Here is a 56956-nt window from a genome sequence, read left to right on the forward strand (position 1 = left end):
CAACTTGCGCAGGTGGGTGAGCTGCGGCAAACCCAGGTACTCGGCGATGATGGCCGGCACCGCTCCGCCGACGCCGTCGGTGGACTCGTTGCCGGCGATCACCAGCTCGGTGCCCTCGATGGTGCCCAGCGCCCGGGCCAGCGCCCAACCGGTCTGCACGACGTCGGAGCCGTGCATCCCGTCGTCGAGCAGGTGGACGGCCTTGTCGGCACCCATCGACAGCGCCTTGCGGATCGCTTCGGTGGCGCGCTCCGGGCCCGCAGTCAGCACGGTCACCGAGCCCTCGGTTCCGTCGGCGGCCTCTTTCTCCCGGATGAGCAGCGCCTCTTCGACGGCGCGCTCGTTGATCTCGTCCAGCACGGCGTCGGCGGCCTCGCGATCCAGCGTGTAGTCGCCGTCGGTGAGCTTGCGCTCCGACCAGGTGTCTGGGACCTGCTTGATCAGGACCACGATGTTCGTCATAAGTGTGGTTCGTCCTCCTCGAAGGAGTCCCGCAGCCGTCGACTGCAGGACCAGGGTCACGTCTTACGCCACCACACACGCATGTTACTGAGCGGTAACTTTGTGCGGTTCGCTCTCACACCATAGCGGGTCGTGCTAGGCCCGATTGCCCGCCCGTCTGCGGTGACCCATTCGCGATCGGCGCCGTAGGGGCTAGCCTCCCTACTCATTGACGTCCACCCCAGACCGGAGTCCGAGGATCCAACCCGTCCTCCCTACTTGGCAGCAGGAGAGCTGAGTTGAGGTTCACAGTTCACAGACCGCCCTGCGGCGAGGTCTCCCTGTGCTGGTACCGCCCGTCCGGCGGCGATGTTGCGGGCAGCGTTCACATCGGCATTGCACGGCCCGGTTTTACAGGCGACGCAGGCGAAGACCGCTTGGCTCTTGCGGTTTTCGGGTGCGACGTACCCACAGGCCGAGCATCGTTGCGACGTTTACGCGGCAGGGACCCGTTGAACTCGGCCCGTAGCCTTATGGTCGAGCCTGGCCACCAGTCGACCCCATCCTTGTCGACTGATCGCGCGATTAAGGCCCCGCTTCTGGGCAACACGAACGCCCGGTTGATCAAAGGTGCCGCGCGCAGAGCGTGTCATCGCCCGCACGTCGAGGCTCTCCACTCGAATGGTGTCGAACCGACGCGCCAGATCGGTCGTGGCTTTTTCCACCCAGTCTCGTCGCCGGTCCGCCTCGCGCGCTCTGAGCCTTCCGATCGCCAGCTTGGTGCGCTGTCGGCGGTGGGAGCCACGCCGGGCTCGCGCCAGGCGCTGGTGAAGGCGGCGCAGCCGGATCTGTTCACCAGGTGTCAGGCTGGGGGCGTGCAGCAACTCCCCAGTCGACAAGGCCGCCGACACGGCGACACCACGATCGACGCCGACCACGCTGCCGTCCCTGGGTCCCGGGATTGGGCAGGGGATGTGGGCGAACGCGATATGCCAACGACCGGCCCTGTCCCGAGTGATGCGATAGGACTTCACACCGTCAGGCACGGCCCGAGTGAAACGGAAGCGGACCCATCCGACCTTGGGCACCCATACCCGCGCGCAGTGCCTGTTGAGTTTTTCGATGTGGCAAGGCTTGAGCCCAACCTGACGGAACCCTTCATGAACGCCGGCCTTGCGCCACGACGGTCGGCCATGGGTTCCGGCGAGAAAATTTTGCATAGCCTGTCGGAAATCGCGCAGTGCTTGCTGCTGCACCGTCTGCGACCCGGCCGCCAACCAGTCGTATTCGGCGCGGATGTCAGTCAACTGCGCCGACTGTTCGCGGTACCCAGGGGCGCGGCGGCCTGGCTGCCACATCTGCTGCTGCTCGACGGCCAGGTTCCACACGAACTGTGCATGCCGACAATGCTCCAGCAGCACCACCTCCTGTGCGGGTGTTGGCACCAACCGAAACCGAGACACACCCGAAAGATAGCCACGGCCACCGACAACAACGGACAATGCACACCGGCACATGTCGGGTTCGGCATTCCGCCCCGGCATAATCGCCCGGATTTCACGCCGAAGGAGGGCTGATGCGCACGTTCCATACCTCCACCGACGCCGCACTGCCGTTGACCGGCGAGCGCACCATTCCCGGCCTGGACGTGGAGAACTACTGGTTTCGCCGCCACGAGGTGGTCTACCAGCGGTTGGCTTCGCGCTGCGCTGGCCGCGAGGTGCTCGAGGCGGGCTGTGGCGAGGGCTACGGCGCCGACTTGATCGCCGCGGTGGCCAGTCGAGTGGTGGCGCTGGACTACGACCAGTCGACGGTCGCCCACGTGCGCGCACGTTATCCGCGGGTCCAGGTCATGCACGGCAACCTCGCTGCGCTGCCATTGCCGGACGGTTCGGTGGATGCCGTGGTCAACTTCCAGGTCATCGAGCATCTGTGGGATCAAGCACAATTCGTCTCCGAGTGCGCCCGAGTCCTGCGGCCGTCGGGGGTGCTGATGGTGTCCACACCGAACCGGATCACGTTCTCACCGGGCCGCGACACCCCGATCAACCCGTTTCATACCCGGGAGCTCAATGCCGACGAGCTGACCCAGCTGCTGCTCGACGCCGGATTCGCGACCGTGACCATGAGCGGAGTCTTCCACGGGCCGCGGCTGGTCGACATGGATGCCCGGCACGGCGGCTCGATCATCGACGCGCAGGTTGCCCGGGCGGTGGCCGACGCGCCCTGGCCACCCGACCTGCTGGCTGATGTGGCCGCTGTCCGTGCCGACGACTTCGAGATCGTCGACGCAGCCGACCGCGATATCGACACCAGCCTGGATCTCGTCGCGATCGCGGTGCGCTCGTGACGTATAGCGCCGACCCGCCGGTGCCCGGGCTGTTCACCCTGGTATTGCACACCCACCTACCGTGGCTGGCCCACCACGGCCGCTGGCCGGTCGGCGAGGAGTGGCTCTACCAGTCATGGTCAGCGGCCTACTTACCGCTGCTGCGGGTACTGCACACGCTTGCCGACGAGGACCGGCGCGGAGTGATCACGCTGGGGATGACGCCGGTCGTGACCGCCCAGCTGGACGACCCCTACTGCCTCGACGGCATGTATCACTGGCTGGCTAACTGGGGGCTACGCGCCGCCGAAGCCGCCAGCATGGCAGAGCCGTTGCGGGCCTTCGGGATTCGCGAGCGCGCCGAAGCCGACCTAGCTCTCGAAGACTTCGCCACGTTGTGGCACCACGGTGGCAGCCCGCTGCTGCGCGGCCTGGTCGATGCCGGCACGGTGGAGTTGCTCGGCGGCCCGCTGGCCCACCCGTTCCAGCCGCTGCTGCATCCGCGGTTGCGGGAATTCGCGCTGCGTGAAGGGCTGGCCGATGCCCGGCAGCGCTTGGCGCACACCCCGAGTGGCATTTGGGCGCCCGAATGTGCCTACGCGCCGGGCATGGAAAACGATTACGCCGCAGCCGGAGTCGGGCACTTCATGGTCGACGGACCCTCGCTGCACGGCGACACCGCGTTGGGGCGGCCGGTTGGCGACACCGATGTCGTGGCGTTCGGGCGCGACCTGCAAGTCAGTTACCGGGTGTGGTCGCCGAAATCCGGCTACCCCGGCCACGCCGCCTACCGCGACTTCCACACCTACGACCATCGCACCGGCCTGAAACCGGCCCGGGTCACCGGCCGCAATGTGCCCTCGGACGCCAAAGCGCCCTACGACCCCGAGCGCGCCGACCGTGCGGTCGACGTCCACGTCGCCGATTTCGTCGACGTCGTCCGCAGCCGACTGCTGGGCGAATCCGAGCGGATCGGGCGGCCGGCCCACGTCATTGCCGCGTTCGACACCGAGTTGTTCGGCCATTGGTGGTACGAGGGACCGGTGTGGCTGGAACGGGTGCTGCGGGCCCTGCCCGAAGCCGGGGTGCGGGTCGGCACTTTGAGCGACGCGATCGCCGACGGTTTCGTCGGCTCGGCCGTCGAATTACCGCCCAGCTCTTGGGGTTCCGGTAAGGACTGGCAGGTGTGGTCGGGCGACAAGGTGGCCGATCTGGTGCAACTCAACGCCGAGGTGGTCGATACCGCGCTCAGCACGGTCGACAAGGCGCTGACCCAGAACGCGTCATTGGATGGGCCGATCCCCCGCGACCAGGTCGCCGACCAGATCCTGCGCGAGACGCTGCTGACGGTCTCCAGCGACTGGCCGTTCATGGTCAGCAAGGATTCCGCCGCCGACTATGCCCGCTACCGGGCGCACCTGCACGCCCACGCCACCCGGGAAATCGCCGATGCGCTGGCGTCGGGCCGCCGCGAAGTCGCCCAGCGACTGGCCGACGGCTGGAACCGTGCCGACGGGTTGTTCGGCGCCCTCGACGCCCGGCGGCTGCCATGCTGATCGCCTTTCCGCGCGAGCGTGCGTGTTCCCGGCCGACACGCCGAGCGTGCGGCCGGGAACACGCACGCGCCGCCGGGGGGGGGGGGGGCCCCCCCCCCCCCCGGCGGGGGGGCGGCCCTCAAACCCCCCCCGCCCGCGCCAAAGGTGGGCGCACCAAAGGTGGGCAGCCGCATGAAGATCCTGATGGTGTCGTGGGAATACCCGCCGGTGGTGATCGGCGGGTTGGGCCGCCACGTGCATCACCTGTCGACGGCGCTGGCCGCAGCCGGCCACGAGGTCGTCGTGCTCTGCCGCCGGCCGACCGGAACCGACCCGAGCACACACCCGTCGACAGAGGAGTTCAGCGAGGGCGTGCGGGTGGTCGCGGCCGCACAAGACCCGCATGAGTTCACGTTCGCCGACGACATGATGGCCTGGACTCTTGCCATGGGACACGCCATGACCCGCGCCGGGCTGACGCTGGACTTCACGCCCGATGTCGTGCACGCACACGACTGGCTGGTGGCCCACCCTGCCATCGCCCTAGCCGAATTCCACGATGTGCCAATGGTTTCCACTATCCATGCGACTGAGGCCGGCCGGCATTCCGGCTGGGTGTCCGGCCCCGTCAGCCGCCAGGTGCATGCCCTCGAGTCGTGGCTGGTGCGGGAATCCGACTCGCTGATCAGCTGTTCGGCATCGATGAGCGACGAGATCACCGAGCTGTTCGGTCCCGGGTTGGCGCAAATCACGGTGATCCGCAACGGAATCGACGCGGGGCGTTGGCCCTTCGCGGCCCGCCGGCCGCGCACCGGCCCACCGGAGCTGCTGTATGTGGGCCGGTTGGAATACGAGAAGGGCGTACACAATGCGATCGCCGCACTGCCGCGGATCCGGCGCGCCCATCCCGGCACCACGCTGACCGTCGCCGGTGAGGGCACCCAGCAGGACTGGCTCGTCGACCAGGCCCGAAAACACCGAGTGCTCAAGGCAACCAACTTCGTCGGACGGCTCGGCCATGACGAGCTGCTGACCGCACTGCACCGCGCCGACGCGGCCGTATTGCCCAGCCACTACGAGCCGTTCGGACTCGCCGCGCTGGAAGCCGCCGCGGCCGGAACCCCGTTGGTGACGTCCAACATCGGCGGCTTGGGCGAGGCGGTGATCAACGGCCAGACCGGCATGTCGTGCCCACCGCACAACGTAGCCCAACTGGCCAAGACGGTGTGTGCCGTGCTCGACGACCCGGCCGCCGCGCAGCGCCGTGCACACGCCGCCCGGCAGCGGCTGACTTCGGACTTCGATTGGCACACCGTGGCCGAGGAGACCGCGCAGGTGTACCTGGCCGCAAAGCGTCGCGAACGCCAACCGCTGCCCCGGTTGCCGATCGTCGCCCACGCGCTACCCGACCGGTAGCCGGAAAAGGCCGGTACCGTCGAGCCATGAGTCTGGTGTATTCCAGTGTGATCGACGCGCCGCGCGACGAGGTGTTCGCCTGGCATGCCCGGCCCGGGGCATTCACCCGGTTGTCGCCGCCCTGGCAGCCGATGCGATTGCTCACCGAGGCCGACTCGCTCAAGAACGGCCGCGCGACCCTCGCGCTGCCCGGAGGCCTGCGCTGGGTGGCCCAGCACCAGGCCGACTTCTACGATCCGCCAAGGCGTTTCGTCGACGAGATCGACAGCGCCGGGCTGACCTCGCTGCCGGCCCGAATCGCGATGCGGTGGCGCCACACCCACGACTTCGAAGAGGTCAGCGCCAACCAGACCCGAGTGATCGACCGAGTTGCGACCTCGGTGCCCGAGGGGGCGCTTCGGCCGATGTTCGGCTACCGGCATCGCCAACTGGCCGACGACCTGGCCGCACACCGGCTGGCAGCCGAGCACGGGCTGCAGCCACTGACCGTCGCGATCACCGGTTCCTCCGGCCTCGTCGGATCGGCGTTGAGTGCGTTCCTGTCCACCGGAGGGCACCGCGTCATCCGACTGGTGCGCCACCCGGCGACCAATACCACTGAGCGGCAATGGGATCCGGACAACCCGAACCCGGGCCTACTGGCCGGTGTCGACGCGGTGATCCACCTGGCCGGCGCCTCGATCGCCGGGCGCTTCACTGACGGCCACCGGCGCGCGGTTCGCGACAGCCGAATCGGCCCCACCCGGCAGCTGGCCGAACTCGTCGCCCAAACGCCCGACGGTCCCAGCGTGCTGATCTGCGCGTCGGCGATCGGCTTCTACGGCTATGACCGCAGCGACGAAATCCTCACCGAGGACAGCGACCGCGGCGACGGGTTCCTCGCCGACGTCGTCGCCGACTGGGAGGGTGCGACGGCGCCGGCACAACAGCCCGGAACGCGAGTAGTGCTGGTGCGCACCGGCATCGTTCAATCACCGAGCGGAGGCACTCTTCGCCTGCTGCGCCCGCTGTTCAGCGCCGGACTGGGCGGGCGGGTCGGCAACGGCCGACAGTGGCTGTCCTGGATCGGCCTCGACGACCTCATCGACATCTACCACCGCGGACTCTGGGACACCCAACTGTCCGGACCGGTCAACGCCACAGCGCCCGAACCGGTGCGCAACACCGACTACACCCGCACCCTCGCGCGCGTCCTACACCGACCCGCGGTGTTGCCGGTACCCGCGCTGGGGCCGCGACTGTTGCTCGGCAACCAGGGGGCCCGCGAGCTGGCCTGCGCAAGTCAACGGGTCAGCCCCGCACGTCTGCGGAATGCCGGTCACCGGTTTCGCCAACCCAACCTCGAGCAGGCATTGCGCCACCTGTTGGGTCGGGCGGCGGCATGATCAGACAACAGCCGCGCGGACGCTATTTCCCGTACCGCTATGACCCTCGGCTGGCGCCGATGTGGCTGCCGTTCCGCGCCTGGCCCGCAACGCAGGGCGTCACGCTCACCGACAGTCGACTGGTCGCCCGCTATGGGCCCTTCGTCGTCGACGTGCCGCTGACGCAGATCGACGATGCCCATGTCACCGGGCCGTATCGGTGGTGGACCGCGGTGGGGCCACGGCTGTCCATGGTCGACGACGGCCTGACCTTCGGAACGAATGCCGCCGCGGGCGTGTGCATCCACTTCAACCCGCCGATTCGTCGCGTCCTCGGCTTGCGTGATCATTCCGCGCTCACCGTGACGGTGGCCGACACCGACGGGCTGCGCGCAGCGCTCGACGACGCGCTCAAGCGATAACGACGGCTGACGTCTTCTGCTAGCCAAACAGTGTCAACGTACCGCTAGCCAAACCTCCGGAACTTCATTAAGTTAACGTTTAAGGAAATGAACTGGGTTTGCAAAGCTGTCTGACCTCCATCGAGAGTCAGCGCTGTCTTGGCAACAACCCTTTTTGGGGTGTTTGCCGGCGTCGTCAGGGGGGTATGACCGCGTGAGGTTAGGCCAACCGAGCAAAGCCGCTGACAAACGTTCAGAAAGGGCAGTCGGTGAGCGAACTCTCTAGTTTGTCGTTGGTGCCCGCAGTGGATTTGCCCAGCGCTAATAACGGCGTGAACGCCGGCGGCTTCACTGCTTGGCGCGCGAGTGTTCGGGATGGCGTGCTTCTTCACGTGTCCGAGTTTGTCTCCGCACGCACCGCGGAGTTGGATCGCGCAGGCATCGATGCAGCCGGCGACATCCTGCTGAAGTTTGTCTCAGGCGGAAAATGCCTGCGATCGGCCTTCATGTATATGGGCTGGCTGTGTGGGGAGGCAGCCGACGATGCGGCTTTGCGCGCGGCCGCCAGCCTCGAGTTGCTGCACGCATTCGCGCTCCTACAGGACGACGTGATGGACGAGTCGCCCCAACGAAGAGGCCGGCCGGCGGCGCATATCCAATTCGCGGCTTGGCACCGAGCAAAGAGCCTATCCAGTTCACCGCGCCGGTTCGGCGAATCGGCGGCGATTCTGCTCGGCGATTTATGCCTGATCTGGGCGGAGCAGATGCTGCGCGAGTGTGGCATGGACCTTCCTCGCCTGCAGCAAGTGTGGCCTCGATACGACGCCATGCGAGTGGAGTTGGCGGTAGGCCAGTTCGCCGACCTGACAAGCGACATCCGCGATCAACCATCGTTGGAGTCCGTTTTGATCGTGGCACGACGGAAGTCAGGTAATTACACGGTGCGCCGGCCCTTGGAGATCGGCGCCGCGATGGCCGGTTGCGATAGTTACACTGTTTCCCAACTTGGCCGATATGGCGCCGCTGTCGGGGAGGCATTTCAGCTTCGCGACGACCTGCTGGGTGTTTTCGGTTCGTCGGCGCGCACAGGCAAGCCCGATGGCGGCGACTTGCTTGAACGCAAGGCAACGAGCGTCATGGTGACCGCGCAGCAGATGGCGGATCCGCCCACCCGCCGCGAGCTGACCGAACTAATGAGCAGCGACCACCTGGACGACTCCTTGCTCAATCGATGGAAGACCTTGATCGCCACAACTGGAGCGGTGCAGCGGATAGAAGAAATGATCAGCGAGCATCTGGCGTCGGCGCAAAAAGCATTGGCCGACATGGCAATCGACGAAGCTCTGCGAGAAGCGCTGGCAAACATGGCGACCGCGTGCACAGAGCGCGACGAATGAGCCGCATGGATTTGGGAATTTTGCACTGATGCGAACTGTCCGGAGGCGTAGCGATCACGTGGTGGTTGTCGGCGCCGGCTTGGCGGGCCTGGCCGCAGCCCTGCACCTGGCGGGTCGTGGCCGGACCGTCACCGTCGTGGAGCGGCAGCCGTGGCCCGGCGGACGGGCAGGCCGCCTTGACGTCGACGGCTACCAGATCGACACCGGCCCGACAGTCTTGACGATGCCGGACATCATCGACGATGTCTTCGCCGCCGTGGGTGAAACTTGTGCCAATCGTTTGCAACTGCTGCCCGTGGACCCGGCGTATCGGGCCATGTTCGCCGACGGCAGCTGGATCGATGTACACAGTGACCCGGATCAAATGGCCAGCGCCATCGAAACCTTTGCCGGCCGCCAGCAGGTTGTCGGCTATCGCAGGTTGCGTGACTGGCTGACTCGTCTGTACCGCATCGAAATCGACGGCTTCATCGGCACGAACTTCGATTCACCCCTCGATCTGTTGACGCCGCAACTGGCAAAGCTGGCGGTGATGGGCGGATTTCGTAAGTGGGACGGGATGATTAAGCGGTACATCACCGACCCGCGGCTGCGGCGGGTCTTCACTTTCCAGTCGCTATATGCCGGTGTGGCTCCGCAGGACGCCTTGGCTGCCTATGCGGTGATCGCCTACATGGACACGATCTCGGGCGTCTTCTTTCCGCGCGGTGGTGTACGAGCGCTACCTGACGCGTTGGCCGCCGCGGCAGTCGACTCCGGTGTGCGGTTTCATTACGGATCAACGGTCACCAGCCTCGACCGCACCGCTAAGGAAATCATCGCCATCCGAACCGACCAAGGCCAACGGATCGCCTGCGATGCGGTAGTCCTCACCACCGAACTACCCCAGACCTACGAATTACTCGGCCGTACACCGCGTCGCCTGCGTGCTCTTCGCTCGTCGCCGTCGGCGGTTGTGGCTCACGTTGGCTGCCACCGCGTGCACCCGCCGACCGCCCATCACACAATACTTTTCGGTGACGTCTGGGAGCACACGTTCACCGACATCATTCACGACGGCCGGCTGATGCGAGATCCGTCACTGCTTGTCACCCGGCCGACCGCCAGCGATCCGACGCTCGCACCGGCCGGACGAGACTTACTCTATTTGCTCGCCCCGGCGCCCAATCTTGCCCGGTGCGCGGTCGACTGGTCGGTCGAAGGTCAGAGATACGCGCAAACGATTGTGGACACCGTGCAGGACCGGCTAATACCGGACCTGGGCGACGATGCCACCGTGCTCGGCGTCGTCAACCCGGTCGACTGGGCACGTCAGGGGATGGCCGCCGGCACACCGTTCGCGCTCGCGCACACCTTTGGTCAAACAGGGCCATTCCGCCCGGCGAACACCGTGCGCGGCATCGACAACGCGGTGCTGGCCGGATCGTCGACCGTGCCGGGCGTGGGTGTGCCGACCGCGCTGATCTCCGGTCGGCTCGCGGCCGACCGCATCACGGGGGTCGTCGGCCGATCACGGAAACACCTCGACCTGAAAGCTTCACTGCCATGATTCGAAGCGAGCTCGACGCTGCCGGCATTGACGACCCCCGGCTGCGTGACGCCTATCGCCGCTGCCGCGAAATCAATGCCGCGCACGGGCGGACGTTCTTTTTGGCCACACGATTGCTGGCGCCAGACCAACGGCCTCCGGTGCACGCCCTATACGGATTCGCCCGCTACGCCGACGATATCCTCGATGACTTCAATCCACATTGGACAATCGATGTCCGAACTATACGACTGAGGGAGCTAGGCGACCGGTTCTTCGCGGGTGGCGACCATCATAAAGATCCCGTGCTCGCCGCGGTCAGCGACACCGCACGCAGCTATGACATCGATGCAGCATTATTTGATGACTTCCTGGCGTCGATGCGGATGGATCTATCCATCACCGACTATCCCGACCGCGAGGCGCTCAACCGCTATATGCGGGGATCAGCGGAAGCGATTGGACTGCAGCTACTTCCGATACTCGGCACCGTATGCTCCGTGGCGGAGGCCGCCCCCTACGCCGCGGCGCTCGGGCGGGCTTTTCAACTCACCAACTTTCTGCGAGACATCGACGAAGACCTGATGCGAGGCAGGATCTACCTGCCCGCAGACGAACTCGCCAGTTTCTGCGTGGATCGCGATGTGCTGATGTGGTGCCACCACAATCATCGCACTGATACGTGGGTGCGCAGCGCGCTGGCCGCCCAGCACGAAATCGCCCGGCAGACATATAGGTTCGCGGCCGAGGGGATTGCGTTGCTGGCGCCTCGCTCCCGGCCCTGCGTGGCAACCGCTTTGACCCTCTACTCGGGGATTCTCGACAATATCGAAGACAGCGACTTCGCGGTATTCAGCCGGCGCGCCACGGTAGGCACCACCCGACGACTCCGAGTAGCCGGTGCTGGACTGTTCCGCGCATGGAGAGCCCGCGTCGGTGAAACAGGTGCGGCATGAACGATCGATGGCAATATCTGCTCGTCCTGGCCGCATGCGTGGCGATCACCGCACCCTTGGAGGCGTTTGGACGCGGGGTATACCGCCGACCTCAGCGTCTGGTGCGGGCGGTGTTACCTGTCGCCGTGATTTTTTTGATTTGGGATGAGATTGCAGTGGCCTGCCACATTTGGACCTACGACGCGGCATATATCACGGGTCTGCGCATACCGTTTCAGGTGCCGATCGAGGAGGTTTTGTTCTTCATCGTGATTCCGTTGTGCGCTCTGCTGACCTATAACGCGGTGAGCACTATTCTCGATTGGGCGAAGCGAAGGTGACCGGACTCGGTTATGCCGCGCCGGCCGTGCTGGCAGTGCTGGCAGTCTTCGGAATCGAATTGGCACTACTACGTACCGGTCTGTTTCGGCGCCCTGCCTACTGGTTGTCGATGCTGATCGTGCTCGGGTTTCAGGTTCCGGTGGACGGCTGGCTGACCAAGCGCAGCGCCCCGATCGTCAGCTATGACGAGCGACAGATCAGCGGCCTGCGGTTTCCGTTCGACATCCCGGTCGAGGATTTTTTGTTCGGCTTCGCGATGCTTACTGCGGTGCTGCTGTTATGGGAACGCCAACGTGTGCGCAGGTAGGCTCCGTCCCAACGACGGATTGACCCGCGCATTTGACGACGGAGCGGTGGCCTACGACCGGTTGGTCCGTGCAAATCCCGGCTATCACCCGCACCTGCGGCGCTCAGCACGTCGCATGCGCCTGCCTGGTGACGGCGAAGGGCTAAGACTGCTTGATGCCGGCTGCGGCACCGGCGCATCGACAGCGGCGCTGCTCACTGTCGCGCCGAAATCCGATATCGTCGCTATCGACGCTTCGCGGGGCATGCTTGATGTCGCAGCCGGCAAGAAGTGGCCCCCGTCAGTGCATTTCGTGCATGCCCCTGTCGAGAGGCTGGCTGACCACGGGGTCACCGGACCGTTCGACGGCATACTGGCCGCGTACCTGGTGCGCAACCTCGCCGAGCCAGATAAGCAGTTGCAGCAGTTCTGTGCGCTGCTACGGCCCGGCGGCACATTGGCCGTCCACGAGTATTCCGTGCGTGACTCGCGCGCGGCCACCGGGGTATGGCATGCGGTGTGCTGGGGCATCATCATCCCGGCCGGATTCTGGCGCACGCGCGACACCACGCTGTACCGCTATTTATGGCAAAGCGTGCTGGCTTTCGACGGTGCAGCACGATTTCGGCGTCGGCTTTCCGACGCCGGATTCACCGCAGTGCGCAGCCAAACCATGCCTGGGTGGGAAGCCAATATTGTGCACACATTCCTCGCGGATGCGCCGCAATGACCGATCGTCGTCGCCAAACCCACTTGCCCCCACTGGGGTTGCGTCATGCGAGCGCATTGACGTCGCGCCCAGCTGTCATGGTCATCGGTGCTGGTATCGCCGGGCTAACCGCCGCGACCGGACTGGCTGAACGCGGCGTTGCGGTCACGATCCTTGAACGCGAAAGCTATCTGGGCGGACGGGTCGGCGGCTGGACCGAGAACCATGACGGCGCCGAACTTGCCATGAACCGCGGCTTTCACGCATTCTTTCGCCAGTACTACAACCTGAGGGGCCTGCTGAAGCGAATCGATCCGCAACTGCAAATGCTGGCGCCCGTCGACGACTATCCGCTAGTCGATGGCGCTGGTCGGCGCGAAAGCTTCCGCGGCCTTCCTCGAACCCCGCCGTGGAACGCGCTGGCGTTCGCGATGCGAAGCCCGACCTTTCGGCTACCGGATCTGGCCCGCATCGACGCGCGGGCCGCTGCGCCGCTAGCTTCTGTGTCGTTGCCCGACATCTATCACCGGCTTGACCATGTCGACGCTGAAACATTCCTTAAGGGCATCAATTTCCCCGATGCCGCTCGGCATCTGGCGTTCGAAGTGTTTTCCCGCAGCTTTTTCGCTGAACCTTCGCAGCTGTCGGCAGCCGAGTTGGCGACGATGTTCCACATCTACTTTCTGGGCTCCAGTGAGGGCCTCATCTTCGACGTTCCCACTTCGAATTACGACACCGCTCTGTGGCAGCCGTTACAGCGCTACCTTGAAGAGCTCGATGTGCGGTTTCACCTTGGAGACAGCGCAATTCGCATCGATGTCAACGTTGACGACACGTTCAGCGTGCATACCGACTCGACTGATCGTCTAAAGGCCGACGCCGTGGTGCTAGCCACTGATGTCGGCGGGCTGCAGCGAATCGTGGCAGCGTCATCGAACCTGGCCGACGACACGTGGCGTAAACGGATACAGCGACTACAGAGCGCGTCGCCCTTCGCGGTATATCGACTGTGGCTTGACCGACCCGTCGCGGGCCACCGCCCGGCATTTCTCGGGACTGCCGGGCATAAGCCGCTCGATAACATCAGCGTATTGGAGCGCTATGAAAGCCAAGCCCGCGACTGGGTTCAGCGCCGTCGCGGCTCCGTCGTCGAATTACACTCATATGCATTGCATTCCGCGCCATGCAGGGAGTCAGCGATCCGGCAGCTACATGCGCTCTACCCTGAGACTGCAGAGGCGAACATCATCCATGACCGCGTTCTCCATCGCAGCGATTGCCCGCTGTTCACGCCGGGCTCCTACGCGCACCGGCCGAGCATCACCACGCCCCAACCCGGGCTGATGCTGGCCGGCGATGGGATCCGAGTCGATCTTCCGGTGGCGCTCATGGAACGCGCCGCCACCACCGGCTGGTCGGCGGCCAACCGACTACTGGCCCAGTGGGGGCTTGCCGGTCATACGCTGACCACGGTGCCCACCCGCGGCCGATGGGCACCGCTGCGCTGGCTGGCGAACCGTCAAAAACTGAGATCCTCATGAACATTCGAGATCAAGTACGGCAGCGGTGGCCAAAGAGTTGGCCGCTGCAGATCGTCCCACCCACGCCTTGGGCTCGCCAGAAACCGACCTACCGCGACGCAAAGCCGGTCATCATCAACGCCGCACTGGACCGCTCCCAACGTCGACCCACCGGAAATTGGTACGCATTTGCCGCTAGCCGCGAGATACGCACCGACCGTCCATTCGGTGTCGTCGTCGCCGGAGTCAACATTGTCGCCTGGCGTGACCAGCGGCACCGCCTCCATGTCGGCCCACGCACTTGCCCGCATCTCGGGGCGGATCTCGCGACCGGCGTAGTTCACGACGGCACGCTGATGTGCCGATGGCACGGACTGGCCTTCGACGGCGAAGGCTGTGACTACAGCTGGGCACCGCTGCGGGGTTACGACGACGGTGTGCTCGCCTGGGTGCGACTCGACGACATCGGTACAGAGCCGCCCTCGGAAAAGCCGTCGATTAGTCATCGACCGACCGGCGAAACGGTCCATACCGTCGCCAAAGTGGTCGGCATATGCGAACCCGTGGACATCATCGCTAACCGGCTCGATCCATGGCATGGCGCGTGGTTTCACCCGTACTCGTTCACCAGTCTCGAGGTCCTCAGCACCCCGACTGAGCAGGACGACCGTTTTCTGGTCGCAGTCACCTTCCGGATGGCACGATTCGGTGTACCGGTAATTGCTGAGTTCACCTGCACCGACGCGCGAACCGTCGTGATGCGGATCATGGAGGGCGAAGGAGTAGGCAGCGTTGTCGAAACACACGCCACACCAATCGGTCCAGGCGCCGATGGACGCCCACGTACGGCCGTGTTAGAGGCCGTCGTCGCACATTCCAGCCGTCCGGGGTTTCCCCTCGCATCCCGGCTTTCGCGAGTCATCGCGCCGCTCATGCGCTACGCCGCCACCCGGCTCTGGCGAGACGACCTCGCCTACGCCGAGCGCCGCTACCAGCTACGCGCCGGTCGATAGGAATTCTCGGCCGTGAAGAGATTGCACTTCGCCTTCGTAGTGGGCACGGTCAGCGCGCATTTCACGTACTTGATTTATCTGCCAAGCGGCGGTTTTCTCGCGCTGCGTTGGCCACGCACCCTCTGGCTACACATACCGGCCGTCGTGTGGGGCGTCGGAGTAGTGACGTTGAACTTGCCTTGCCCACTCACGTCATTGGAAGAATGGTCGCGCGCTAACGCGGGAATGGACTCGCTGCCGACCACCGGCTTCGTCGATCGTTACATCGCGGGCCACTTTTATCCGTCGAACCGCACGGGTACGGCCCAAGCACTGGCCTTTGCCGCGGCCGCTCTCTCATGGGGTGCATTGTTGTGGATGCGTGTGGGCAAGCGGAGGTGATCGACCCACCTGCCGTGGGTACTCACACCACACCAGGATTGGCCCAGCCCCGGTTCAACAATCCATCACACGGTGGGGATTGGCCGCTCGCCATCAACGACGAGACCGTAGTTGAAAGCTGCAGGCCGCTAGGAGAACTCGTCTTGCTCGCGAAGTTGACACCGCTCGCCGCAGCCCGAATCACGTTACGGCTTGAGGATATCCCCGGCGGCTGCCGCGTAGCCATGCACGAGGTCCCAGCCAAAGGTCCATCGATACTCATCCCTGGCCCGGCAGCTCTGATGACAGTGTGGCCGCGAAACCGCGAATGCCTCTCACGGCTGGCCACACTTGCCGAGCGACGCAGGGCGCATCAGCTCATATAAAGGCACCGGTGCACAGCGTCGATGAACAGTACGAACGAAAAGAATTCCGCGGCCCCGGTGCTGCTCTACGACGGGGTCTGCGGCTTCTGCAATCGGGGCGTGCAGCTAATCCTTCGGCTCGACCGCAACGGCACCCTGCGGTTCGCCGCACTGGACAGCGATTATGCCCAAAGGGTTCTTCGAAATCACCCGCAACTGGTCGGTGTCGATTCGGTCGTCTTCGTCGACGATCCTGGGCAGGCGAGTGAACGCGTAGCTGTCCGGTCACAAGCCGTATTCCGAGTGGTGGTTTATTTGGGCTGCCCGTGGAAGGTGCTGACGGTTGCGCGTGTCGTGCCGGCGTCGCTACTCGACTGGCTCTATGACCGATTCGCCGATATCCGCTACCGCGTTTTCGGCAAGTACGACGCGTGCCCGGTGCCGTCGCCCGAGGTTCGGTCCCGATTCCTCGACAACTGAGCGCGTCGGCGATTGAGCATCCAGATATGCCCCGACAACAGGGTGGCAAAAGCGCACCACAGCGGGTATACCGCTAGTGCTGCGCCACGCTTCCCTCGCGCGTCGATGGCCCGCCGCGTCAGATCGGCGCTGCTCGCGGTCAATGCCACGTTGAGTGCAGTGGAGGCGCCCAGATGGTGGCGGTCGAAAAACACCCACGACCAACTGCCGTTGAGGAGAAGATTGAGCAGCAGTGCCACCACATAGCCGCGCCGTTTCCGGTCCTCGCCGATCCCACGCAGCGCATCGACGCTGGTTGCGGAGACGATAGCGATGTCGGCATACAGTGCCGGCCACACGATTGGAAACACCAGCCGCGGTGGCTGATAGGACGGCTTCCGAAGCTGCACATACCAGATCGATTGGATCGCTGGTCGTGTCGCGAGTCCCCCGACCGTCGACGTCGCGATGACGGCGGCCGTCGTGGCAAGCAGAGTGGTTGCCTCGCGCCTGAACATCCGTCGGTCGCCTCTCGTCGCTAGGTTTAGGCCACGAAGACTTGCGTCAGCTCGGGCATATTCGGACAGGATTACCCTCACACACACCGGGTCCAAACTTGCTCTGCAGCCGTCGGTTCCGGCAACTACGTAATGCCTATCAATATTTAATTAACTATTAACCAAGTGAACATTCGAGTAGTCAACGTGGGTTCAGTTCGGTTCGCAGCGGGAATGCCAGGAGAACAGAGCGGCGACTTACCGCCCGCCGGGCACATCGCCACCCAAAAGGAGGGTTTGCATGCAGTGCGTCGTGTTCGGTGCAACCGGTTACCTGGGCACGCGGCTGGTTCCGCAGCTGCTCCACGCGGGGCACAAGGTGCGTGTGCTGGCGCGCCAACCGGCCAAGCTCGACGATGTGCCGTGGCGCGACCAGGTAGAGGTGGTCGAGGGCGACGTCACCGACCGCGACAGCGTGCGACAGGCGCTTGACGGGCAGCAAGTGCTTTATTACCTGGTGCACTCGCTGTTGCGCGGGGACTTCGCTGATTTCGACAACCGGGCGGCATCGACTGTCGCGGAGGCCGCCGCCGAGGCAAGGATGGCCCGCATCGTTTATGTCGGCGGAATCGTGCCCGACGGCCAGCGGCTCTCCGAGCACCTGGCCTCGCGTGCCCAAGTCGGTCAGCTGTTTCGAGAATCGGGTGTTCCCACCGTTGAGCTGCGCGCGGCCATCATCATCGGCGCGGGCTCCGCCAGCTTTGAGATGCTGCGCTATCTGACCGAGCGACTCCCACTCATGGTCACACCCCGCTGGTTGCGCACTCAAGTGCAGCCCATCGCAATCAGTGACGTCTTGTACTACTTGGTGCATGCCGCGGAGCTGCCCGACACAGTAAACCGAGCCTTCGATATCGGGGGACCCGACCGCTTTACCTATATGGAGATGATTCGCAAGTACGCCGCAGTGGCGGGTTTACAGCGGCGCATCGCGATCCCTGTCCCGGTGCTGACGCCGTGGCTCTCGGCCCAGTGGGTCAACCTGATCACCCCGATTCCGCGCCGGCTGGCGGTCTCCTTGATGGAATCGCTGGAGAACGACGTGGTGTGCTCCGAATCCGATATCAGGGCCCACATTCCGGAGCCCGCCGGCGGGCTGACGCATTACGAACAAGCAGTAGCACTCGCGCTGGCGCGTGTACGCGAACCCGAGCTTCGGACCCGATGGGCACAGAACGATGGCGGCAGCGCGCCGTCGCAGCCGCTGCCCACCGATCCGGACTGGTCCGGCGGTTTCCTTTACGACGATGTCCGACAACACCGGGTAGCCGCTGATCCGGCCTCGTTGTGGCGAGCCATTGAAACGGTGGTCGCCGAAAAACGACGATGGTCGGTTTCGCCATTGGCGTGGCCGATCCAAGGCTGGGTCCGCAGATTATCGCGGCTGTTGGGCATGCGTCGGAAACCAAACGCTGGTGTGCAAGTGCACACCGGTGAGGCCCTTGACTGGTGGCGAGTGGAGCGTGTCGATCGACCGCGGCTATTGCGGCTGCGTGCCGATGTTCCATTACCAGGTCGGCTATGGCTGGAAATGTCGGCGAGGCCCGGCAGCCACGGCGGCGCCGTATATTGGCAGCGTGCGCTCTTTCAGCCTTATGGCCTTGGCGGCCAGCTGTTTTGGGCCGGCTCAGCTGCGGCTCGAGAGACGGTGTTCAGCGGCATCGCACATGATATCACCACCGCGTGTAGCAACAGCCATGGCCGTTAAGCCACTGCGCCATCGAATGAATCAAACGAAGAAACACGATGAGTGGCAACAAATTTCGTAAAGGCGGGAATGTCAAATGGAAAAGTCATGGCAGGAGGGTTCACGGGAAGGTGGAGCAGGAGATCACCTCCGACACCGAGGCGGCCGGGCGGAAAGTGCGCGCGTCAAAGGACGAGCCGCAATACAGAGTACGCAGTAGCAAGACCGGCGCAGACGCCGTGCACAAGCCGAGCGCGCTGAAGCGCACTGATTGAAAACCGACGAATACCACCGCTAGGAGACGTGGAATGGCCAATGACGACGACGCCACTTGGAATCAGTTCCACAACACTGTCAACATGACTGCGCGGGAGCTGGAGAAGTGGCTCGAGACTGACGAATCGCACGGTGTAGGACAAAAACGGCGCGGCCAAGAGTCAACCGGTCACGTCAGCGGCCGTCGCATCGTGGCCATCCTCAAGTCAAAGCGGTCCGAGTTGAGCGCCGACGACTATGCGCACATGCGCAAGGTCGTCGGCTATGCGAAGCGACACCTGGCCCAACGTCCCAGCGACGATATCCAGGAAACCGATTGGCGCTACTCATTGATGAACTGGGGTCACGACCCAGCGAAGTCCGGTTGACGCTCACGCCGCTCGGTGTGACAACTAGCTCTGTTAGTGTCCGCCGGAGCGCGCAGCCTTGAACTGGCGAGCACCCTCGAGGTGGTCGACGACCCGGCTGGGATAGCCGGCGGGAGACGACTCCAACTCCCACGGTGTGTGTACTTTTGCGCCCTCGATGTGGGAAAGCTCGCGGATCCAACGGCGTACGTAGTCCCCGGCAGGGTCGTAGCGCTCCGCTTGGCGCTGCGGGTTGAGCACCCGATGGGGGCGGGTGTCGGTGCCAGTGCCGGCGACCCACTGCCAGTTCAGCTGATTATTGGCAATGTCCCCGTCGACAAGCAGGCTCATGAAGTGGTCGGCCCCCTGCCGCCAATCGACATACATGGTCTTGGCCAAGAAGCTGGCAGTAATCAACCGCGCCCGGTTGTGCATCCACCCTTCAGCGGCCAATTGGCGCATCCCAGCATCGACAATCGGGTACCCGGTGCGTCCTTGCCGCCAAATCTCGAGTAACCGCGGTTCGCGTCGCCAGTCGTCGTAGCGGGCCCGATAGTCCGTCTGCGACGCGTCGGGACGGGCAGCAAGAACTTGGTGGTGGAAATCGCGCCAAGCAAGTTGGCGGACAAATGCTTCGCGTCCCGCGGTGGCGCGCCCGGTCCGTTGCACGACTTCGCTTGACGAGAGACACCCAAAATGCAGATACGGGGACAACCGAGACGTCGCATCGGCCGCCAGGTCGTCATGACAAGAGTCGTAGCGATCGACCGGGCCGGCGAGCCAACTTTGCAACAGTCGGCGTGCGGTCCGTTCCCCACCGACGGCCAACTGCGGCGACGGCTGCCCAGCGCAGAGCTGTCCGGCGTCGGGCAGCGCCTCACTGTGTGTGTCAGGCACGGTCAGCAATCGTGGTCCCGTCAACACTTTGCGCCCAGCGGTCCGGCCCCATCGTCGGTAGTACGGGGTGAAGACAGCGAAGTGATCAGAGCCTGCAGGAGCTATCGCACCAGGATCGGATGCCGTCACGCTGGCGGCATGCACGGTGAGCCGGCAACCTTGCTTCTGCAGAGCGCCACTCAACCGCTGCTCGCGCCGCTGGCTGTAGGCGCTGACATCGGCCGCGATATGGACATCAGTAACCGACAGTTCGCGGACCAACCGCACCACCTCGGTCACTAGTTGGCCGCGCCGCAGGATAAGTCGCCCACCGATTCGGCGTAATTCATCGTCGAGTTCGCGAAGCGCTGAACTTAGGAATGCAGCCTTATTCGGCGTGAGGTAGCTGCTGGCAAGTATGGCCTGATCGAGCACAAATACCGGCGCTACGGCTCCCTTGGCTTTGTGTGCGGCCGTCAGCACCGGGTTGTCGCGGACCCGAAGGTCCCTGGTAAACAGCGCCATCGCGATCGTCATGAACGCCAGCCTCGCCTTTCCCGCAACGTCGACACCCGCCACCTTACATTGGTTAACAGTTAAGAATATGAAATAGCTTTCGCGTAGCCCAGTCGCTGGAGCCTGTACCATCGAGAGAGGTTGAGTTCGCAGCCTGTGGTCCAAACCGTCCCCGATACATCGGTCACAGGGAGTCGCGAATGTCGGAATCCCGGGGGCTTTCCCCAACCGAGGCCTCAAAATTCCTTCGTGTTTGCCGCGGCGAGCAACGGTCCGGGCCGTTGGCCTTCTCACTGCATGTGCATGGCGCTGCGCGCTTCACGGTCGTCGAGGTCTCCGGTGAGATTGATGCAAGCAACTTCAATCAGTTCCGAACGTTCGTCGCCGAACCCATTAATGCGCACCAAAACTTCGTCGTTGACCTCAACAGTGTCGCCTTCATCGACCTTTCAGGCGTACGGACACTTCTCGGCATCGACGAGCACTGCCGACGGATCGGTCTTGCGTGGCTGCTGGTACCCGGCGACGCAGTGAAACATCTGCTGCGACTGTTGGATTACGGCCGCCTGTTGCCCACCTTCGGTTCGGTGGATGCGGCTGTAGAACGGCTTGCGTTGATCGATGCCGGGGCGCCGTCACGATAAGCGCTTCTATGGTGGTGTCGGCGGTGGCCGGCACGCCGCGCTCGTCAGGCACATATTCGGGTTGTGGTGGACTGCTAACGCCAGACGACACGCTGCATCAAGTGACGGGCGTACCGGGCACCTCAGAATGCTCCGGATAGGCTGGTCGAGGTATCGCTGAGTAGGAAGCGGTCAGGTGACCAAGCGGGGCATAAAAAATCCTCCGCCGAGCCGGGCGGAGCTGGAAAAGCTGATGTCGGTCGATATGCGGGCAATTACTGCGCAATCCGATCGCATCGCCCGCTACTTCGCGCGTCACAACGGTGTCAACAGCAGCGACTGCCAAGCCTTACTGCACATCATGGTGGCTGAGACATCCGGCGATCCGTTGACCTTGTCGGAGCTTCGCCAACGCATGGATGTCTCGCCGGCAGCTATCACTTATCTGGTCGACCGGATGATCGAGGCGGGGCATATCCGGCGGGAGCCTGACCCGGCGGATCGCCGGAAATCGCTGCTCCGTTACGAGGCGCAAGGTATGGCGCTGGGTCGTGCGTTCTTCGAACCGCTCGGCGCCCATCTGCGTTCCGCCGTCGCCGATTTACGCGACCGAGATCTCGTGGCTGCGCATCGCGTCTTCGCCGCAATGATCGACGCGATGTCCACGTTCGAGGCCGAACTCTCTAAGCCGCGGCCAAAACCGTCAACCGGCGTTAGGCGTCGTGCCAAAGCCACCGCTCGGCCGCGCAAAACCAGAAGTTGAGTCACTCACTCCGCGGTACGTACCCGGATTCCGTCGCCGAACTGAGAGCGCGCAATGTTCGACGCGGTCGGCCCCTCCAGCCACGCCGCCGGTCGCGGCGAATCCGGCGGCGACCCTACGCGCACCGTCGGTCATCGCTACCGCGTTTCGCACTGCGGCCCGAAGCCGGGCGGCAGTGAGCCGCTTAGCCGGCAGCCGGGTGCCGCAACGCGCCACTTGTACGCGGCGTGCGACTTCGGCCTGATCGCGGGCGAAAGGCACGACACACACGGGCACTCCACGGTCAAGCGCTTTCAGCGTGGTCCCCATTCCCCCATGGGTTACCGCGCAGATCGCGCGGTCAAGCACGACACCATGCGGCGCAAAGCGGCATACGGTGGCGTTGGATGTTTGCGGGAGACCGCTTGGGATACCAGCCGGAAAAGTCGCAACGACGTGAACCGGCTCGTCGGCCAGCGCCTGCAACGCAACACGCCCCAGCCGTGCGTCGGCTTGCTCGATGGAAGATGTGCTGACCAACACGACTGGTTCGTCAATGTCAGCCATCCAGCCGGGCACCGAGGTCGGATTCGGCTCGAACGCGCAGGCACCGATGAGGTGTACCGAGTCGCCCCAGCCCGGATGCGGATACTCGAATGGTTCGCCGCCGACTGCCAGCATGGGTGCCCGCCGCATCAACTCGTCCACCGAACGAACGTGCGGCACATTCACGGCGGTACGAATTGCGTTGACACGCGGCAACATCGGCCGGTCGAAAAGATGCCGTACGAATGGGCGAACCGCAGCGTCGCGAATAATGCCGGCAATTCCCGGTAAGGGCCGCAAGCCAGGGCCAAATGGCGGTACACCACGTGACCTCAAGTATGGAGTGAACGGCGAAAACACCAACCACGGAACCCCGCTGGCTTCGGCTGTCGTCATAGCACCCCAGCAGTTCGCATCGACGATGACGACATCGGGCCGTACCCGTCTGATGGCACCCCAGATATCGTCGACTTCAAGCGCAGCCCGCCGACAGAGGACGTCGATCGACATTGACAAAACTGTCAGCGCATCCTGCGTCGACCAGTCCTCACCGCGGATGGCCTCGATTCGCGGATCGACAGCCTCTGTGTTGAAGCCGAGCCCGCGCATCGTCGCTACTTGCGACGACATGGCGCGAAGGTGAACATGGTGACCGCGCTTCGCAAGTTCCGACAACAACGCGCTGACCGGATAAAGATGACCCAGTGCCGGTGACACGTAAGTGAGAATTATTGCCACGGCATCACGCCAGATTTGTCAGCCGGATGGCGCGCAGCGCTGTCAGGTCTGGGGTGCCACAACCGTGCAAGCAGATACGAAGCTCATCGATGAAGCGCTGCAGCCAATCCGTGACGGCCACATCGGATTCGATCGCCGCCTCGAGAAGCGGCCGCGCGATTGCAACTACGTCGGCGCCAAGCACGATGGCCTTGGCCGCGTCCATGCCGGTGCGGATGCCCCCCGATGCGACGAGTTCCATTTGAGGCAGCGCTTCGCGCACCTCGATGACTGCCCGTGAAGTCGGAATACCCCACTCGGCGAGATGGGGGTAGCGCACCTCCCCGTAGCGGACCAGCTGTTCGACGCGCGACCACGACGTACCGCCTGCACCCGCCACATCGATGGCAGCCAACGGTAGGCCATTACCCAACCGAGTCAGTTCCGCGACCGCCGAGGCACCGATACCATGGCCGACTTCCTTGAGCAGCAGCGGATAATCAAGCGCATCCGCGACATCGTACAGATGACTGAGCGATCCAGCGAAGTCCGTATCACCGTGTCGCTGCATGGCTTCCTGCAGCGGATTCGTGTGCACCGCAAGTGCATTTGCATCGACTCGGTCGAGTGCCTTCGCGATATTCGGTACAGCCTCCTTGGTCAGCTGGGCCAAACCGATGTTGCCCAATAGCAATACGTCCGGAGCCACGTTGCGGACCGCAAAGCTGGCTGCGGCCTGTTCGCCTCGGGCTTCGTCGAGCATGATCCGCTGCGAGCCCAGCATCATTCCGATGCCCAGCTCCTGTGCGGCCACAGCCAGATTCCGATTGATCGTGCCGGAGAGTTCGGCGCCGCCCGTCATCGCTCCAATTAGCAGCGGCGCGCGCAAAGGAACGCCCATGAACTCAGTCGACAAGTCGATGTCGGCGAGGCTGGTCTGCGTCAATGCGTTGTAGGGCAACCGATAACGTTCCAGCCCGGTGGTCACACCCGTGTAGTTGACGTCGCCGTCAAGGCACACGTCGATGTGGCGACGTTTGCGCCTGGCGATCCCGTCGGGTTCAACGGTCATCGTGAAATGGCCGGCGGCGGCGATTGAGTACCCAGATATGGGTCGACAACACGGTGGCGAAGAAGCACCACAGGGGGTAGAGGCCTAACGGCGCCGCGCGCGGGCCACCCGCCGCGACCGCACGACGGGTCAAGTCGGCGCTACTTGCGGTCAAGGCGCCCGCAACCGCGGCCGAGGTGGCTAAATAGTGGCGGTTGAAGAACAGCCACGACCAGCTGCCATTGAGGAGCAGGTTGATACCAAGTGCCGTCTGATAAGCGCGGACTTGCTTCTGGTCATCGCTGTCGTGCAACTGGTCGATCGTGGACGCGGATACAACCGCGATATCGGCGTAGAGCGCCGGCCACACCACCGGAAAAACCTGTCCCGGCGGCTGATAGAAGGGCTTGCGCAACCGCGCATACCACTTGGATTGAACCGACGGTCCGCTGGCCAATCCGCCAACTACCGATACGACGGCGACTGAGGCAGCCGTGGCGATGAATGTCGAGATACGCACTGCTCGTCTCCTCCCTCTTAGACTCGGCTGTCGTATACCCGCCTGACTGGCGGCGTACTACGCCGACGGCGGCGACATCGCTGATGATGTGAGCTCGTCCTGAAAGCGGCGCATCGCATCTAAAAGCGCAGTCAATACCCGGTGCGCCGAGACCAGCTCGGTATCGGACACATCCGCCATCGTGGCGTGAGTGTGTGCGGCCAACGGTGTAAAGAACGCAACAGCGGTGTCGCGGCCGTGATCGGCATAACGCAAGATCACCTTGCGTCGATCCGCGGAGTCAGAGTCACGCCAGATATGACCGGAGCCGATCATGCGTTCTACCAAGTAGGTGATTGCAGAGCCGGATAATCCCAATTTTTGACGCAATTCCCCCGACGTCAATGGGGTGCCGCCCGACTCCGCTACCAATATGTACAGCAGCGCGCGAAAGTCGGTGGCGTGCACCTGATGGGCAGCAGCGAACAATCGGCCGATCTGGTCGGATTCGGCCGAGAGAGCACGCGCGTCGGCCGATATCAATGCTTCCAGCTCCCGCCGGTCAGCACCCTGGTCGGGATTCATCAGAACCGCAGCATACCGCGATTTGACCAGTTTGTTCAGTTGATTAATTTTTAAATGGATGAAATGCTTTCTCGGTGGTGTGGGAGCGCCTGTCCGCCGCCGTCACCGGACGTCGTTCGTGGCTAGCGGCTCTGGCGGTCATTGTGGTCGCGGCTGCCTTGATGGCGTTGAGCGGCGGCAATAGCGCCGCTGGGCAGTCACCGGTGTCGGTGCCCACGTCGTCGGATTCGGCCATAGCCGCTGCAACGCTTCATCAGTTTCCCGGAGGTGAGCAGACCTCGGCGATCTTAGTAGCCGTTCGCAAAGACGGGTCGGCGCTGACGTCTGCCGATTTGTCGGCGGTGGAGCAGGCCCGGAACCGCATGCGACAGATCCCGCAAGCACCTTCCGGCCCGTCGTCTCCGGTGATTGCGTCAAGTGACGGCAAAGCAGCAATCGCGACCGTGCCGTTGCGCGGCGAGCTGTCCGGGTTCGACCTCAGCGACGCAGTGGAAGCGCTTCGCGGGGCTACGGCCGACGGGCTGCCATCGGAGCTGACCGCGCAGGTCACCGGCGGGCCCGCGTTCGGCGCCGATATCGCCAACGCGTTTTCCGGCGCCAACGTCACGCTGCTCGCGGTGACCGCCTTCGTTGTCGCGCTGTTGCTGATCGCCACCTACCGTTCGCCGGTGTTGTGGCTGGTGCCGCTGATGGTGATCGCGTTGGCCGACCGGGTCGCCACAGTGGTGGGCACCGAGGTTGCGAAGGCGGCCGGAGTAACGTTCGACGGCTCAACCTCTGGCATCACTAGTGTCTTGGTGTTCGGCGCGGGAACTAACTACGCGCTGTTGCTGATCTCGCGCTACCGCGAGGAGTTGCGCAACGAGGCCAATCATCGCGGGGCATTGCAGCGCGCCGTGCGAGCGGCCGGCCCCGCCGTCCTGGCCAGTAACGCCACGGTTGTGCTGGCTCTGCTCACGCTGATCTTGGCGCTAACTCCGAGCACCCGAAGTTTGGGTATCTGTGCGGCATGCGGGCTTGTCGTCGCAGCGCTATTTGTCCTGTTTGTGTTGCCACCGGTGCTGGGAGTGTGTGGTCGACGCATCTTCTGGCCGTTCATTCCACACGCCGGCGGCTCGCAATCGACGACAACCGGCGCATGGCACCGCGTGGCGAATGCGGTCGGCCGGCGACCGGGACCGGTCTGCGCCGTGGCGGTCACCGTGTTGGCCGCATTGGTCCTCGGCCTACTCGAAACGCGCACCGGGCTCTCCCAGACCGAGCAGTTCCGCGTTCGAGCTGACTCGGTAGCCGCATTCGACACGTTGGCCGCACACTTCCCCGGCGGAGCATCCGACCCGACGGTCGTGATCGCGTCCACCCAGAAGGCAAGGCCGGTGCAGAAGGCCATCACCGCGACGCCGGGTGTTGTCTCAGCGACTCCATCGGGAACCTCGCCCACCGGACAGACAAAGTGGTCGGTGGTGATCGATGCCGCTCCATCAACCACGAGAGCGTTCGAAACCATTGCGGCTCTGCGTGAGTCGACACGCACTGCGGATCCAACGGTTCTGGTGGGCGGTCCGGACGCGCAGGCGCTCGATATTCGTGATGCCGCCGTACGGGATCGCCTCGTCCTGATTCCGGCGATTCTGACGGTTGTATTGGTCGTGCTGTACGCGCTGCTGCGGGCAATGCTCGCACCGCCGGCGCTGATGGCTGCCACAGTGCTCAGCGCGCTGGCTGCGCTCGGCTTGGGCGGTTGGACCAGCATTCACCTTTTCGGTTTTCCGGCGCTGGACAACAGCACACCACTATTCGCATTCTTGTTTCTGGTGGCGCTAGGTGTCGACTACACCATCTTTCTGGTTACCCGCGCCCGCGAGGAAACCCCGGACCATGGCACCCGAGACGGCATGATTCGCGCGGTCTCCGCCACCGGCGGAGTGATCACCAGCGCGGGAATCGTTTTGGCGGCGGTGTTTTGCGTACTAGGTGTGCTGCCGTTGATCGTGTTGACCCAGTTGGGCATCATCGTGGGGCTCGGCATCTTGCTAGACACCTTCGTAGTTCGAACGCTGGTCATCCCGGCGCTATTCGCACTGATCGGTGATCGGATCTGGTGGCCAGTTTTGCGTCCGCGCGCTGATAGCGTCATAACGCTCGCCGGCGACCGTGATCGACGGCGGGGGGCGACTGGCCGGCCGGATACTGGCGGTTCGTCAGGCGGGCGCCATCGACGTTAGTCAATTTCGAAATGCAGCCCTACATGTAATCGCCTGCGGGGTCGAGCTTTCCCTATGAGTTGACAGGTAAAAGCTCGAAAATGTGCTGAGCGAAGGATCCGTCGCAACCTGCGATTTCGTGACCACGGTTGAACCTTGCCGACTAGGCAGCAGCGGGTTTAATCTCCAGCCCGATGTGGACCTTGTCGACTCCGCCGCGCACGATCGTGTGCGGAACGAACCACCAGGCGTGCCACCAGTACCGCTTAACCACAGTCTCGTACACGCGTTTGGTCTCTGATTTGGGCAGCACCCGAGCGACCGCCTCGACCGGTTCGCCCTTTGGCCTTCCCAGCACGCCGCACCGTTGAATGGTCACCCGAGGCGTGTTGCGGATGCGTTTGGTTTTCCACGATCCGTCATCGGTGATCACCAGCAGTTGGTCGCCATCCGGCGCGCCCCACACCGCGGTGGGCTTCGGCTTGCCCTCCTTAGTGAACGTGGTCAGCAGCAGATACTTGCTCCGGTAAACGTCGGCGAATGTCGGCGGCACGCTTCCAAAGTAGCCGGTATTAATCCGGAGTTAGCGAGCCGCCTTTTTCCGTTCGATGTCGGCCAGCGCTGCAGCCAGTTCGGCGCGCTGGGCAGCCGACGTCTCCCAGGCCAGCTGCCGGTTTTTGACCACCTTGGCCGGCGCGCCGACCGCGATCGAGTAGTCCGGAATGTCGCCTCTGACCACGGCGTGCGACCCCAGCACACAGCCGCGGCCGATCGTCGTGCCCCGCAGCACCGTCACTTTCACCCCGACCCAGGTGTCCGGCCCGATCCGCACCGGGCTCTTGACGATGCCTTGGTCTTTGATCGGCAGCGTGATGTCGTCCATCCGGTGGTCGAAATCGCAGATGTAGCACCAGTCGGCCATCAGCACCGAATCGCCGATCTCGATGTCGAGGTAGGTGTTGACGACGTTGTCCCGGCCGAGCACCACCTTGTCCCCAAACCGCAGCGAGCCCTCGTGGGCGCGGATGGTGTTCTTATCGCCGATGTGCACCCAGCGGCCGATCTCCAGCTGCGCCAGCTCCGGGGTCGCGTGGATCTCCACGCCCTTGCCGAGGAACACCATGCCGCGGGTGATGATGTGCGGGTTGGCCAACTTGAACTTCAGCAGCCGCCAGTAGCGAACCAAGTACCACGGTGTGTAGGCGCGGTTGGCCAGCACCCACTTCAGCGATGCCAGCGTCAAGAACTTGGCCTGGCGCGGGTCACGCAGCCGCGAACCTCGCCACCGGGTATGCAGGGGTGCCCCCCACATGGTCGTCATGGCCGAAAATCCTAGTCCGGCGCCGATGCAGACCGCGGACCGGTCTGAGGAGTAGCCGGACAATCAGAAACAGCCTGACGCCGATGCGGGACGCAGAGCGTCGGCCCTCCTCGGTTACTCTCGGCACCGTGTTCTGGCCGACGTCCGTTTCGCCGCGTGCACGGATTGTGGCCCCGCAACCCACCACCCGGCGCCTCGCTGCAGTAGCGGTCACGCTGTTAATGGTCACGCTGGCCGGATGCCGCAACACCGACTCGTGGGTGGACGCCGCGTCAGCCCCGGCCTGGCCGGCCCAATACGGCGATGCCGCCAACAGCAGCTACACCCCGACGGTCGGGGCCACCGCGCTGAGCCTGCGCTGGACCCGCTCGGTCAAAGGCAGCCTGGCGGCCGCACCGGCACTCAGCGGGCGCGGCTGGCTGGTGCTCAACGCCCAGACTCCGGGCGGTTGCTCGCTGATGGAGTGGGAGAACGACGACAACGGCCGGCAGCGCTGGTGCACCCGGCTGTATCAGGGCGGTGGATTTTTCGGTCCACTCTTCGACGGCTTTGACAACGTCTACATCGGCCAACCCGGCGCGATGCTGTCCTTCCCGCCCACGCAGTGGATCCGCTGGCGAGCACCGGTGATCGGAATGCCCTCCACCCCAAGGTTTCTCGACGACGGTCAGCTGCTGGTGATCACCCACTTGGGTCAGGTGCTGGTCTTCGACGCCCGCCGCGGAGTCACCGCCGGCAGCCCGTTGGACTTGGTCGACGGAATTGACCCGACCGATTTCACCCGCGGACTGGCCGACTGCGCGCCGGCGCGCTCCGGTTGCCCGGTCGCCGCGGCGCCGGCGTTCTCGGCGGCCAGCAAAACGGTAGTGGTGAGCCTGTGGGAGCCGGGTGCGGCGGCGCCGGTGCTGGTCGGGCTGAAATACCACCGGGGTCAAAACCCGCTGCTGACCCGGGATTGGACCAGCGACGCCGTCACCGCCGGCGTGCTGGCCAGCCCGGTGCTGTCCGCCGACGGTTCGACCGTCTACGTCAATGGCCGCGATCAGCAGCTATGGGCGCTGCACGCCTCCGACGGAAAGCCGAAATGGTCGGTGCCGCTGAAGTTTTTGGCGCAGACACCGCCCGCGGTCACCCCGGGCGGGCTGATCGTGTCCGGCGGCGGCCCCGACACACAGCTGGTCGCGTTCAAGGACGCCGGCGACCACGCCGAGCAGGTGTGGCGCCGCGACGACGTCACCCCACTGTCGTCGTCGAGCCTGGCCGGTGCCGCCGTCGGCTACACCGTGGCCCGCAGCGGGGACGGCATGTCGCTGCTGGTTTTCGATCCGAAGGACGGCCATACCCTCAACAGCTATCCGCTGCCGGAGGCCACCGGGTACCCGGTCGGTGTGGCGGTCGGCAACGATCGTCGGGTGGTCGTCGCCACCAGCGCCGGGCAGGTGTACAGCTACGCCCCGGCCTGAGGCCCGCCAAGTAGCCGATCTACACCGTCAGCGGCGGGATGGCGTTGCGCGGCACCTGGGCCTGGGCGGCACCGGCGAAGGGCGGCAGTAGTTCTCCCGGCGCAAAGTAAAAGATCAACTGGTCGTCGGTAATGCCAAAGTTCTGATAGTGCGACGAGTCGAGGCCGGCACCGGGCTGGATTGCCGCGCCCAGCCCGGTCTGGCGTCCCAGGTCGCGCTGCACGATCGGATAGATGGCATCCAGCGGCTTGCTGCCCGGCGCGAACAGCGTGTCGAACGTGATGGGCTGGTGTCGCTCCAGGTCGTAATTGAACCCCTTGTAGAAGGTCGACGGGCGTGGGCCGCCGACGTCCTGGAATATCTTGAGCACCACGCTGCGGGTGCCCTTCGGCGGTTGCCCGGAACGGTACTGCTCGGACGTCACATCCATTTGATAGGGCTGGTCGCGCGGCCCAGAGGTCTGCGCCACGCTGACGAATCCGTCCCGGTTCTGGGTCAGGTAATCGATCAGCGCCTGCTGGTCGGGGTAGTCGACCGGAAACCGCATGTCGAGGGTGTAAGTGGCGTTCGAGGTGTGGACGTGACACATCTGTCCGCTCTCCACGCTGCCGCCCAGGCTGGCGCACGACGGATCCGCCGCCGCCACCGGCCCGCTCGGCCAGCCCGTCAAGGCTGCGGCCGCCAGCACCGCGGCCACGATCACATTGCGCATTCACCCTCACAAACGGAAAGACGGCGCCCCCGCCGTCCACGTGAGCCTACCTGGGCGCTCATCGCGACGAACGACAAACGAACACCGTCACACTGCTGGTCCTGCCCGAGCCGATCCGGGCGATGATTGCGGCCAGCGGTTGCTCGCCGCGCAGCTTGAGCCTCTTGCGCACCGCGTCCGGGTCGACGTCCACACCACGCACCAGAATCTCCAGCGCCCCGCAGTTCAGCGTCGCCAATGCCTGCCGGAGTCGTCGCTCGTCGAAGGGCAGCTGATGCAGCACCTCGAAACCGCGCACGCCAGGCGGCAGCCGGTCGCCGGACAGATAGGCGATGTCCGGGTCGAGTTGCCACAACCCGTGCCGCGCACCGTAGTGGCGCACCAGACCCGCCCGCACCACCGCGCCGTCCGGGTCGACGATCCACCGGCCGACGGGTCGCACACCGCAGTCGTCCGGCTCGGCGTCGGTGATGTGTTCATGGCGGTCAAGAAGGCTGGCTCGCCGTCGCACACCCAGTTCGGCCACACCGGCCGACCACAAGCATGCTTCCCGAACCGACCCGCCAAACGAGCTCACCTCGATCTCCCCGTCGAAGCCGAGCTGCCGAACCGCGTCGAAATCGATTCCAGGAGCACACTTTACGACGACGTCCCGGTCGCGGTAGACGTCGAACACCTGGTCCAGCGCGGGTTGGTAATCGCGCGGGTTGAAGCGCCGCCGCCCGTCGGCGCGCCGGGCCGGGTCGACGACGACGGTGGTGCCGCGGGTTACCGGGTGCAGCGCGTCGGCCCGGCACAGATAAACCTCACCGGCCACATTGTGTCGCGCCATCCCCAGCCGCACCGAGTCGATGTCGCTGCCCACCACCCGGGCCGCCGACCGGTGCAGCGCGGCGAGTTCGGTGCCGATCGAGCACGTCACGTCGTGGACCAGGTGGCCGGCCAGCCGCTGCGCCCGGTGCGCCGCCACCGGGGCAGCGCTGGCTTGCTGCAGCGCTTCGTCGGTGAACAGCCAGTCACCGGTACCCGGCAATTTGGCCTCCGCGCGCCGACGCAGCAACACCGTTTCCACCAGCACCGGTGTGCGCTCTCCGAATCGCGCGCGGATCGCTGCGATGTCGGCCACCCGGTCGGTCAACGCGAACCCGGCAACCACGCGCAGCGCCGCCGAACCGGCATCCGACGTCAGGTAGCCGACGTCGTCGAGCCCGAAGTTCAGGACGGCTTGATCCCGGTGATCATCACGTTGTAGAACCAGCCCTTCGGCACCACCTGCCGCCAAAGGTTCTCGTCGACCCAGCTCAGCGTCTTCCAGCTGCCGAACGCGAATTTCGCCCAGCCCCAGCCCAGCCGGCCGGGCGGCACCGCGGCCTCGAAGGTGCGCACCGGCCAGCCCAGCATCGCGGCGGTGAACTCCTCGCTGGCGGTTTCGACGTCGACTGCACCCGCGTTGACGGCCATCTGCTCCAGGTCTGCCGGGGCAAACGTGTGCAAATCGACGACGGCCTCCAGCGCCGCGGCCCGCGACGATTCGTCGAGTTCGGCTTGCGGGCGCCGCCAGCTGCCCAAGCCCGGCAGCTTGGTGGCGTTGGTGGTGACGCGCCAGGTCAGCGTCGACAGCGCGCGAGCGTAGCCGTTGCCGACGGTGGTGGGCTCGCCGGCGAAGACGAACCGACCACCCGGACGCAACACCCGCAGCACCTCCCGCAGCGACAGCTCGACGTCGGGGATGTGGTGCAGCACCGCGTGGCCGACCACCAGGTCGAACGTGTCGTCGTCGTAGGGGATGCCCTCGGCGTCGGCGACCCGCCCGTCGATGTCCAGACCCAGCGACTGCCCGTTGCGGGTGGCGACTTTGACCATGCCCGGAGACAGGTCGGTCACCGACCCGCGTCGCGCGACCCCGGACTGGATCAGGTTGAGCAAGAAAAACCCAGTGCCACAACCCAATTCGAGCGCACGGTCATAGGGCAGCCGACGGATCTCGTGGTCGGGAACGATGGCGTCGAACCGGCCGCGGGCGTAGTCGACGCAACGCTGGTCATAAGAGATCGACCACTTCTCGTCGTAGTTTTCGGCTTCCCAGTCGTGGTAGAGCACCTGTGCGAGCTTGCTGTCGTGCCGGGCAGCCTCCACTTGCTCGGCCGTGGCATGCGGCTGGGGAGACGGATCGATACTCGTCATGGTGGCCCAGCCTATCGGCCGGGCTGCTCGGCGAGGCCGCCGAGGCTGGCCCTGAACACCTCGACGTAGCGGCTGCGCTCGGCGGCCCCCCGCTCGGCAGGGCTGCGGTCGTAGACGTCGTCGATCCCGGCTTTGGCCGCGGCCAGCGCCGGCTGCGGGCGGTCGATGAACCGGTTGGCCCACGCTGCGGCGGCGTCGTAGACGTCGTCGGGGGCCACCATGTCGTCGACCAGCCCCAAGGCCAGCGCTTCCTCGGCGTCGAAGAAACGCCCGCTGTACACCAGCTCCTTGGCCCGGCTGACGCCGACCGTGCGGGTCAGCCGCGCCATGCCGGCACCGTCGGGGATCAACCCGGCCAGGATCTCCGTCGCGCCGAGCCGGACGTTGTCACCGCTGACCCGCCAATCGGCGGCCAGCGCCAGCGTCAACCCGGCACCGAGCGCGTAGCCGGTGACCGCGGCCACGGTGGGTTTGGGGATCGCTGCGACCGCGTCGAGGCCGTCGCGGCGCGCCCGGATCCAGGTCTCGACCTCGGCCGGGCTCAGCGCCCGCAAGGCTGCCATGTCGTCGCCGGCGGAAAAGATCTCGTGGCCGCCGAACAGGACCACCGCGGTGACGTCGTCGCGCCGCCCCACCTCACCGGCGGCCTCGGCGAGCTCACGGTAGATCTGGCGGGTCATCGCGTTGGTGGGCGGCCGCGAGAGCACCACGGTGGCGATGCCGGGGCGGGCGACATCGGAGTGGACGCTGACGAACTCCCTCATGGCCACCGCTTGCCCCGCGCCTGGTTATAGCGGTCGGAGTCGAAGAACTCGATTTCGAAGTTGTCGCCCTTGATCGCCATGTCGGGCTGCACTGCGACGATCTGGCGTTCCACGGCCAGCACGTCGGCGACGCTGTGGCCGGCCAGCGAGTCCAGCTGCGTCCAGGTCGGCGGCAACAAAAAGGTCCGGCCGGCCGCGAAATCTTCGATAGCCGCCTCCGGGGTGGTCCACCCGGCCCGGTCGGATTCGGTGTTCTCCCCGTCGGCGCGTTGGCCCGCGGGCAGGGCGCCGACGAAGAAGTAGGTGTCGTAGCGGCGGGTCCGTTCGGCCTCGGGCGTGACCCAGTTCGCCCACGGCCGCAGCAGGTCCGCATGCAGCACCAGGTTTTCGGTGCGCAGGAAGTCCGCGAACGACAACGTGCCCGCGGCCAGCGCGAGCCGCGATTCCCGATAGACCGACGCGTCGCCGACGACGCTTTCCGGGTCGTCGGCCGGGCCGGCGAACAACACGCCGGACTCTTCGAAGGTCTCGCGGGCGGCTGCGCACACCAGCGCTTCGGCCAGGTCGGGGTCGATACCGAACCGCCGCGCCCACCAGCCCGGACCTGGCCCGGCCCAAGCGATTTCGGCGTTGCGGTCGCGGTCGTCGACGCCGCCGCCTGGAAACACCATCACGCCGGCAGCAAAGTGCATCCCCGCATGCCGCCGCATCAGAAAGACATCGAGCCCTTGGGTGTTGTCGCGGATCAGCATCACCGTCGCCGCGGGCCGCACGGGCAATGGCGTGCTCACAAGTGCCTCCGGTGGGCTGCGCGGGTGCGGGTGCGCCGGGCGAAGTAGCGCCCGTCGATGACGTCCACGGCGATCGACTGGCCGAACGCCGCGGACAGATTTTCGGCGGTCAACACATCTGCCAGTAGACCCGATGCGACGATCTGCCCCTCCGATAGCAGCATGCAGTGGCTGAACCCCGGTGGAATCTCTTCGACGTGGTGGGTGACCAGCACCAGGGCCGGCGCGTCCGGATCGGCGGCCAGATCGGTCAGCCGGGTAACCAGCTCCTCACGCCCGCCCAGGTCCAGACCGGCCGCGGGCTCGTCGAGCAACAGCAGCTCGGGATCGGTCATCAGCGCTCGGGCGATCAGCACCCGCTTGCGCTCCCCCTCCGACAGGGTCTCGTAGCTGCGGTCGGCCAGATGTTCGGCGCCGAGGCTTTCCAGCATGTCGATCGCGCGGTGGTAGTCGACATCGTCGTAGCGCTCCCGCCAGCGGCCCAGCACCGCGTAGCCCGCCGAGACCACCAAGTCGCGGACCACTTCGGCGCCCGGCACCCGCTGCGCCAGCGCCGACGAGCTCAACCCCACCCGGGCCCGCAATTCCGACATGTCGACTCGGCCCAGCCGCTCACCGAGCACATAGGCGACGCCCGACGACGGGTGTTCGGCGGCGGCGGCGATGCGCAGCAGCGATGTCTTGCCGGCGCCGTTGGGGCCGATAATCACCCAGCGTTCGTCGAGCTCCACCGCCCAATCGACCGGCCCGACCAGGGTTTGGCCGCTGCGGCGCAACGAAACCTCGCGGAAGTCGATCAGCAGGTCGGGGTGCGCTGCGTCGCTGATCTGGTCGGGCACCCGACCATCGTGCCGTACGCGGTCCGCGCTGCGTTGCCCGACCCGTGGTGGTGAAGTGCCGCGAAAGTGCAGTTATCGACGTCGCCACTTGGAAAACGCGCCGGTAGTTGCACTTTCGCGGGCCGACGGCGCAGCTACTCGGGCGGGATATCGACGCGGCGCAGCACGCCGTCGACCGCGTCGGCGGCCTCGATCTCACCGCGGGTGACCCCGAGAATGAACAACACGGTGTCGAGGTAGGGGTAGCTCAGCGACGCGTCGGCGACCTCTCGCAGCGCCGGTTTGGCGTTGAAGGCGATGCCCATCCCGGCGGTGGCCAGCATGTCGATGTCGTTGGCGCCGTCACCGACGGCGACGGTCTGCTCCAGCGGGATCCCGGCCTGGTGCGCGAAGTCACGCAACGCCTTGGCTTTTCCGGCCCGGTCGATGATCGGTCCGGCGACCCGCCCGGTGAGTGTGCCTTCGACGATCTCCAACTCGTTGGAGGCGACGAAGTCCAGCATCAGCTCGTGGGCAAGCGGTTCGATCACCTGCCGGAAGCCGCCGGACACCACGCCAATGTGAAATCCCAACCGCCGCAAGGTGCGCAGCGTGGTGCGAGCTCCCGGAGTGAGCTCCAGCTGAGCGGCGACGTCGTCGAGCACGCTGGCGGGCAGGCCGGCCAGCGTGGCGACCCGCTGCTGCAGCGACTCGGTGAAGTCGAGTTCGCCGCGCATCGCTGCGTCGGTGATGGCCGCCACCTCGTCTTGGGCTCCGCTGCGGGCGGCCAGCATCTCGATCACCTCGCCCTGGATCAGGGTCGAGTCGACGTCGAACACGATGAGCCGCTTGGCGCGCCGCGACAGGCTGTAGTCCTCCACCGCCACGTCGACACCCGCGTCGGCGGCCACCCGCGTCAGCGCGGCCTGCAGCTTGCCGCCGACGCCCGGCGGCGCAGAGACCTGCAGTTGCAGACCGGTGACCGGGTAGTCGGACACGCCGCGGATGACGTCGAGGTTGACGCCCAGCGCGGCCACCTCCTGAGCTACCGCACCGAAGGCCCCGGCGGTGATCGGCCGGCCCAAAACCACGATGGTGTGGGTCGAGGGCTCCCGGATGACCGGCAGATCGTCGCTGCGCTCGATCGTGACGTCCAGGCCCACCCGGCGGATGGCCGCCTCGACGTCATCGCGCAGCGCCTGGCCCTCGGCCACTTCCACCGTGGCCGACACCAGCACGCCCAGTGTCAGCCGGCCGCGGATGACCACCTGTTCGACATTGAGCAGCTCAACCTTGTGCTCGGAGAGGACTTCGAACAGCGCTGACGTCACGCCTGGCTGGTCGACACCGGTGACGGTGATCAGCACCGGCACCTTGGCGGGCGTACTCACCCGCGGCTGTGGCCGCTATCGCTCATCAGGTGCGAACGCTCACGTCGTCGGCTTCGGTGACGTCGCCGCCCTCGGGATGTGGCCCCCGGCCGATGTGCGCTTCGGCGCGCAGCCGTTCCACCATGTGCGGGTAGTGCAACTCGAAGGCCGGGCGCTCGGAGCGGATGCGGGGCAACTCGTGGAAGTTGTGCCGCGGCGGCGGGCAACTGGTCGCCCACTCCAGCGAGTTGCCGTACCCCCACGGGTCGTCGACGGTGACGACTTCGCCATAGCGCCAACTCTTGAAGACGTTCCACACGAACGGCAGCATCGATGCCCCGAGGATGAACGCCCCGATCGTCGAGACGATGTTGTACATCTGGAAGCCGTCGGTGGGCAGGTAGTCGGCGTAGCGGCGCGGCATACCGGCGTCGCCCACCCAGTGCTGGATCAAGAACGTGGTGTGAAAACCGATGAACGTCAACCAGAAATGCAGCTTGCCCAGCCGCTCGTCGAGCAGCCGTCCGGTCATCTTCGGGAACCAGAAGTACACCCCGGCGAAAGTGGAGAACACGATCGTGCCAAACAGCACGTAGTGGAAGTGCGCGACCACGAAGTAGGTGTCGGTGACGTGGAAGTCCAGCGGCGGGCTGGCCAGCAGCACACCGGTCAGACCGCCGGCCAGGAAGGTGACCGCGAAACCGATCGAGAACAGCATCGGCGTCTCGAACGTCATCTGACCCTTCCACATAGTGCCGATCCAGTTGAAGAATTTGATTCCGGTCGGCACCGCGATCAGGTACGTCATGAACGAAAAGAACGGCAGCAGAACAGCTCCGGTGGCGAACATGTGGTGCGCCCACACGGCGACCGACAACGCGGCGATCGACATCGTCGCGTACACCAGCGTGGTGTAGCCGAAGATCGGTTTGCGGGCGAAGACGGGGAAGATCTCGGTGACGATGCCGAAGAACGGCAGCGCCACGACGTAGACCTCCGGGTGCCCGAAGAACCAGAACAAATGCTGCCACAACAAAACTCCGCCATTGGAGGCGTCGTAGATGTGCGCACCCAGGTGCCGGTCGGCGGCCAACCCGAACAGTGCGGCGGTCAGCAGCGGGAAGATCATCAGCACCAGAATCGACGTGATCAGGATGTTCCAGGTGAAGATCGGCATCCGGAACATGGTCATCCCCGGGGCGCGCATGCAGACCACCGTGGTGATCATGTTGACCCCACCCAGGATGGTGCCCAGACCTGCGACGATCAGGCCCACAATCCACAGGTCGGGCCCGGCGCCGGGTGAGTGGATGGCGTCGGTCAACGGGGTGTAGGCGGTCCATCCGAAGTCCGCAGCTCCACCCGGGGTGATGAAGCCCGCCATTCCGATCAGCGCGCCGAACAGGAACAGCCAGTAGGAGAACGCGTTCAGTCGCGGGAACGCGACGTCGGGGGCGCCGATTTGCAGCGGCAGCACCAGGTTGGCGAACCCGAACACGATCGGGGTGGCATAGAACAGCAGCATGATCGTGCCGTGCATGGTGAACAGCTGGTTGAACTGCTCGTTCGACAGGAACTGCAGACCCGGCGCGGCGAGCTCGGTGCGCATCAGCAGCGCCATCAGCCCGCCGATGAAGAAGAAGGCGAAACAGGTGACGACGTACATGATGCCGATCAGCTTGTGATCGGTGGTGGTCACCAGCTTGTAGACCAGGTTGCCTTTGGGTCCCGTCCGGGCCGGGTAGGGGCGACTGGCCTCAAGTTCTCCCAGCGGGGGCGCTTCGGTTGTCAAGAGCTCCTCCAAACGTCGAACAAGGCACCGGGATTCTCACTGAATCCTAACCTCTGATCGGTCGCGTGACGGGCCGGGTCCTACAAACTGTCGTAATTGGCGGGGCGGCCTCGTCGCGCTGGTCGCGAGCTGCGCGGATGTTACCGTCGGACGCGTGCTGTTCAGCGGTGTCCGACCAGGCCTTGCGCTTGCCGCAGCCGCTGGTGCGACGGCAATTTCGGTCACGTTGTGCACTAGTTGCAGCTCCGGGGGGCGACCGCCGCCGGAGGCGTCGCGATCGGTGATCACCAGCACCACCCAGATCGCCGGCGCCGGCGTGCTGGGCAACCACCGCAGACCCGACGAGTCGTGTGCAAATCAACCGGCTCAGGTCGATCCGGGCTCATCGATGCGGCAGGCACACAACGCTGCGGGCGTGAACCCCGAGGTGGTCGACGTGCACGCCGATCCGCAGCGCATCGTCGCGTTGTCCGGAGATGCGCTCGACGCGCTGTGCGCGCTGGGCCTGCAGTCCCGCATCGTTTCGGCTGCCTTGCCCGACGGCTCGTCGAGCCAGCCGTCGTATCTAGGCACAGTCGTGCACGACCTGCCCGGGGTGGGCACCCGCAGCGCTCCAGACGTGGCCGCGATCGCCGCGGCCAAGCCGGATCTGATCCTCGGCTCGCAAGCCGTGACGCCGCGGCTCTACCCGCAGTTGGCGGCCATTGCCCCGACCGTGTTCACCGCGGCGCCAGGAGCTGCCTGGCAGGACAACCTGCGCGGGATCGGGGCAGCCACCGGTCGCGCCGACGCCGCGGCTGGGTTGATTCGTGATTTCACCGCCCGGGCCGGCGAAACCGGCGCCGCACACGACGCCGCCCACTTCCAGGCATCGGTCGTGCAGTTCACCGAGAGCAGCGTACGGGTGTACGGCGCCGACAACTTCCCGGCCAGTGTGCTGAAGGCCGTCGGGGTCGATCGGCCACCGGCGCAACGCTTCACCGACAAGCCCTATATCGAGATCGGGACCACCGACGCCAACCTGGCCGGCACGCCGGATCTCAGCGCGGCCGACGCCGACATTGTCTATGTGTCTTTCGCGTCACCGGCCGCCAAAGACCGCGCACCGACCGTGCTCGAAAGCGATGCCTGGCGCAAGCTGTCCGCCTACCGCGACAACCGGGTGTTCATCGTCAACAACGAGGTGTGGCAGACCGGGCAGGGCCTTATCGCCGCCCGCGGCGTGGTCGACGACCTGCGCTGGGTCAACGCGCCGATCAACTGACGACCGATCACGCCCACGAGCGTCACGCCAGCGTGACGCTGGGCGGTGGACGGCTGTGAGATTGCCCTCACGAGGAAGAAATACATAGGTTACCTAGGCTATTCTGGCTAGGTCCGTCTTACTCGGACTTCTCAATCTGATGCTGCGATCCGCGTAATCAAGAGGTTTGTGATGAGCACTGTTTCCGCCTATGCCGCCACGTCAGCGACCGAGCCGCTGACCAAGACGACGATCACCCGCCGCGACCCGGGGCCCCACGATGTGGCCATCGACATCAAGTTTGCCGGCATCTGCCACTCCGATATCCACACTGTCAAAGCCGAATGGGGTCAACCGAACTACCCGGTGGTGCCCGGCCACGAGATCGCCGGCGTGGTGACGGCCGTGGGCTCGGAGGTCACCAAGCACAAAGTGGGCGACCGCGTCGGGGTCGGCTGTTTCGTGGACTCCTGCCGTGAGTGCAGCAGTTGCCGGGCCGGCCTGGAGCAGTACTGCAAGCAGGGACCGATGGGCACCTACAACAGCGTCGACCGGGACGGCCAGCCGACCCAGGGTGGTTACAGCGGCGCGATCGTCGTCGACGAGAACTACGTGCTGCGCATCCCCGACGCGCTGCCGCTGGACGCCGCGGCGCCGCTGCTGTGCGCCGGCATCACGCTGTATTCCCCACTGCGGCACTGGAATGCCGGGCCGGGCAAGCGGATCGCGGTGATCGGCCTGGGCGGTCTGGGACACATGGGCGTCAAGCTGGCTACCGCGATGGGCGCCGAAGTCACGGTGCTGTCGCAGTCGCTGAAGAAGATGGAAGACGGCCTGCGCCTGGGCGCAAAGCATTACTACGCCACCTCGGATCCTGAGACCTTCAAGACGCTGCGCGACGGCTTCGATCTGATCATCAACACCGTCTCGGCCAACCTCGATCTCAGCGAATACCTGAAACTGCTCGATGTCGACGGGACCATGGTCGAGCTCGGGATGCCCGAGCACCCGATGGAAGTCCCGGCGTTCCCGCTGGCAGCCTGGCGGCGCAGCCTGTCCGGTTCGCTGATCGGCGGTATCGCCGAGACGCAGGAGATGTTGGACTTCTGCGCCGAGCACAACGTGACGCCCGAAATCGAGGTCATCGAACCCGACTACGTCAACGTGGCCTACGAGCGGGTGCTGGCCAGCGACGTGCGCTACCGCTTCGTGATCGACACGTCGACGCTCTAAGCGCTTTCAGCGTCGACCTCGACCCCGACCAGCGGCCAGCCGGCCGCGGCCAGGATCCCGGCGACGCGCTGGATGTTTTCCGGACCGGCGTCGTAGTGCGTCATGTCCGAGATGAACTCGGCGATCTCGTCGTGGTGAATCTGGCCGCCCTCCAACGCCTTTGATCCGCCGACGGTGATGTTATGCACCACCTCGGCGACCTGCTCTTCGGTCAGCGGAGTGCTGCGCAGCAGCGCCAGCAACGGAACCCGGTCCGGTCCGGGCACACCGTCGGGATAACCGACTTGCAGCCAACGAAGCACCGAGCTGAGAAACGAAGTGGTAGCCACGGTGTCTAGTGTGCCGCCGCCACGGTGACCAGCGCTACTGACACGCAGTGTGACCCACACAATTGATATGTCGTTCACAGGCTTTCGCGGGGGAAGGCTAGATTCCAGTCCAACGCGCAGACTTCGGCTGTTCATCGGCGGCCGGTGGCCGGGGCGAGGCGCGCCATCCCGCGGATAAGCCACGGTGCGCGCGTTGCGATCAGCTCCACGGCGCGGTCCGAGCGGTGCATCGCGGTCCGACGGCCCGGCGTCGGCATTGCCGCCAGTTCCGCCTCCGGCGATCCAGCCCGCGGGCCGCGGCGATCCACAGCCAGCAGTTGCCAAATGCCCGGCACGCCACGCAATTCGACGTTGCCCCGGTCCTCGAAGCCGGCGCCCGAGCCGACGACCAAGTCACGCACGGTGCGGGACACGAGAATGTCGCCCGCGCCTGCGTACCCGAGGATCCGCGCCGCGATGTGTACCGCGATCCCCCCGATGTCGTTGTCGAGTAACTCGCATTCGCCGGTGTGGATGCCGACGCGAATCTGGATGCCCAGGGTCTCGGCGTCAGCGCGCAACGCCTCGGCGCAGCGGATGGCCTGCGTCGGGCCGTCGAAGGTGGTGAGATGGCCGTCGCCGGTGCTTTTGACCACCGTGCCGCCGAACCGTTGCGTGAGGTCGGCGGTGATCTCACCAAAGCGGTGCAGCACCGCACGCCACTGCTCATCGCCCGCTGCCGCGGCGTGTTCGGTCGAGGCGACCATGTCGGTGAACAAGACGGTGCGCAGCGCGCGATGCGACTGTGCCGGCGCGGCATGGCTGCCGGTGAGGAACTCCTCGATGCCCGTCAGGATCTTGTCGGGCTCGGTTAAGAACGGTGCGTGGTCCACGCCCTCGACCTCGAGGTAGCGCGCGCCGGGGATGTGGTCGGCGAGATACCGGCCGCCCTGCACCGGGACCGCGGGATCTTCGCGGGCGTGGATGACCAGGGTCGGCACGGTGATCGTCGGCAGGATCGGCCGCAGGTCAGTCAGAAAGGCTGCTTCGAATGACGCGCGCGCCATTCCCGGGCTCGCGCTCATACGCTCCAACATTGCGAGCTGGCGTATCGACCGGACCGACGGCGAGCTGATGCTGGCTGCCGCACCGGTACCCCACCCCGAGCGCACGGCGCGGCCGGCTTCTAGCCAGCGGGTGAGTTGTTCAATCGACGGCGTGTAGGTCTCACCCAGCTCGGACAGGAAACGCGCCCGCAGCTGGCCGGGGTCGCGATCCATGTCGTCCCACACGCCTGGATTGAATGCGTATGTGCCGCAGAGGATCAGCGCCCGCACACGCTCCGGGCGCGCGGCCGCGAACATCATCGACGCCGGTCCACCGTCACTTAGACCGGAGATGACCGCCTGTCCGAAGCCGACGGCGTCCATCACGGCCTCGATCTCGGTCACCCGATCATCCAGCGTGCGAACTTTCGGCACCGGGTCGGACAGCCCGACCCCGGCCTTGTCGAACAAAAGGACGCGACAGAACGTGGCGAGCTGCTCCATGAACGCTTTGTATTGCGGCAGAGTCCAGGCCAGCTCGAGGTGGCTGACGAACGGTCCGACGACGACGAGCTCGACAGGCGCGTCACCGACTACCTGATACGCCAAGCTGAGATCGCCACACGATGCGTATGACGTTTCCGTCACCGGTTGAGCGTACTGCCGATCTCGCTGCTCGGCGGGCCTACCAGCCTCTTTAGAAGTCCCAGTCCTCGTCCTCGGTGACGACGGCCTTGCCGATCACATACGACGAGCCCGAGCCGGAGAAGAAGTCGTGGTTCTCGTCGGCGTTGGGCGACAGCGCCGACAGGATCGCCGGGTTGACGTCGGTCTCGTCCCGCGGGAACAGCGCCTCGTAACCGAGGTTCATCAGCGCCTTGTTGGCGTTGTAGCGCAAGAACTTTTTGACGTCCTCGGTCAGCCCGACTTCGTCATACAGGTCCTGGGTGTACTCCACCTCGTTGTCGTAGAGCTCGAAGAGCAACTCGTAGGTGTAGTCCTTCAATTCGGTTTGGGTGGCCGGGTCTTCGAGCGCCAAACCGCGCTGGAACTTGTAGCCGATGTAGTAGCCGTGCACGGCTTCGTCACGAATGATCAGCCGGATCATGTCGGCGGTGTTGGTCAGCTTGGCCCGGCTCGACCAGTACATCGGAAGGTAGAAGCCGGAGTAGAACAAGAAGCTCTCCAGCAGCGTGGAGGCCACCTTGCGCTTGAGCGGCTCGTCGCCCTTGTAGTACTGCATGACGATCTCGGCCTTGCGCTGCAGGTTGGGGTTCTCCTCCGACCAGCGGAAGGCGTCGTCGATCTCGGCCGTCGAGCACAGCGTGGAGAAGATGTTGCTGTAGCTGCGCGCGTGCACCGACTCCATGAACGCGATGTTGGTGTAGACGGCTTCCTCGTGCGGCGTCAGCGCGTCGGGAATCAGGCTGACCGCGCCGACGGTGCCCTGGATGGTGTCCAGCAGGGTCAGCCCGGTGAACACCCGCATGGTCATCTGCTTCTCGTGGGCGGTCAACGTGCCCCAGGACGGCAGGTCGTTGGACACCGGCACCTTCTCCGGCAACCAGAAGTTGCCGGTCAGCCGGTCCCAGACCTCGGCGTCCTTCTCGTCTTGCACCCGGTTCCAGTTGATCGCCGAGACCCGGTCGATCAGCTTCAGTTTTTCGGTCACCAGAACCCCACTTCACCAGGACGGATTGTCAGCCGTGTTCGGACCTCAAACACTACCCCTGGGGTGCGACAAGTAGCCGCAACACCAGAAGTTGTGTTGCCGTGTCGCGCGGCCCGCCCGGGTTCGACCGCCGCGCGCGGGGGTATGGCAAGTGCCGTGGACATCCTCGGCCCGGCTACGCATGCCGCACAACGCCTTGTTTCCCTCTACCGCCGAACGGGAGCCGACGTGCCGTTCGGCGATCCGCTGCCCTCACATGGCACCGAAATGGAGGGCTGGTTCTGGCGACTTTCCGATCCCTCCGACGGACGCGTGGTCGTCGCGCTGTGCAGCGCAAACCAGCACCCCGCCGGCGACTGGTCGACTGCCGCGATCGCGCTGCATCCCGGCGGCGTGGTGCGTTCTGCTGCGATCGACGACGTCAGTGCCGACCGCACGCAATTTTCGGTCAGCGCCCGCGCGGGCACCGACTTCGTCGAAGCCAACGCCAAGCGGCTGGCGATGGCCATCGGCGACAGCGCGGTGGACCTCACCATTACCCGAGAATTCCGATGGCCGAAGGCATTTGGCGGTGGTGGAGTCGCCTCGTCGGTGCCGTTCTTGAATCAATACTGGCATCCGTACCGACTGGACGCGAAGGCCTCGGGAACAGTGACATGCGAAGACCAACATTGGCGGTTTACCGACGCCACATTGTATTGCGAACGCAACTGGGGTGCCGGTTTCCCACGTCGCTGGTGGTGGGGTCAGGCCCACGACTTCGGCGAAGCCGACGTGTCTGTCGCGTTCCCGGGAGGCCTGTTGGAGTTCGGACCGCTGCGGCAGGAGGTGACCGGAGTTGTTGTGCGACTACAGGATCGGGTCCTGCGCATCACTCCCCCCGCGTGGGTGTCGTCCAGGTGCGATGGACAGCGGTGGCGGGTCGACGCCCGCAGCGCGCGCTATCGCGTTGAGCTAGATGGGTGTGGCGACGACGCGGGGCCCCACGTGCTTCCGGTACCGCTGCCCGCGCAGCGCCGCAACATCGACGCCGACTACGAATATCTGGCCGGCACTTTGCGCTGCACGGTCCGCGAATGGGGCCGTGTCATTTTCGATGGCACGACGCAGTTGGCGGGTCTGGAAATCGGCAGTCGGCCAGCCTAGGCCCCTGTTCAACAGACGGGGCAACATGTACCATTTGGTACATGATTACCGAAGACAGTGTCGAAATCGATGCGTCGCCGCAGCTGGTTTGGCAGGTATTCAGCGACGTCGAGCGCTGGCCTGAGTGGACGGCGTCAGTGACGTCGCTGTCCGCGGTGGACGGCCCCGGGCTCGCGGTCGGCAAGCGGTTCGCGATCAAGCAGCCGCGCATGGCGAAGCTGGTCTGGCAGGTCACCGAGGTCGAGCCGGGCTCGTCGTGGACGTGGGTGCAGCGCGCGCCCGGGGCGTCGACCACCGCGCGCCATGAAGTGATCCCCCAACCCGGCGGCCGCACCCTGGTGCGCCAACAACTCGACCAGCGCGGCCCGCTCGGCACTCTGGTCGCACGGCTGATGAGATCGATGACCAAGCGCTACCTCAAACTGGAGGCCCAAGGGCTCAAGGCCCGGTCTGAGCAACTCAGCCGCGCCAATGCCTCGCACCCCTGACGCGGCACGGCGCCGGCAGCTCCTCGACGCGCTGGTCGCGGAGTTCGCCGCGAGCGGCGTCGGCGACCGTTCGCTGCGCGACGTGGCCGCCGCCGTCGGCACCAGCCATCGAATGTTGCTGCACCACTTCGGCTCTCGAGAGGACCTGCTCGTGGCGATCGTCGAGGAGGTCGAGCACCGCCAGATGGCGCTCTTGCGCGACCTGCCCACCGAGCCGGCCGAGGGCTTTGCCGCAATGTGGGCCGACCTGCAACGGCCCGAACTGCGGCAATTCGAGCGCCTCTTCTTTGAGTGTTACGCCCGCGCCGCCCAGGGCGAAAAGCCTTTCGCCCGAATGGTTCCCGGCGCCGTCGACAGCTGGCTGGCCGAGGCCCAGGACCTCGACGGCACGGTCGACCCCGCCATGGCGAGGCTCGGGCTGGCCGTCATTCGCGGGCTCCTGCTGGACCTCGTGGCCACCGACGACGAAGCCGGCGTCGACGCGGCCGCTGCGGCTTTCGCTCGCCTACTGGGCGGTGACGGCCTTGCGGGCGGCGCGTGAGCCCTCGCCGACTCCGAAGAACTGGTACTCGGCGGGCCGCAGTGAGCGGGTGCCGAGCCAGTACTGCCAGGTGTAGCCGCCCCACAGCACGGTGTTCTTGCCGTGCTCGTCGAGATACCAGCTGCTGCAGCCGCCGCTGTTCCACACGGAGGGACCCAGCATGCGCTGCAACTCCGCGTTGAATCGGTCCTGCGCGGCGCGCGTCGGCGCCAGCGCCTGCGCACCCCGCTTGTCGCAGGTCTTAATCGCATCGGCGACGTAGCGGATCTGCGATTCGATCATGAACACCACCGAGTTGTGTCCCAGGCCGGTGTTCGGCCCCAACAGGAAGAACAGGTTGGGGACGTCGGCGACGGTGATGCCGCGGTGGGCGCCCAGCCCTTCCCGGTTCCAGCGGTCGATCAAGTCCTCCCCGTGCATTCCCTTGATCTGCACGTAGGTGTAGGAATCGGTGACGTGAAAGCCGGTGCCGTAGACGATCACGTCGACCTGCCGCTCGGTGCCATCAGCCGTCACGATCCCGGTGGGCGTGATGCGGGAGATGGGGTCGGTGACCAGTTCGGTCTTGGGGTCGGCGACTGCACCGTAGTACGTGGAGGAGTTCAGGATCCGCTTGCAGCCGATGCGGTAGTTCGGGGTCAGCTTGCGGCGCAGCTCGCGGTCCTTGACCGATCGGCGAATGTTGTACTTGGCGTAGGCCTCGATGAACTTCAGCAGGTTCGGCCTCTTGGTCATGCCGATGGCCAGCGCCTCGTGCCCCCAGTAGATCGCGAGGCGCACCAGCGCCCGCAGCCCCGGAACGTTTTCCATTGCCCGACGCAGGGTCAGCGGAAGCTCGGGGTTGGCGCGCGGCACCACCCACGGCGGGGTGCGTTGGTAGAGCTGGAGTTCGGCGACCTCGTCGATGATTTCGGGCACGATCTGAATAGCGCTGGCGCCGGTGCCGATCACCGCGACACGCTTGCCGGCTAGCTCGACGTCGTGGTCCCACTGCGCGGAATGAAAAGCGGGACCGCGGAATTCATCGCGGCCCTCGATATCGGGCATCGAGGGGATATGCAGCGCCCCGGCCCCCGAGATGAGGAACTGGGCAACGTATTCACGCCCGTCGGCGGTGAATACGTGCCAGCGGAGTTCGTCGTCGTCCCAGTGGCCACGATCGACCAGGGAATTGAACACGATGTGGCGGCGCAACCCGTACTTCTCGGTGACGCCCTTGAGGTAGTCCCAGATCTCGGGCTGATAAGAGAACGGGTTCTTCCAATCCGGCTTGGGCTCAAAGGAAAACGAATAGAGGTGCGACGGGATGTCACATGCGCACCCCGGATAGCTGTTGTCTCGCCAAGTGCCCCCGATGTCGCCGGCCTTCTCCAGGATGACGAAGTCCACCCCCTGGCGCTGCAGCGCGATGGCCATGCCCAGGCCGGAAAAGCCGGTCCCGATGATGACTGCGCGGGTATGTACGGGACTCTGCTGCGCCTGAGTTTGCGGCGTCGCCTCGGTCATCGTCATAAGCGCCGCTCCTCATCGCTTCGCTCTGCATCGTCGTCGACGCGTGTCATAACCGTCGATCCTACCTGGGAACGCCGGTACCGGGTACTTCAGCGCCCGTCGGTCAATAGGGCGATGGATTGACGCAGCTGCTGCTCGGGCGGAGCAGGCGGCAGCGGTGCCTCGGGCCGGGACCGAAACGCGTCGACCATCAACGCTGCGAACCGGCGCCAGGTCTCCGGGGCCGCGCTACCGGTGGTTCTCAGTACGCCGGCGTTGGCCATCAACATGACAACGATGTCGGCGGCGGCGACATCGGGCCGCAGAATGCCCTCGGCCTGTGCCCGTCCAATGAGCAGCCTGACCTTCTCCACGGTCTCGTTGGTGCGCTGCTCGACGACGCTGCTGGCCGGAAACGCGGTGGTCAACAAATCGCGCAGACCAGCATCGCTCGCCTGCAACTCGCACAACTCAAAGACCAACGCCCGAAAGCCCTCCCAGGCGTGGGGATTGTCCAGCGCGCGGTCCACCGCCTCGGTATAGCGGGACATGTTGCGCTCGAACGCGGCGGCCGCCAGATCAGCGCGGGTGGGGAAGCGCCGGTAGAGCGTGGCCACACCTACCCCGGCGCGGCCGGCGATCTCTTCCAGCGGCACCGACAGGCCACGCTCGGCGAACAACTCGGCGGCCGCGGCCAAAATCCGGTCCCGGTTGAGTTTCGCGTCGGCCCGAAGTGGCCTGGCTCCCTTCGCGCGCCCGGATGCGCCTGAAATCACAGGCCAACCATACCTACTGAACTGGAGGGTGGCATCCACTTATGCGTATCGTCGAGCTGACGTAAGTGGTAACCACCCTCCACATATGAATGGAGCACATACATGGCCGTCACCCTGACCGCCCCCGAACTCACCCGCGGAGCCCGGCACCGGGCGCCCGGCCACCGTGGGATACGGGGCAATCCGTGGTGGACGTTGATCGCCGTGTCGATCGGCGTCATCATGGTGGGCCTCGACGCATCCGTGGTAGCCATCGCCAACCCGCGCATCGCCACCGATCTGCGGGCATCGCTGTCGGACCTGCAGTGGATCACCGATGCCTACATGCTCGCGCTGGCGTCGCTGCTGATCTTCGGCGGAAAACTCGGCGACCGCTTTGGGCGCCGGCAGGTGTTCTTCATCGGCGTGGTCGGCTTCGCCGCCACGTCGGTGGGCATTGGCCTGGTCGGCAGCGTCGCCGGCGTCATTGCGCTGCGCACGTTGCAGGGTGTCTTCGGCGCGCTGTTGATGCCGAGCACGCTGGCCATCGTGCGGGCGACGTTCCCGCCCGAGAAGCTCAACACCGCCGTCGGGATCTGGGGTGCCGCATCGGGGGTGTCGATCGCGGCCGGTCCCATCGTCGGCGGGCTGCTGGTCGAGCACGTCAGCTGGGAATCGGTGTTCTACATCAATGCGCCGATCGCCGCCGCTGCGTTGTTGATCGGCGGACGCGCCATCGTCGAGAGTCGCAGCGGCGGCGAACACCGTCTCGACGTCCCCGGCATCACCACGTTGTCCGGCGGCCTGTTCCTGATCGTCTTCGGTCTGATCAAGGCGCAGAACTGGGGCTGGCTGGCGGGTAGCACGCTGCTGGTCCTGCTGGCAGGCTTGGCCGCAGTGGCCGTGTTTGTGCTGATCGAGTTCCGCACAGCTGAACCGCTGCTGCCGATGCGGCTGTTCGCCAACCGGTCGCTGTCGATCGGCACCGCCGTTGTCGTCATCGACTTCTTCGCGCTGTTCGGCGCGGTGTTCTTCCTGTCGCTGTACCTGCAGAACGTGCAAGGCTTCTCCCCCGTCGAAACCGGTGTGCGCACGCTGCCGCTGAGCGTTGCGCTGATGGTCACCGCACCGCTGTCCGGCTGGCTCACCGAGAAGTTCGGTCCGCGCCCGGCGATGGTGGTCGGATTGGCTGCCGTTGCGGCCGGGTTGTTCTCGTTGACGTTCCTGCGAGCCGATTCCGGCTATTCGGCGCTGTGGCCGGCTTTTGTGCTGCTGGGCGCGGGCATCGGCCTGGTGCTGACGGCCAGCTCGGACGCGATCATCGGTAACGCCAGCGTCGACGACGCCGGGGTGGCCGGCGGCTTGCAAAGCACCGCGGTGCAGCTGGGCGGGGTGCTGGGCACGACGATCCTCGGCTCGGTGCTCTCCAGCCGGGTTGGTGCGGTGCTCGTCGACCAGCTCACCGGCGCCGGTACGCCCGCACCGGTGGCGGCAAAGTTGACAGCGGCCAAAGAGCTGGTGGCCCAAGGGGTTTCGCCGACAGCTCCAGGCATCCCGGCGCCGCTGGCACACGCGGTGGCGCAGGGCAGCCACGGCGCGTTCATGGTCGGCCTGCACGCGTCGATGATCGTGGCCGCGGTGGCGGCCGGCATCGGCGCGCTGGTCGCCCTGTTGGTGCGCCGCGGCGAAAACTAGCTCGCGGCGGTGTCGCGCGGCGCCGCCTGGTGAATCGGCAAATCGGGGTTCAGGTCGATGCCGAGTAGCTCGGCGGTGCCGCTGATGACGCCCATCATGATCGTCGTCAGATGCGCCACGAATTCGTCGTGCGGCATGCGACGCGGGCTGTCCGGCTCGGGGCCCAGCCACCAGTCGGTGGCCGATTGCGCCGAACCGAATGCGGCGAATGCGGCGAGTTCGATCGCGGCGGCGTCGAGGTCCATTTCCCGCATCTCGTTGTTGAACATCTCGGCCATCGCCAAGGTGATGCCGCGGCCCTCGTTCAAAGCGCGCATCGTGGACTCGGACCGCTCCGGGAAGCGGCCCTGGATGAAGAACCGCAGCACGTTGGGATGCTGCTCGACGAGGTTGACATACTCCTCGACACTGCGCCGGATAATGTCGCGGGCCGAGCTGGTGGCGAAGTCGACCGATGGAAAGACCGCCGCCCACAACATGTCGCGCAGCCGTTCCCCGATTGCCTGGAACAGATCTGACTTGTCGTGGAAATGCCGGTAGATCTTGGGTTTGGCGGTGCCGGCCTCTTCGGCGATCTCGCGGACGCTGAGATCCGGCCCCAGCCGGTCGATGGCGCGGAAGGCCGCCTCGACGATTTCACCCCGAACCTTTTTGCGGTGCTCGCGCCAACGTTCGCTGCGCGCGTCGACCTTGCCGCCCGGTTTTGCGCCGGGATGGGGCCGGGGAATTCTCACCACGCCAAGCACTGTACCGCTTAGGCCCCGCTGACCTGGGCAGACCGGTCAGTGCTCCTGTCTTCCAACTTCGCCGAGCGTGAAGTGGTTGTGAGACTAGCGCCGAAAAGTCGCAATAGCTTCACATTGGGCGCCGCCGGAGCAATTGACGAGACCCGCGGATCGGCGAGATCACTAGAGTCGGTATCGCCCGGTGGTGATACCGCGTAGGGCGACTTCGACGGTGGTTGCAACGTTCATGTGGCTGGTGTCCAGTACGTGTGCTTCGAGCGCGTCCAGGTTGCTGAACTGATGATGAAGCGAGCGGATCGGCTCGGGTTCGGTCAGTGCATCGGCGGAGGTTCTACTGGTAGCGCGACGGAGCGTGGCGGACTCGTCGGGGCGCAGCACAAGGTAGTGCAAGTCGATCCTGTTGGTGGTGCTCATGGCGCGGAATGCGTCGAGGAACCAGGGGCCAATGATGCCGTCGCAGATAACGTCGTAACCGCCCGCGGCATAGCCAAAAGCGCTTTGGGCTAGGACACCAATGACAATCGTATTTTGGTGATGCGCTTCAGGCAGGTGCGGCGCGACGGCGCCTTGCCGGATACAGCGCCAGAAGTCGTCAGCGTGCAGGTGCACGCTGAGTTCGAGCTTGTCGGCGACTAGTCTGGCGATGGTTGTCTTGCCGGCTCCCGGCGGCCCCGTCACAACGGTCACCCTGCCGGTTCTTGCGCGTCGTCCTACAGCATGCAGGAGACGCAGCCCTCCACCTCAGTGCCCTCGAGGGCCATCTGGCGCAGCCGGATGTAGTACAGCGTCTTGATGCCCTTGCGCCAGGCGTAGATCTGCGCCTTGTTCACATCGCGGGTGGTGGCGGTGTCCTTGAAGAACAGCGTCAGCGAAAGCCCTTGGTCCACATGCTGGGTGGCCGCTGCGTAGGTGTCGATGATCTTCTCGTAGCCGATCTCGTAGGCGTCCTGGTAGTACTCCAGGTTGTCGTTGGTCATGTACGGCGCCGGGTAGTAAACCCGGCCGATCTTGCCTTCCTTGCGGATCTCGACCCTGGACACGATCGGGTGGATCGAACTCGTCGAGTGATTGATGTAGGAGATCGACCCGGTCGGCGGCACCGCCTGCAGGTTCTGGTTGTAGATGCCGTGCGCCTGCACCGACTCCTTCAACCGCTGCCAGTCATCCTGCGTCGGGATGCGAATGCCGGCCTCGGCGAAGAGCTCACGCACCTTGGGCGTCGCGGGCTCCCACACCTGTTCGGTGTAGCGATCGAAGAACTCCCCCGACGCGTACTTGGAGTTCTCGAAGCCCTTGAAATGTGTTCCGCGTTCAATCGCAAGACGATTCGACGCCCTTAGCGCGTGATACAGCACGCAGTAGAAGTAGATGTTGGTGAAGTCGACGCCCTCGTCGGAGCCGTAGAAGATGCGTTCTCGAGCCATGTAGCCGTGCAGGTTCATCTGGCCGAGCCCGATGGCGTGCGAGTCGTTGTTGCCCTGTTCGATCGAGGGCACCGAGGTGATGTGCGTCTGATCAGAGACCGCCGTCAGGGCCCGGATCGCCACCTCGATGGTCTGCGCGAAATCCGGGGAGTCCATGGTCTTGGCGATGTTCAGCGACCCCAGATTGCACGAGATGTCTTTGCCCACTTTGGCATACGACAGGTCATCGTTGAACAACGACGGCGTGGACACCTGCAGGATCTCCGAGCATAGGTTCGAGTGGGTGATCTTGCCCTCGATCGGGTTGGCCCGGTTCACCGTGTCCTCGAACATGATGTAGGGATAACCGGACTCGAACTGCAGCTCCGCCACTGTCTGGAAGAACTCCCGTGCCTTGATCTTGGTCTTGCGGATGCGGGAGTCGTCGACCATCTCGTAGTACTTTTCGGTGACCGAGATGTCGGCAAACGGGACACCGTAGACCCGTTCGACGTCATACGGCGAGAACAGGTACATGTCCTCGTTCTTCTTGGCCAGCTCGAAGGTGATGTCCGGGATCACCACGCCCAGCGAGAGCGTCTTGATCCGGATCTTCTCGTCGGCGTTCTCCCGCTTGGTGTCTAAGAAGCGGTAGATGTCGGGGTGGTGAGCGTGCAGATAGACCGCGCCGGCGCCTTGGCGAGCACCGAGCTGATTGGCGTAGGAGAACGAGTCCTCCAGCAGCTTCATGATCGGGATGACGCCCGAACTCTGGTTCTCGATGTTCTTGATCGGCGCACCATGTTCACGAATGTTGCTCAGCAGCAACGCGACTCCCCCGCCGCGCTTGGAAAGTTGCAGTGCGGAGTTGATCGAGCGCCCGATCGACTCCATATTATCTTCGATGCGCAAAAGGAAGCAATTATGGACGACTGCGCCACGAATCGTGTAGGTATGAGTGCCCTCGACGTGAAGGTTATACACCGTGTCCGGAATTTCCTGCGTACCCTTCAGCTCGCGAATCCCGTACACATGCCGCCCACCTACGACCTGATAAGTCTTGCGCGACGATCCTTTTCGGCCTACGTAGTTATATAGGTTCTTGCCGACATCGAAAATGAACTCTTCATTGGTGCCGGGCAGCCCGGGGACGAAGACCTGCCCCGTCAGGTTGCCTGCTTGGTTGACGTACTGACGGACTGTGGACATGATGCCGACTCGACGCAGGAGGAGTTGTACCTGATCGATCAGCTCCGGATTCACCAGGTCGAGCATGATACCGCCGGTGGTGCAGCACCCGTCGCCGCGGAACAGCCCGTCTAACAGTCCGCACTGGAACTCTTCATCGGCTGTCAAGACGTCGTGAGACAACCGTTTTGCGTGGTATCCCGTCCCAACCATGGAGAGGAACAGCGAGGCGACGACCATGCTGTTGCAAACCATCCGTACCGACTGATCCGACACACTGTGGTGGACAGCAAGGTCGGCCGCGAATACCCGCTTGAACGCCGCGGCCAACTCCTGCTGATATTCGATTTCGTGTGCGCCGAGGGTGAAGTGAATACCGTTGGGCGTCACCCCATCAGATCCTGATCGCTTGGAGATGTGGCCTTCGGCGACGTACCAACCAAGGATGAGGCCGAGGTCGTACGACTCTTCGACGTAGCGGTTCACCGAAACGAAGCCGATCCGGTGGCGCTGCTTGCTGCGGTGCTTCGCGTCGGAGTTGACCTTGCGGATGAGCCCGTCGACCTCTTCGTACACGCCCGAGCCGACATACTTCATCAGGTCATACACGCGCGGCTCGCGCCCCTCCAACGGGGCCGCCGTCACGATGAAATCCGTAGGCTGAACGTCTTTGGCCGCTAGCCATACAAATCCATTGAACGGATCAGCACCATCGCCGTCGATGAGACTCTCGACCTCACGGGTTGTCCACACGAGGATCGGGTGCTCCGGAGTGCATCGGATCGGCTCTTTGTGCCCGAAGTGGGAAATCGAGACCAGGGCTTGGTCATTGGGGTTCTCGACAACGGACTCGACTACGGAAAAGGATCCGTCGTGCGAGAGCACCCGGTCACCGGCCTGCAAAGTCTCGATCGCCTTCGGCCCGTCAGGTGTGTCAACCGGCGTTCCGGCCGGAAAGCAGCTCACTGGCTCACCGCGCTGCTTCTTGCCGGAGTTGAGAAACGTCGGGGTGGCCGGCTGGAAGCGGCCCTCGATGACCTCGTCGACGAGCTGCTCGGCCAATTTGGTGTCACCGGCGGCCAACGTCAGCGCCACCATGACCACCCGGTCTTCGAAGCGCTCCAGATACCGCTTCCCGTCAAAGGTCTTCAGCGTGTAGGAGGTGTAGTACTTGAACGCACCCAGAAACGTCGGGAACCGAAACTTCTTGGCGTAGGCCCGATCCAGCAGCGTCTTGACGAAGTTGCGCGAGTACTGGTCGAGAACCTCACGCTCGTAGTAGTTCTCGCGGATCAGGTAGTCGAGCTTCTCGTCCTGATTGTGGAAGAACACCGTGTTCTGATTGACGTGCTGCAAGAAGAACTGATGCGCGGCTTCCCGGTCCTTGTCGAACTGGATCTTGCCGTCGGCGTCGTACAGATTGAGCATCGCGTTGAGGGCGTGATAGTCCGTCTCGCCCGGCAACGTGTTGTGCCCGGCCGGCGTTACACGTTCTGCAGTTGCGGCGGTTGGTGGCACGTGTCGTCCTTCCAAAAGTCAGCCAAACCGGCGCGGACGGCGTCTACGTCGTCCGGGGTTCCCATCAGTTCGAAGCGGTACAGGTACGAAACGCCGCACTTGCGGGAGATCACGTTGCCCGCATAGGCGAATTCGGCACCGAAGTTGTTGTTGCCCGCGGCGATCACGCCGCGGATCAACGAGCGGTTGTGTTCGTTGTTCAAGAAGGCGATGACCTGCTTGGGGACATATCCGCCGTCATTGATATTCGGAGTGGCCCGGCCACCGCCGTAAGTAGGCAGCACCAGAACGTAAGGGCGGTCCACCTCGATGCGGCCGTGCAGCGGTATCCGCGTGGCCGGAATGCCCAGCTTCTGCACGAAGCGATGGGTGTTCTCCGACACGCTGGAGAAATACACCAGGCTGCACGACTGCACCGCGATCTCCTGACCGGCTATGCGCTCAGCGCAGCGCTTGCCAGCGCCTTGATCCGGTCCGGACGAAAGCCCGACCAGTGCTCGTTGCCGGCCACCACGACCGGGGCCTGCAGATAACCCAGCGCCATCACGTAGTCGCGCGCTTCACTGTCGATCGAGATGTCGACCGTTTCGTAAGCGATGCCCTGTTTGTCCAGCGCCTTGTAGGTGGCGTTGCACTGCACACACGCCGGCTTGGTGTAAACGGTGATGCTCATCGGCGATACCACTCCTCTGTGGAAGATGACGAACTTGACACGGACTGGCAACTACTGTGGTACTGCGTCTGCACTGCTGGTTCAGCAGCCCGCCATGACCCGAAATTCCCATCTTCGCCAACCGCATCGGCGACTCTTCATCAAGCATATCGAGTCTTTCGGCGCGGCCCGGCTGACCAGGTGTGCCCGGGGCCTGTCGGTGTCCGGAACACTACACCTAGTGGCCGTCAATAAGAAGAGATACAAGATATTCTGAACAACATTCATGAAATTCCCTGGTCGTAAGCCCACTGCGGCGAGCGTCATCGGCGTGTCGTAGATCACAATCCGGCTGTGTCCGGCCGGGTGGGATCCATGCGCTCAGATCTACCATCGACCACCGACAACTACCGGCCAACGATTCTCGCCGGCTCGCCACAGCAAACTTGCCGGGCAGGCGCTAGCTCACCTCGGCGGCCAGCTTGCCCACCACGTCGCGCACATTGGAAACCAACTCGGCATGCTCGCGTGGGTGCGTACCGTTCAGCGACGCCAGGGGCACCGAGAGCTTGATTGCCTCGACGACGCGCGGCCCGGCGATGCCGAATGACTTGCGGGTCTCGTCGTGCGCCCAGATACCGCCGTAGCGGCCTAGCGACCCGCCGATGACGGCCAGCGGTTTGCCTTTCAACGCGCTGTTGCCGAACGGCCGGGACAGCCAGTCGATCGCGTTCTTCAGCACGCCCGGCACGCTGCCGTTGTATTCGGGCGTGACCACCAGCGCGGCGTCGGCCTCGGCAGCCGCGGTCCGCAAGGCCCTCACCGCCGCGGGGAAGTCGGCATTGTCGGCCGAATCGAGGTCCTCGTTGTAGAACGGCAACGCGCCGAGCCCGTCGAAGACGGTCACGGTGACCCCGTCGGGCGCGACGTCGGCGGCCAACTCCGCGATCTGCCGGTTGACCGAGGCCGCCCGCAGACTTCCCACCAGCG

At 64.9% G+C, this 56956-nt stretch carries 56 protein-coding genes and 4 pseudogenes (1 of these 60 cut by a window edge); 28 read left to right on the plus strand and 32 right to left on the minus strand.

Annotated elements, in window-relative coordinates; all coding sequences use genetic code 11:
* The 3 genes and pseudogenes from A5707_RS07690 to A5707_RS07695 form a co-directional block, all read right to left on the minus strand.
* On the minus strand, nt 1–462 hold a 462-nt coding region (locus A5707_RS07690; RefSeq protein WP_419866372.1), incomplete at its 3' end, for an electron transfer flavoprotein subunit beta/FixA family protein.
* A gap of 254 nt (nt 463–716) precedes the next feature.
* Nucleotides 717–923 (minus strand): annotated as a pseudogene (locus A5707_RS24400) (RNA-guided endonuclease TnpB family protein); the annotation flags it as partial.
* Between the two features lie 12 nt (nt 924–935).
* The gene (locus A5707_RS07695; RefSeq protein WP_232000662.1) at nt 936–1886 is read right to left on the minus strand and encodes an RNA-guided endonuclease InsQ/TnpB family protein; all 951 of its coding nucleotides are present in this window, start codon (nt 1884–1886) and stop codon (nt 936–938) included.
* A 131-nt stretch (nt 1887–2017) separates the two neighbouring features.
* Here A5707_RS07695 and A5707_RS07700 point away from each other — a divergent pair, with 131 nt between their 5' ends.
* From A5707_RS07700 to A5707_RS23135, 15 genes are all read left to right on the plus strand, one after another.
* Complete coding sequence (locus A5707_RS07700) at nt 2018–2791, plus strand: class I SAM-dependent methyltransferase (RefSeq protein ID WP_065013911.1); 774 nt, start codon at nt 2018–2020, stop codon at nt 2789–2791.
* The gene (locus tag A5707_RS07705) at nt 2788–4326 is read left to right on the plus strand and encodes a glycoside hydrolase family 57 protein (protein ID WP_065013912.1); all 1539 of its coding nucleotides are present in this window, start codon (nt 2788–2790) and stop codon (nt 4324–4326) included. Before A5707_RS07700 ends, A5707_RS07705 begins: the two co-directional genes overlap by 4 nt.
* Nucleotides 4327–4497: 171 nt before the next feature.
* Nucleotides 4498–5721 carry a glycosyltransferase family 4 protein gene (locus tag A5707_RS07710; protein WP_065013913.1) on the plus strand — a complete coding sequence of 408 codons (1224 nt, stop codon included), beginning with the start codon at nt 4498–4500 and terminating at the stop codon, nt 5719–5721.
* A gap of 26 nt (nt 5722–5747) precedes the next feature.
* Nucleotides 5748–7106, plus strand: coding sequence for a TIGR01777 family oxidoreductase (locus A5707_RS07715; protein ID WP_065013914.1), 1359 nt, complete (start codon nt 5748–5750; stop codon nt 7104–7106).
* Nucleotides 7103–7507: a hypothetical protein gene (locus tag A5707_RS07720; protein WP_065013915.1), complete on the plus strand. Its 405-nt coding sequence runs from the start codon at nt 7103–7105 to the stop codon at nt 7505–7507. Before A5707_RS07715 ends, A5707_RS07720 begins: the two co-directional genes overlap by 4 nt.
* 284 nt (nt 7508–7791) lie before the next feature.
* A complete protein-coding gene (locus A5707_RS07725) occupies nt 7792–8883 on the plus strand; it encodes a polyprenyl synthetase family protein (RefSeq protein WP_331713126.1) in 1092 nt (363 codons plus the stop codon).
* Between the two features lie 28 nt (nt 8884–8911).
* A complete protein-coding gene (gene crtI, locus A5707_RS07730) occupies nt 8912–10432 on the plus strand; it encodes a phytoene desaturase family protein (protein ID WP_065013916.1) in 1521 nt (506 codons plus the stop codon).
* Nucleotides 10429–11367 carry a phytoene/squalene synthase family protein gene (locus A5707_RS07735; RefSeq protein ID WP_065013917.1) on the plus strand — a complete coding sequence of 313 codons (939 nt, stop codon included), beginning with the start codon at nt 10429–10431 and terminating at the stop codon, nt 11365–11367. The genes crtI and A5707_RS07735 overlap by 4 nt, the downstream gene beginning before the upstream one ends.
* Nucleotides 11364–11687 carry a lycopene cyclase domain-containing protein gene (locus A5707_RS07740; protein WP_065013918.1) on the plus strand — a complete coding sequence of 108 codons (324 nt, stop codon included), beginning with the start codon at nt 11364–11366 and terminating at the stop codon, nt 11685–11687. Before A5707_RS07735 ends, A5707_RS07740 begins: the two co-directional genes overlap by 4 nt.
* Nucleotides 11684–11995 carry a lycopene cyclase domain-containing protein gene (locus tag A5707_RS07745; RefSeq protein ID WP_065013919.1) on the plus strand — a complete coding sequence of 104 codons (312 nt, stop codon included), beginning with the start codon at nt 11684–11686 and terminating at the stop codon, nt 11993–11995. Before A5707_RS07740 ends, A5707_RS07745 begins: the two co-directional genes overlap by 4 nt.
* A complete protein-coding gene (locus A5707_RS07750) occupies nt 11982–12704 on the plus strand; it encodes a class I SAM-dependent methyltransferase (protein ID WP_065013920.1) in 723 nt (240 codons plus the stop codon). The genes A5707_RS07745 and A5707_RS07750 overlap by 14 nt, the downstream gene beginning before the upstream one ends.
* Nucleotides 12701–14224 carry a hydroxysqualene dehydroxylase gene (locus A5707_RS07755; RefSeq protein ID WP_065013921.1) on the plus strand — a complete coding sequence of 508 codons (1524 nt, stop codon included), beginning with the start codon at nt 12701–12703 and terminating at the stop codon, nt 14222–14224. Before A5707_RS07750 ends, A5707_RS07755 begins: the two co-directional genes overlap by 4 nt.
* Complete coding sequence (locus A5707_RS07760) at nt 14221–15216, plus strand: DUF5914 domain-containing protein (protein WP_065013922.1); 996 nt, start codon at nt 14221–14223, stop codon at nt 15214–15216. The genes A5707_RS07755 and A5707_RS07760 overlap by 4 nt, the downstream gene beginning before the upstream one ends.
* 12 nt (nt 15217–15228) lie before the next feature.
* Nucleotides 15229–15597, plus strand: coding sequence for a DUF2784 domain-containing protein (locus A5707_RS07765; RefSeq protein ID WP_065013923.1), 369 nt, complete (start codon nt 15229–15231; stop codon nt 15595–15597).
* 386 nt (nt 15598–15983) lie between these two features.
* On the plus strand, nt 15984–16421 hold the full coding sequence (locus tag A5707_RS23135) for a thiol-disulfide oxidoreductase DCC family protein (RefSeq protein WP_082969329.1): 438 nt from the start codon (nt 15984–15986) through the stop codon (nt 16419–16421).
* Here A5707_RS23135 and A5707_RS07770 read toward each other — a convergent pair.
* The gene (locus A5707_RS07770; protein WP_065013924.1) at nt 16346–16918 is read right to left on the minus strand and encodes a TspO/MBR family protein; all 573 of its coding nucleotides are present in this window, start codon (nt 16916–16918) and stop codon (nt 16346–16348) included. The genes A5707_RS23135 and A5707_RS07770 overlap by 76 nt on opposite strands.
* A gap of 280 nt (nt 16919–17198) precedes the next feature.
* On the opposite strand from A5707_RS07770, the gene A5707_RS07775 reads away from it, so the two are divergent.
* From A5707_RS07775 to A5707_RS07785, 3 genes are read left to right on the plus strand one after another with little or no spacing between them, the layout of a single operon-like run.
* Nucleotides 17199–18665 (plus strand): DUF2867 domain-containing protein, encoded by a 1467-nt coding sequence (locus tag A5707_RS07775; protein WP_065013925.1) that lies wholly within the window; start codon nt 17199–17201, stop codon nt 18663–18665.
* Between the two features lie 38 nt (nt 18666–18703).
* Nucleotides 18704–18919 (plus strand): DUF2945 domain-containing protein, encoded by a 216-nt coding sequence (locus A5707_RS07780; RefSeq protein WP_065013926.1) that lies wholly within the window; start codon nt 18704–18706, stop codon nt 18917–18919.
* 33 nt (nt 18920–18952) lie between these two features.
* Nucleotides 18953–19288: a DUF3140 domain-containing protein gene (locus A5707_RS07785; protein WP_065013927.1), complete on the plus strand. Its 336-nt coding sequence runs from the start codon at nt 18953–18955 to the stop codon at nt 19286–19288.
* A gap of 33 nt (nt 19289–19321) precedes the next feature.
* On the opposite strand, the gene A5707_RS07790 is transcribed toward A5707_RS07785, so the two are convergent.
* Nucleotides 19322–20680, minus strand: a complete 1359-nt coding sequence (locus A5707_RS07790) for a cryptochrome/photolyase family protein (RefSeq protein WP_065013928.1) — start codon at nt 20678–20680, stop codon at nt 19322–19324.
* A 179-nt stretch (nt 20681–20859) separates the two neighbouring features.
* On the opposite strand from A5707_RS07790, the gene A5707_RS07795 reads away from it, so the two are divergent.
* Both A5707_RS07795 and A5707_RS07800 read left to right on the plus strand, forming a co-directional pair.
* Nucleotides 20860–21303 carry an STAS domain-containing protein gene (locus A5707_RS07795; RefSeq protein WP_082969330.1) on the plus strand — a complete coding sequence of 148 codons (444 nt, stop codon included), beginning with the start codon at nt 20860–20862 and terminating at the stop codon, nt 21301–21303.
* A 175-nt stretch (nt 21304–21478) separates the two neighbouring features.
* A complete protein-coding gene (locus A5707_RS07800) occupies nt 21479–22045 on the plus strand; it encodes a MarR family winged helix-turn-helix transcriptional regulator (RefSeq protein ID WP_065013930.1) in 567 nt (188 codons plus the stop codon).
* Here A5707_RS07800 and A5707_RS23140 read toward each other — a convergent pair.
* Genes A5707_RS23140 through A5707_RS07820 form a run of 4 tightly spaced genes read right to left on the minus strand, consistent with a single transcriptional unit; the run spans nt 21986 to nt 25422 of the window.
* Complete coding sequence (locus A5707_RS23140; protein ID WP_082969331.1) at nt 21986–23308, minus strand: glycosyltransferase; 1323 nt, start codon at nt 23306–23308, stop codon at nt 21986–21988. The genes A5707_RS07800 and A5707_RS23140 overlap by 60 nt on opposite strands.
* Before the next feature lie 4 nt (nt 23309–23312).
* Nucleotides 23313–24359, minus strand: coding sequence for a type 2 isopentenyl-diphosphate Delta-isomerase (fni, locus tag A5707_RS07810; protein ID WP_065013932.1), 1047 nt, complete (start codon nt 24357–24359; stop codon nt 23313–23315).
* Nucleotides 24349–24858, minus strand: a complete 510-nt coding sequence (locus A5707_RS07815; RefSeq protein ID WP_065013933.1) for a TspO/MBR family protein — start codon at nt 24856–24858, stop codon at nt 24349–24351. The genes fni and A5707_RS07815 overlap by 11 nt, the downstream gene beginning before the upstream one ends.
* Before the next feature lie 57 nt (nt 24859–24915).
* Nucleotides 24916–25422, minus strand: coding sequence for a MarR family winged helix-turn-helix transcriptional regulator (locus tag A5707_RS07820; protein ID WP_065013934.1), 507 nt, complete (start codon nt 25420–25422; stop codon nt 24916–24918).
* A 74-nt stretch (nt 25423–25496) separates the two neighbouring features.
* Here A5707_RS07820 and A5707_RS07825 point away from each other — a divergent pair, with 74 nt between their 5' ends.
* A complete protein-coding gene (locus A5707_RS07825) occupies nt 25497–27647 on the plus strand; it encodes an MMPL family transporter (RefSeq protein ID WP_065013935.1) in 2151 nt (716 codons plus the stop codon).
* Nucleotides 27648–27789: 142 nt separating this feature from the next.
* Here A5707_RS07825 and A5707_RS07830 read toward each other — a convergent pair whose 3' ends face one another.
* Nucleotides 27790–28179 (minus strand): PPOX class F420-dependent oxidoreductase, encoded by a 390-nt coding sequence (locus tag A5707_RS07830; RefSeq protein WP_065013936.1) that lies wholly within the window; start codon nt 28177–28179, stop codon nt 27790–27792.
* Between the two features lie 30 nt (nt 28180–28209).
* Nucleotides 28210–28947 (minus strand): acyltransferase, encoded by a 738-nt coding sequence (locus A5707_RS07835; protein WP_065013937.1) that lies wholly within the window; start codon nt 28945–28947, stop codon nt 28210–28212.
* Between the two features lie 221 nt (nt 28948–29168).
* Between A5707_RS07835 and A5707_RS07840 the strand changes: the two genes are divergently transcribed.
* On the plus strand, nt 29169–30410 hold the full coding sequence (locus A5707_RS07840; protein ID WP_082969332.1) for a PQQ-binding-like beta-propeller repeat protein: 1242 nt from the start codon (nt 29169–29171) through the stop codon (nt 30408–30410).
* Nucleotides 30411–30429: 19 nt separating this feature from the next.
* Here A5707_RS07840 and A5707_RS07845 read toward each other — a convergent pair whose 3' ends face one another.
* From A5707_RS07845 to ctaD, 8 genes are all read right to left on the minus strand, one after another.
* Complete coding sequence (locus A5707_RS07845; RefSeq protein ID WP_065013938.1) at nt 30430–31122, minus strand: esterase; 693 nt, start codon at nt 31120–31122, stop codon at nt 30430–30432.
* 58 nt (nt 31123–31180) lie between these two features.
* Entirely contained in the window at nt 31181–32380 is a 1200-nt protein-coding gene (locus A5707_RS07850; protein ID WP_156657681.1) for a THUMP-like domain-containing protein, read from the minus strand.
* Nucleotides 32338–33306: a class I SAM-dependent methyltransferase gene (locus A5707_RS07855; protein ID WP_065013939.1), complete on the minus strand. Its 969-nt coding sequence runs from the start codon at nt 33304–33306 to the stop codon at nt 32338–32340. The genes A5707_RS07850 and A5707_RS07855 overlap by 43 nt, the downstream gene beginning before the upstream one ends.
* Before the next feature lie 11 nt (nt 33307–33317).
* Complete coding sequence (locus A5707_RS07860) at nt 33318–34070, minus strand: enoyl-CoA hydratase (protein ID WP_065013980.1); 753 nt, start codon at nt 34068–34070, stop codon at nt 33318–33320.
* Nucleotides 34067–34861 carry an NUDIX hydrolase gene (locus A5707_RS07865; protein WP_065013940.1) on the minus strand — a complete coding sequence of 265 codons (795 nt, stop codon included), beginning with the start codon at nt 34859–34861 and terminating at the stop codon, nt 34067–34069. Before A5707_RS07865 ends, A5707_RS07860 begins: the two co-directional genes overlap by 4 nt.
* On the minus strand, nt 34858–35700 hold the full coding sequence (locus A5707_RS07870) for an ABC transporter ATP-binding protein (RefSeq protein WP_065013941.1): 843 nt from the start codon (nt 35698–35700) through the stop codon (nt 34858–34860). The genes A5707_RS07865 and A5707_RS07870 overlap by 4 nt, the downstream gene beginning before the upstream one ends.
* 134 nt (nt 35701–35834) lie before the next feature.
* A complete protein-coding gene (serB, locus tag A5707_RS07875; protein WP_065013942.1) occupies nt 35835–37070 on the minus strand; it encodes a phosphoserine phosphatase SerB in 1236 nt (411 codons plus the stop codon).
* A 25-nt stretch (nt 37071–37095) separates the two neighbouring features.
* On the minus strand, nt 37096–38841 hold the full coding sequence (ctaD, locus tag A5707_RS07880) for a cytochrome c oxidase subunit I (RefSeq protein ID WP_065013982.1): 1746 nt from the start codon (nt 38839–38841) through the stop codon (nt 37096–37098).
* Between the two features lie 154 nt (nt 38842–38995).
* Here ctaD and A5707_RS07885 point away from each other — a divergent pair, with 154 nt between their 5' ends.
* Together A5707_RS07885 and A5707_RS07890 are read left to right on the plus strand one after the other, a co-directional pair.
* Nucleotides 38996–40105, plus strand: a complete 1110-nt coding sequence (locus tag A5707_RS07885) for an iron-siderophore ABC transporter substrate-binding protein (RefSeq protein ID WP_065013943.1) — start codon at nt 38996–38998, stop codon at nt 40103–40105.
* A gap of 171 nt (nt 40106–40276) precedes the next feature.
* On the plus strand, nt 40277–41317 hold the full coding sequence (locus tag A5707_RS07890) for an NAD(P)-dependent alcohol dehydrogenase (protein ID WP_065013944.1): 1041 nt from the start codon (nt 40277–40279) through the stop codon (nt 41315–41317).
* Here the strand turns inward: A5707_RS07890 and A5707_RS07895 are convergent.
* The 3 genes from A5707_RS07895 to nrdF all read right to left on the minus strand — a co-directional run bounded on the left by A5707_RS07895 (nt 41314) and on the right by nrdF (nt 44343).
* The gene (locus A5707_RS07895; protein WP_232000665.1) at nt 41314–41646 is read right to left on the minus strand and encodes a DUF3349 domain-containing protein; all 333 of its coding nucleotides are present in this window, start codon (nt 41644–41646) and stop codon (nt 41314–41316) included. The genes A5707_RS07890 and A5707_RS07895 overlap by 4 nt on opposite strands.
* A 131-nt stretch (nt 41647–41777) precedes the next feature.
* On the minus strand, nt 41778–43319 hold the full coding sequence (locus A5707_RS07900; protein WP_065013945.1) for an adenylate/guanylate cyclase domain-containing protein: 1542 nt from the start codon (nt 43317–43319) through the stop codon (nt 41778–41780).
* A gap of 49 nt (nt 43320–43368) precedes the next feature.
* Nucleotides 43369–44343 (minus strand): class 1b ribonucleoside-diphosphate reductase subunit beta, encoded by a 975-nt coding sequence (nrdF, locus tag A5707_RS07905; RefSeq protein ID WP_156657675.1) that lies wholly within the window; start codon nt 44341–44343, stop codon nt 43369–43371.
* 156 nt (nt 44344–44499) lie between these two features.
* Here nrdF and A5707_RS07910 point away from each other — a divergent pair, with 156 nt between their 5' ends.
* From A5707_RS07910 to A5707_RS07920, 3 genes are read left to right on the plus strand one after another with little or no spacing between them, the layout of a single operon-like run.
* Nucleotides 44500–45489: a tocopherol cyclase family protein gene (locus A5707_RS07910; protein WP_232000666.1), complete on the plus strand. Its 990-nt coding sequence runs from the start codon at nt 44500–44502 to the stop codon at nt 45487–45489.
* A gap of 41 nt (nt 45490–45530) precedes the next feature.
* Nucleotides 45531–45977 carry an SRPBCC family protein gene (locus tag A5707_RS07915; protein WP_065013947.1) on the plus strand — a complete coding sequence of 149 codons (447 nt, stop codon included), beginning with the start codon at nt 45531–45533 and terminating at the stop codon, nt 45975–45977.
* Nucleotides 45961–46518 carry a TetR/AcrR family transcriptional regulator gene (locus A5707_RS07920; protein ID WP_065013948.1) on the plus strand — a complete coding sequence of 186 codons (558 nt, stop codon included), beginning with the start codon at nt 45961–45963 and terminating at the stop codon, nt 46516–46518. The genes A5707_RS07915 and A5707_RS07920 overlap by 17 nt, the downstream gene beginning before the upstream one ends.
* Here the strand turns inward: A5707_RS07920 and A5707_RS07925 are convergent.
* A complete protein-coding gene (locus tag A5707_RS07925; RefSeq protein WP_065013949.1) occupies nt 46483–48030 on the minus strand; it encodes a flavin-containing monooxygenase in 1548 nt (515 codons plus the stop codon). The two genes, A5707_RS07920 and A5707_RS07925, sit on opposite strands and share 36 nt — an antisense overlap.
* An 89-nt stretch (nt 48031–48119) precedes the next feature.
* Nucleotides 48120–48785, minus strand: a complete 666-nt coding sequence (locus A5707_RS07930; protein WP_065013950.1) for a TetR/AcrR family transcriptional regulator — start codon at nt 48783–48785, stop codon at nt 48120–48122.
* Between the two features lie 102 nt (nt 48786–48887).
* On the opposite strand from A5707_RS07930, the gene A5707_RS07935 reads away from it, so the two are divergent.
* A complete protein-coding gene (locus A5707_RS07935) occupies nt 48888–50459 on the plus strand; it encodes an MFS transporter (protein ID WP_065013951.1) in 1572 nt (523 codons plus the stop codon).
* On the opposite strand, the gene A5707_RS07940 is transcribed toward A5707_RS07935, so the two are convergent.
* From A5707_RS07940 to A5707_RS07965, 8 genes and pseudogenes are all read right to left on the minus strand, one after another.
* Nucleotides 50456–51196 carry a TetR/AcrR family transcriptional regulator gene (locus tag A5707_RS07940; RefSeq protein WP_065013985.1) on the minus strand — a complete coding sequence of 247 codons (741 nt, stop codon included), beginning with the start codon at nt 51194–51196 and terminating at the stop codon, nt 50456–50458. The two genes, A5707_RS07935 and A5707_RS07940, sit on opposite strands and share 4 nt — an antisense overlap.
* A 171-nt stretch (nt 51197–51367) precedes the next feature.
* A complete protein-coding gene (locus A5707_RS07945) occupies nt 51368–51892 on the minus strand; it encodes an AAA family ATPase (protein WP_082969334.1) in 525 nt (174 codons plus the stop codon).
* Nucleotides 51893–51915: 23 nt separating this feature from the next.
* A pseudogene (gene nrdE, locus A5707_RS24840) lies at nt 51916–53532 on the minus strand (class 1b ribonucleoside-diphosphate reductase subunit alpha); the annotation flags it as partial.
* A gap of 24 nt (nt 53533–53556) precedes the next feature.
* Nucleotides 53557–54762: pseudogene (locus A5707_RS24845) on the minus strand (LAGLIDADG family homing endonuclease); the annotation flags it as partial.
* Nucleotides 54751–55314, minus strand: a pseudogene (locus A5707_RS24850) (ribonucleotide reductase N-terminal alpha domain-containing protein); the annotation flags it as partial. The pseudogenes A5707_RS24845 and A5707_RS24850, both read right to left, overlap by 12 nt.
* Nucleotides 55281–55730 carry a class Ib ribonucleoside-diphosphate reductase assembly flavoprotein NrdI gene (gene nrdI / locus A5707_RS07955; RefSeq protein WP_065013953.1) on the minus strand — a complete coding sequence of 150 codons (450 nt, stop codon included), beginning with the start codon at nt 55728–55730 and terminating at the stop codon, nt 55281–55283. The gene nrdI and the pseudogene A5707_RS24850, both read right to left, overlap by 34 nt.
* Nucleotides 55731–55747: 17 nt before the next feature.
* Complete coding sequence (locus A5707_RS07960) at nt 55748–55987, minus strand: redoxin NrdH (protein WP_065013954.1); 240 nt, start codon at nt 55985–55987, stop codon at nt 55748–55750.
* Nucleotides 55988–56426: 439 nt separating this feature from the next.
* Nucleotides 56427–56956: the 3' portion of an NAD(P)H-dependent oxidoreductase gene (locus A5707_RS07965; protein ID WP_065013955.1), read on the minus strand. Its footprint extends 22 nt past the window's final position; the window shows 530 of its 552 coding nt (coding positions 23–552); the start codon falls outside the window, past its right edge; it ends in the stop codon at nt 56427–56429.

It is taken from the genome of Mycobacterium kyorinense, from assembly GCF_001672775.1.
GTDB lineage: Bacteria > Actinomycetota > Actinomycetes > Mycobacteriales > Mycobacteriaceae > Mycobacterium > Mycobacterium kyorinense_A.

Bases quoted from the DNA above. Each gene is read 5' to 3' on its own strand.
- A5707_RS07700 (WP_065013911.1), top strand. From the start codon at position 2,018: ATGCGCACGTTCCATACCTCCACCGACGCCGCACTGCCGTTGACCGGC.
- A5707_RS07710 (WP_065013913.1), top strand. From the start codon at position 4,498: ATGAAGATCCTGATGGTGTCGTGGGAATACCCGCCGGTGGTGATCGGC.
- A5707_RS07715 (WP_065013914.1), top strand. From the start codon at position 5,748: ATGAGTCTGGTGTATTCCAGTGTGATCGACGCGCCGCGCGACGAGGTG.
- A5707_RS07720 (WP_065013915.1), top strand. From the start codon at position 7,103: ATGATCAGACAACAGCCGCGCGGACGCTATTTCCCGTACCGCTATGAC.
- crtI (WP_065013916.1), top strand. From the start codon at position 8,912: ATGCGAACTGTCCGGAGGCGTAGCGATCACGTGGTGGTTGTCGGCGCC.
- A5707_RS07735 (WP_065013917.1), top strand. From the start codon at position 10,429: ATGATTCGAAGCGAGCTCGACGCTGCCGGCATTGACGACCCCCGGCTG.
- A5707_RS07740 (WP_065013918.1), top strand. From the start codon at position 11,364: ATGAACGATCGATGGCAATATCTGCTCGTCCTGGCCGCATGCGTGGCG.
- A5707_RS07755 (WP_065013921.1), top strand. From the start codon at position 12,701: ATGACCGATCGTCGTCGCCAAACCCACTTGCCCCCACTGGGGTTGCGT.
- A5707_RS07760 (WP_065013922.1), top strand. From the start codon at position 14,221: ATGAACATTCGAGATCAAGTACGGCAGCGGTGGCCAAAGAGTTGGCCG.
- A5707_RS23135 (WP_082969329.1), top strand. From the start codon at position 15,984: ATGAACAGTACGAACGAAAAGAATTCCGCGGCCCCGGTGCTGCTCTAC.
- A5707_RS07770 (WP_065013924.1), bottom strand. From the start codon at position 16,918: ATGTTCAGGCGCGAGGCAACCACTCTGCTTGCCACGACGGCCGCCGTC.
- A5707_RS07775 (WP_065013925.1), top strand. From the start codon at position 17,199: ATGCAGTGCGTCGTGTTCGGTGCAACCGGTTACCTGGGCACGCGGCTG.
- A5707_RS07780 (WP_065013926.1), top strand. From the start codon at position 18,704: ATGAGTGGCAACAAATTTCGTAAAGGCGGGAATGTCAAATGGAAAAGT.
- A5707_RS07785 (WP_065013927.1), top strand. From the start codon at position 18,953: ATGGCCAATGACGACGACGCCACTTGGAATCAGTTCCACAACACTGTC.
- A5707_RS07790 (WP_065013928.1), bottom strand. From the start codon at position 20,680: ATGACGATCGCGATGGCGCTGTTTACCAGGGACCTTCGGGTCCGCGAC.
- A5707_RS07795 (WP_082969330.1), top strand. From the start codon at position 20,860: ATGTCGGAATCCCGGGGGCTTTCCCCAACCGAGGCCTCAAAATTCCTT.
- fni (WP_065013932.1), bottom strand. From the start codon at position 24,359: ATGACCGTTGAACCCGACGGGATCGCCAGGCGCAAACGTCGCCACATC.
- A5707_RS07820 (WP_065013934.1), bottom strand. From the start codon at position 25,422: ATGAATCCCGACCAGGGTGCTGACCGGCGGGAGCTGGAAGCATTGATA.
- A5707_RS07835 (WP_065013937.1), bottom strand. From the start codon at position 28,947: ATGACGACCATGTGGGGGGCACCCCTGCATACCCGGTGGCGAGGTTCG.
- A5707_RS07840 (WP_082969332.1), top strand. From the start codon at position 29,169: ATGGTCACGCTGGCCGGATGCCGCAACACCGACTCGTGGGTGGACGCC.
- A5707_RS07845 (WP_065013938.1), bottom strand. From the start codon at position 31,122: ATGCGCAATGTGATCGTGGCCGCGGTGCTGGCGGCCGCAGCCTTGACG.
- A5707_RS07855 (WP_065013939.1), bottom strand. From the start codon at position 33,306: ATGACGAGTATCGATCCGTCTCCCCAGCCGCATGCCACGGCCGAGCAA.
- A5707_RS07860 (WP_065013980.1), bottom strand. From the start codon at position 34,070: ATGAGGGAGTTCGTCAGCGTCCACTCCGATGTCGCCCGCCCCGGCATC.
- A5707_RS07890 (WP_065013944.1), top strand. From the start codon at position 40,277: ATGAGCACTGTTTCCGCCTATGCCGCCACGTCAGCGACCGAGCCGCTG.
- A5707_RS07915 (WP_065013947.1), top strand. From the start codon at position 45,531: ATGATTACCGAAGACAGTGTCGAAATCGATGCGTCGCCGCAGCTGGTT.
- A5707_RS07920 (WP_065013948.1), top strand. From the start codon at position 45,961: ATGCCTCGCACCCCTGACGCGGCACGGCGCCGGCAGCTCCTCGACGCG.
- A5707_RS07925 (WP_065013949.1), bottom strand. From the start codon at position 48,030: ATGACGATGACCGAGGCGACGCCGCAAACTCAGGCGCAGCAGAGTCCC.
- A5707_RS07935 (WP_065013951.1), top strand. From the start codon at position 48,888: ATGGCCGTCACCCTGACCGCCCCCGAACTCACCCGCGGAGCCCGGCAC.
- A5707_RS07960 (WP_065013954.1), bottom strand. From the start codon at position 55,987: ATGAGCATCACCGTTTACACCAAGCCGGCGTGTGTGCAGTGCAACGCC.